We start from the raw sequence: 52,439 nt of genomic DNA on the forward strand, positions 1-52,439 counted from the left end.
TTAACAGAGAAGGTTCATTTTCGCATAATTCCATTCGATTTTAATAGTAGATTTACGTTCACAAATCACATATTGTAAACCGATCCCCATTTGTGAAATGCCAGTTTTGCAAGGACTGAACCATGACCTCACCTGCATCAAAAAAGTTAAGTTACTGGCTCGTTTTTCAGAATGATTGCCTGCTGATCGCCAAAAATGATACTGCCCATAAGCTATTGACTGCATCAGCCATTAACGAATTAATAGCAGCATTTTCCAGGCAGCACCTGTTAGCCCAGTTTGATGATTTTGATATTTACTGCGCAGAACTCGCAACCGAATCTTCCCTTCCTCAATCGATCGATCCCATCCCCTTCAGAAAAGCGCTTGAATCGCTAGGAACGGACTGGTATAGCATTGCTGCCAAAGCACGCGCCATCATTAACTGGGATAAAAATCATCAATATTGTGGGCGCTGCGGCCATCCAACAGAACTTAAAACAGGCGCTTTTGAACGTCATTGCCCTGCCTGTTCATTGGTTTTTTATCCTCGCATTTCACCTTCGATTATTGTATTAATTCAAAAAGGGGACCATATCCTCATGGCGAGAAGTCATCATTTTCTTCCGGGTGTTTATGGTCTGATTGCCGGTTTTGTTGAAGCGGGTGAAAACGTGGAAGAAGCTGTCCACAGGGAAGTCAAAGAAGAAGTCGGCATAGAAATTAAAAACCTCCGTTATTTTGGTTCACAAGCCTGGCCCTTCCCGGATTCACTGATGATTGCTTTCACAGCTGAATATGCCGCAGGCGACCTTATGATTAATCCCTCTGAAATTGAAGAAGCCGGCTGGTACCATATTGATCATTTGCCAGGACGGCCATCCTCTAGCATCAGTATCGCCAGAAAGCTTATTAATCATTTTATTGAACAACAAAAAGGCAAGAGCCCTGTTTGATTGTAATTATTATTTTGTTATACCCTTTTACAGTCTGTGAAATAATACCGAGATTATCGCCGAGTACTAAGGAAAACACATGCAACTCTATGACAACTGGCGGGAAGAGAAACGGTCAGCCTACCTTTATGCCGTTATGGCAGAGAATGAAAAAAATATTCTGCATCAAAAATTATTTTCTGATCTAAAAACTGCCGCAGAAAGCCAGGCTGATGTTTGGAAGAAAAAAATTGAAGACAATGGGTTGCAACCGCCAGGCATTTATGTACCTGATCTGCGCACTCGCCTTGTGGCCAGACTCATCAAATGGGTCGGCGCTGAGAACTTACATCACATTCTCGCCGCCATGAAAATTCGCGGGATGTCTGTGTTTACGCAATATCATGCTGAACACCGGCATACGGGTTTAAATGCTGCTAGCAATCTGCGTGCCGCTGTCTTTGGGATAAACGATGGCCTCATTTCTAACATGAGCTTGATTTTGGGCATTGCTGGCGCAAATGCAAATCAACATGTCATTATTCTTGCAGGTGTTGCGGGTCTGCTTGCCGGCGCGTGTTCCATGGGTGCTGGCGAATATATCTCAGTACGTTCGCAGCGCGAAGTATTTGAATATCAGATCGCGATTGAAAAGCAGGAACTGGAAGAATACCCTGAAGAAGAAATGGAAGAACTCAGTCTTATTTACCAGGCACGCGGTGTCCCGCGTGAAGCGGCTGACAAACTGGCCCAAATCATGATTGATAACCCGGAAACGGGATTAAATACCCTGGCTCGCGAGGAGCTGGGTCTTAATCCTGAAGAACTGGTCTCGCCGATCGGCGCCATGCTGGCTTCGTTTTTCTCATTCGCTGTCGGCGCTTTTATCCCGCTCCTGCCGTTTCTCCTGGGAAGTAATTTACCGAGCCTCTACATGAGTATGGGTTTGACATCCGCTGCTCTTTTCGTCATTGGCGCCACCCTCAGCCTCTTTAATAATAAAAATCCCGTCCTGCAAGGTTTGCGAATGTTGGTCATCGGTTTTCTTGCCGGGGGGCTAACATTTGTGATCGGCAAAGGATTGGGGATCGCAATGTATTGATAATAAAATTAAATTTTTCTCCGAGGTTGCTTTTCCCCTTTAATTAGTTAGTTGTCTAATAGATGGCTGTCTAATATACTAATGACAAAATAAAGAGGCTCTCTTATGCACACCGATTATTTTCCTTTGGGCATTGCACAGGGAAAAGCATTTTGTAACCGGGTCAACGAACGTCAACGTCTGGCTAAAAATATTAAAGCTCACCAGCATACACTCATTACTTCGCCACGACGCTATGGCAAAACCAGTCTGGTTACCTTTGTCATGAATGACACTGGTATCCCTTTTGCCAATGTCGATTTTTTTGTTGCGCTGGATGCCAAAGCTTGTGAAGAACAGCTAATTCAGGGCACTCAACGGCTGCTCCATCAAATTTCCAGCAAACCTGAACGCCTGTTCAATCATATTAAAGATTATTTCATTCAATCTAAAAAAAAATGGACCATTGGTTATAAAGGAGTCCATCTGGAACTCATCCCCGACAAGGAAAATGATCCTGCAACTAATATTATGGATGTATTACTTGCGCTGGAAAGCGTACTCGCAAAAAAGCGTCAACATGCCGTCTTATTTATCGATGAATTTCAGGAAATCGGCGCACTGCCCTCCGCGAAAGCACTAGAAGGCGCCATCCGCCATGTTGCCCAGGAAACAAAATATCTTCTGCTAATTTTTTCTGGCAGTAACCGACATTTATTAAATCATATGTTCGACGATAAATCGCGCCCGTTATATCTGTTGTGTGAGCGTATGATTTTAGACCGCATCGCCGAAGATGATTACGTTGCATTTATTAACAACGTTGCGATGAAAACATGGAAAAAATCTCTGTCAGACAAAACACTTGAACAACTTTTTACCCTGACAGAACGTCATCCTTATTATATAAATGTGTTATGTAATGCGCTATGGAAAAACCATATGGACCAATCTCATCCGCCAGACGCGGAAGCAGCCAGCAAATATTGGCAGGAATATATTCATATAGAAAAAACACGAATCAGTCGTGAACTTTCTCAATTGAGTTTTGGCCAGCGTAAAATCCTCACAGCTGTTTCATTTGGACACACAACAGAATTAACAGGCAAACACATTCTGCAAAAAATTGGCATTACAGGGCCAAGTGTCATCAGTGCGCTGCAAGTGCTTGAGGAAAAAGATTTGATAGGCAGAAAAGATGACGGCAGTTACTTCACTATCGATCCATTAATGAAGGCATCGTTGCGATATTTTTACCAGGATGCTTTTGAAATTCAGGCCTGATTTTTCGTGAGAAAAATATAAATAAGTTCTCTGTACACGACAAAATTTCTAACCGTTCATCTTTCGAGACGGCCGCTTCGCGGCCTCCTCAGGGATGAACGGTTAGAAATTTTGTCGTGTACAGAGAAATAAGTTAATACAATTTGCGGATACCAGCGCAAACCGGCATCCAGAATGTCCCCAAGGAACGTCCGGATGCCTGTATTACGACATCAAAAGTGAATTAATATATCTCGTAAAAAACTGAAAAGGATCAGGGCGTCTTTTTCATTTTTTCCAAGTAGATCAAATAGCAAAGATACCCTGCTGCCACTCCCACGACAATGAAAATGAGACGGCCGAGCAAGGCGCCAAAAATAGACATAATAATATCGGTGTTAAGCAAACCCATCAGACCCAAATTGATCCCGCCAACGAGAACAATAATCAGGGCAATCCAACCGTAAAGATTTAAGTCTTTCATGTACAACTCCTTTTGAAATATTCCGGTTAAACCACTAGATAGGATAGCACAAGAAATAAGTGTCTCCTACTAGGGCTCTATCCGCCCAGCTGCAATCGATTGCCGGCACATGCCACCACGTGTCCATGACTCACTCCCTACACAGTGATGACAGTAAAAAAGGCCATCTGGATCGTATTTTTGTTTTATGGCAAATAACCTTGCATAATTATCGCCCCAAAATGCTTTTTGCCAATCCTTTTGAAAATAATCTGCCTCATTGACATACGTACCTGCATTGGGAGCAGCCTGAATAAATAGTTGCATGGCCTGGTTAATCTTTTGAACCGTCTTTCCAGCCTCCTTGATATTAGGCTCGCTACCTTTTACACCCGGATAAACTTGATTGCTGGCAGCTCCCATAATGACCAAAGCAGCAGAATGAAAGGCAGATGGATGCGTTGCCGTTTCGCGGCCCGCTTTAATCACATCATGAGGTGCACCTGCTAGACCTTTATTAATGTGAAGCGAAACAGGAGCAAGCCGTGAAGCCTTATAAAATAGATCAGCAAGCTGATTAACATTTTTATCTTCAAAAAGTGTAAGGGGCAACCACCAGGATTGATAAGTATACCAATAAGCCGACACTTCCTTACTATTTGGCGCCCACCAAAATTCGCCTTTCGAGGCCCCTTTTGCTGTATTCAGCTTGATAAATTCGGGATGATTCTTTTCCCAAAAATGATAGTCCCACACCTTTTGGGGAGGTACGGTTATCATTTTGATTTGTAGAGTATAGTCGTGATTTGCCTGCAGCCAGGCTTGCAAAGGCTGCCATACTTTCTCGGCTTGTTCCTGATTCAATCCTTGAAATACCAGGAATATTTCAATCTTGTTATTTGCATTAAATGAAAATTGCTCCCCCCAATGCTCATTATTGAGGTTCTCACGAAAAAAAACAGTAAATTGACGCAGCAGTTTCTTATAGGCTTCATCGTTTTTGGCAGAAATGGTTCCTTGCAAAAAGCCAAAATACGGAGGAAGTGGATGAGTTTTTAATGTCATTTTTGTGACAACGCCAAACGTTCCGCCGCCACCGCCGCGTATCGCCCAAAAAAGATCTTGATTCTGGCACTTGTTGGCGATGATCGTTTCACCCTTGGCTGTTACCACTTCTACCTGCAAGACGCCAGTTGCACCTGTACCGAATTTTTTTGAAAAACTTCCAAAACCACCACCTTGCGTAAATCCTCCTGCAGCGCCAACCGTAGTACATCCCCCTCCCTGCACATACTGATTATGTTTGTTTGTCGCTTCCTCATAAGCATCCAGCCATCTGCTACCTGCACCTACTGTGATAGCAGAAACAGGCTGTTCGCCTGCTAAACAGCCAACGGGTACAAAAGAGGGATTAAAACGGATTTCACGCATTTTATGCGTCCATATCAATAACGAATTCGGCGCATTGGACCGCCCCAGATAATCATGTCCTGTCCCTTTAATGACAAGCCTCAACTGATGCTGACGCGCAAAATTAACTGCAGCAACAATATCATGCGTTGTTTCTGCTTCAACTGCATATTGGCTGACTTGATGATTCCAAGCTCCTAGCCAACCCTGGCTTTGTGATCCGCCTGGATGTGATTCATTAAAAAAAGGATTATGGATTTTTTTTAGCGCCGACCTGCAAGTCTGACTAGTTGCATTTACCCTGCAGGCAGTCATAGGATCCGTTGGTTTGACAAGCTGCCCTGTAAGCTGTTTTGCTAATGCTTCCCAGTCCCTGGCTTTGGGCCAGCAGGATTGGCCTGGTTGACAACGGCAGAAAGGTGCCTGCTTGCTTGTTTGCGCCAACGCATTTGAGATAGGGGTAGATAAAATAAGCACTAAAATACACATAAAAAACCGTATCATCTTCCCTGTTCCTTTTCCTTAAGGTATCGCGCAATCCGAATTCAGGTTAAAATAGCTCCAGTTTTTGGTATCTGCATCACCCAATGAAGTAAACAATGATAGTAACATATCCTATGCATTTAAAAGCGCATGAAATTCACATCTGGTCAGCCCATTTAGCACTTACGCCCGAACAGGAAGAAGCGCAGCTTAGACTATTAAGTCCGGATGAAAATGAACGTGCTCAGCGCTTCCAGTTTCCTATTCATCGCCAGCATTTTATTGCAGCACGCAGTACTTTGCGCAAAATCCTCGGCGTTTACCTCAACACTTCTCCACAAGATATACGCTTTGTTTATACTGAACATAAAAAACCGCTTTTAGCACATCCCGCCTATGCGCGGTTAAAGTTTAATATGGCTCATTCGCATGACATAGCTGTTTATGCCTTTGCTCTGGATCAGATGGTTGGCATTGATATTGAAAAAATTAAAACCACTTATAATGCTGCTATTGCTAAACGTTATTTCAGCCAGCAAGAAAATGCAGCATTGGAGCAGCTCTCAGGCAAGGAACAAATAAATGGTTTTTTTCGTCTCTGGTCACGCAAGGAAGCACTCGTAAAAGCGGCGGGCAAGGGTTTATTTATTCCCCTCTCTAGTTTTTCCGTTTCACTCGACAAGAAATGTGAAACCGTGCAACTGGAAGGGGAAACCTGGACATTACTGTCACTCGCCCTTCATCCTGCTTACGAAACTGCACTGGCCAGTAATCAGTCCATCCGTTCAATTTTGTTTTGGGCTTTTTTTGATCACAGCCCTGTGCAGCTCTCCTCCCTCCATTTATAAATCATGCATAAGCGTTTTTAGTTGCTGCGCTGCAACACAACTCATGCTTAAAAGTCCAATAAAAATTGTACTGAATGAAGCGAGTTACGATATAATTAAAGTGTCGCTTCAAATTGAATGGATCATCCGTCATCCCGTAGCCGATCCGCGTTGACGTCACACTTCCGCCAACCTTCCGTTGCTCGCAGGATGATCAGTCAGTGTCAAAATACAAGGAGGACCCGATTATGCCCTATCAAGAATTTCTGGAAAACTGGAAAATTTTCTCTGATTTGATAGACAAACTTCCCTCTACGCAGAACGAGCAAATCAATACGTTGATGAAGCGGTATATTGAACAGAATATCCTTATTATGAATGACGTATTCACCACCAGCATTGACAATCTGAAACGATTGGAAAAAGCAAAAACACCAAATGATATTATTTGCACACAGGCGCGGTTCACGAATGAACTCAATAAAAAATTGTCCCTGTCAGCACAGCGCTTTTTGAATGCATCCTTAGGCCACATCGCTGACTATAACGAATGGCTCAAAGCACATTGTGATCTCGCTACTGATTAGGATAACGATATGGCAATGTTAAAAGCCTGTATGAGGCATTTTCCAGACAGATGCTTGCTTCCGGTATCTCATCATGTCATGCCTGCATTATCGTGAAACTGAGCTCTATATTGAAAATAGCCGCCTGAAACAGGTCGCCGAAAAGTTTGGTACACCGTGCTATGTCTATTCCAGCTCAGCGCTAGCATCAAACTGGCAAGCCTTTGATGAAGCCCTTAAATCCATTCCGCATCGTATCTGTTATGCGGTAAAAGCCAACAGCAATCTTGCGATTCTTCATCAGCTCGCCAAATTGAATTCCGGTTTTGATATTGTATCGCTGGGTGAATTAGAACGGGTTATTGCTGCAGGCGGTGATCCTAAGAAAGTGATTTTTTCAGGTATTGGTAAAAGCGAGATAGAAATTGAGCAGGCGATTAAAAAAAAGATCCACTGTTTCAATGTGGAATCTGAAGCCGAGCTGGAAAAACTGCACCAAATCGCCTCTCGGCTAAACACGACTGTTAATGTTGCCTTGCGCGTGAACCCTAACATTGATCCGCACACGCATAATTACATTTCAACTGGATTGAAAGAAAATAAATTTGGAATTGAAATCAATAAAATTATCCCACTCGGACGTCAGCTGGCTTCCGCCTCACATTTGCGGTTAATAGGCATTGCTTCTCACATTGGTTCGCAGATTGTTAAGCTGAATCCTTTTTTAAGCGCTGCAAATCGCTTGCTGGATATTTATCTTGAGCTACGTAAATCCGGTATCAACGTTCAGCATATTAATGTGGGCGGTGGTCTTGGAATTACTTATCATGATGAGCATCCGCCCGCTATCGCTGAATATGTAAAAGCCCTGCAGCAGAAATTTCTCAAACACCCCGTTGAAATTATCATTGAACCGGGCCGTTCGATCGTAGGTAATGCAGGAGCCCTGCTTACACGAATTGAATATCTCAAGCATACCAGCCAGAAAAATTTTGTGATAGTTGATACAGGAATGAATGACTTATTACGCCCCGCTCTTTATAATGCATGGCAAGCGATTTTGCCGGTAGAATTGCGTAATTCAGAAAAAAGGACCTATGATATCGCAGGCCCTGTCTGTGAATCCGCTGATTTTCTGGGAAAAAATCGCACCCTGGCTGTTCAGCCCGGCGATTATCTTGCCATTGATTCAGCTGGTGCATATGGCTTCAGCATGAGTTCAAATTATAACTCGCGTTGCCGTCCAGCTGAAGTGTTGATTGAAAACGACAAGATGCGCCTCATTCGCCGGCGCGAAACAATTGAAGATTTGTTTGCCCTTGAAAAAATATGAGTGATTATGAAACTAGTACGTTACGGTGATCCGGGCCGCGAAAAACCGGGTTGCCTGGACAAAGCAGGATGTCTTCGCGATCTGTCCCATCTTATTTCTGATATTGCCGGAGATGCCTTATCACCCGCAAAACTGGCTGAGCTAAGCAAGCTGGAAACCGAAAGTCTTCCCCTTGTAGAAAACCAACCTCGTCTTGGTCCCTGCGTTCATCAGGTAGGAAAATTTTTATGTATTGGTCTCAATTACGAAGACCATGCGAAAGAAACGGGCGTAGAAAACCCATCTGAACCTGTAGTTTTTTTAAAAGCCACCAGTGCCATTACAGGGCCTTATGATCCTATTGTGATTCCGCATGGATCCACACATACCGACTGGGAAGTGGAGCTGGGTGTAGTGATTGGCAAGCGTGCAAAGCACGTTCCTTTGGGGAAAGCAGGTGACTATATTGCCGGTTATTGCGTGATTAATGATGTCTCGGAACGGCATTTTCAAAAACACAATACCAGTCAATGGGCCAAAGGCAAAAGCTGCGATACCTTTGGCCCTATCGGCCCCTGGCTTGTGACCTCCGATGAAATTGCTGATCCCCAGCAGCTTTCTTTATGGCTGGAAGTAGATGGAAAACGGTATCAGGACGGCCATACTAGCAAGATGATTTTCGACGTAAAACATCTCGTTAGTTATTTAAGCCGGTTTTTCACACTCTATCCAGGTGATATTATTTCCACTGGCACACCGGCGGGTGTGGGATATGCACAAAAACCGGAAGCGATCTATCTCAAGCCTGGACAAACCGTCAGACTTGGTATCACAGGTCTAGGTGAGCAAAAGCACAAAACGACAGCGGAAGATATCCTTCCACGCTAACGGAGAAAAAAATGGATTTTAGTTTAACGCATGAGCAGTCTGCCATTCGTGAAATGGCGCGCAATTTCGCGGAAAAAGAAATGGCCCCTTTTGCAAACGAGTGGGATGAAAAATATATATTTCCTGTAGATACCCTACGCAAAGCGGCATCCCTGGGTCTTGCTGCCATCTATGTACGTAGCGATGTGGGCGGAACGGAATTGAATCGCCTTGATAGCGCCATTATTTTCGAAGAACTTGCCACCGCCTGCCCCTCTACCGCTGCGTATCTGTCCATTCATAACATGGTGGGATGGTTGATTGATCAATATGCAGATGAATCCTTACGTCAAACCTGGCTTCCCAAGCTTGCTACCATGGAAGTCATGAGCAGCTATTGTCTTACTGAACCCGGTTCAGGCTCCGATGCGGCTTCACTTAAAACCCTGGCAGTACGCGATAATGACCATTATGTCTTAAATGGTGCAAAAGCGTTTATATCAGGCGGCTCGACCAGTGATATCTATGTTTGTATGGTACGCACAGGGGGCGAAGGCCCGCACGGCATCAGCTGTCTATTAGTTGAAAAGGATCGTCCCGGCATCAGCTTTGGAAAACGCGAACAAAAACTGGGTTGGCACAGTCAGCCAACCACCATGGTATTTTTTGAAAATTGTCGTGTCCCGGTCAGTAACCGCATTGGCGAGGAAGGACAGGGATTCAAAATCGCCTTATCAGCTTTGAATGGCGGGCGTATTAATATCGCTGCCTGCTCACTGGGCGGCGCAAAAAATTGTCTGGAGCTGGCGCGCCAATACATGCTGGAGCGAACACAATTCAAACAAAAACTCGCGGAGTTTGAAGCCCTGCAATTCACTTTTGCTGATATGCTAACCCATCTTGAAGCCTCACGCATGATGGTATATCGCGCCGCTTTTGCTCTGGATGAAAAAGATCCCCACGCCATCATGTACTGTGCCATGGCCAAACGGCTTGCCACCGATCTCTGCTTTACTATCTGCGACCAGGCGCTACAGCTCCACGGTGGTTATGGTTATATTCGCGACTATCCCATTGAACGATACTTCCGTGATTTACGCGTTCACCAAATCCTTGAAGGTACAAACGAAATTATGCGGCTGATTATTGCCCGGCAAGCCTTTCAGGAAACATTTAAGCTTTGTTAAGCTAGATGGATTATAATAAAGAAATAGAACGATTATGCCAACGCAGTGGCTGGTATCCAGTCAAAAGAAGGACAATCAGCAGAATAAGTATGTTTTTTATACGATTAAGGAACAAATTCTGCAGCATGAACTCAATTTTGAGTTTTTACTAGATACCAGCCCTGAGTTGGCATAATCGTTTTATGTGTGCCATCTAAACTGGAGGGAACCAGCTATGCGTCTTAAGGACAAGATTGCCGTCATTACAGGGGCTGCCAGCGGAATCGGAAAACGAATCGCCGAAGTGTTTGCACGCGAAGGCGCCAAGGTAGTGATTGCAGACGTCAATGCCTCTCAAGCTGAAGCAGCTGCCAAGGATATTCAGGCACAAAAAGGCGAGGCAATGGGGCTTAAAATGGATGTGACAAATGAAACTGACGTAGATAACGGTATTGCTCAAGTCATCGAAAAATATGGCAACGTAGATATTCTCATCAGCAATGCCGGTATACAGCATATCGATCCCATTGATAAATTATCTTTTGCTGACTGGAAAAAACTATTAGCGATACAGCTTGATGGTGCGTTCCTGACAACACGCGCATGTCTACGCTCCATGTATGCAGCAGGACGCGGCGGCAGCATTATTTACATGGGTTCCGTCCATTCCAAAGAAGCGTCCCCACTAAAAGCACCCTATGTCACTTCCAAGCACGGCTTGATTGGCCTTTGCGAAGTCGTAGCCAAAGAAGGCGCAAAACATAATGTACGAGCCAATGTGATTTGTCCGGGTTATGTTAAAACCCCATTGGTAGAAAAACAGATTCCTGAACAAGCAAAAGAATTAGGTATCAGCGAGCAGGATGTCATTGCAAAAGTCATGCTCAAAGATACAGTAGACCAACAATTTACGACGACGACCGATGTCGCCGAAGTTGCTTTGTTTTTCGCCTCTTTTGAGTCTAACGCCTTGACGGGTCAGTCACTTGTCGTCAGTCATGGATGGTACATGCAATAAGAACCATCCTGTAGGAGTACATGAACATACGTCATTGCTCCAGTTTGCGTCAATAAGGAGATGCCATGGCAAAGGATCTTGCCTCATCATTTGACCGCATTATCTATCTTTTCCAAGGCGGCGGTGCGCTAGGCGCCTATCAGGTAGGTGTATTCAAAGCCTTGCATGAAAATGGTTATTTACCAGACTGGATGATTGGCACTTCCATAGGTGCAATCAATAGTGCCATTGTCGCAGGCAATAAACCAGAAAAACGGATTGAAAAACTGGAGGGATTTTGGAATAGCATCTCAACCAAACTCCCGGCTATGCCAGACACATTAAACAATATTGTTATGGAACGCTGGCATCATTTTGTGAGCGCACAGATGACAGCCTGGTTTGGGCAGCCCGGGTTTTTTCGGCCACGCTGGTGGAATCCCTGGTGGAGCCTGCAGAGCACAGTAGACAAACTAAGTTACTACGACACCAGCGAATTGCGCGAAACATTGCTGCGCTATGTTGATTTTGACCTGATCAACCAGAAAAAAGTGCGGCTTAGCATTGGGTCTGTGCGAGTTGCAACGGGTGAATTGGTTTACTTTGACAATACTAAAATTGAGATTACGCCCGAACATGTAATGGCAAGCGGTGCGCTGCCGCCCGGATTTCCTGCCGTCTGTATTGATAACGCCATGTATTGGGATGGCGGAGTACATTCAAATACCCAGGTCAATCTTTTGTTCAAGGAAGATGAACCCATCCGCTCACTCTGTTTTATGGTGCATCTCTTTGATTCATACGGGACACGCCCCATTACGATGGATGGTATTTACAAGCGGCAAAAAGATATCAGCTATTCAAGTCATCATCATCAGTTCATTACCGCCTATGGTATGGTGCAAAACTTAAGGCATGCTATCCGGGTCCTGAGCGAAAATATGCCCGAAGAAAAGTTGAATTCTGCCGAATTAAAAGAATTAATCGAGCTTGGACACAGCGGGGTCATCCATCTTGCGCGCTTCCATTATAAAGGAAAATTATCTGACCTCTCCTCAAAGGATTATGAGTTTTCTTTATCATCCGTCATGGAACATATTAAAAATGGGTGTGAAGATGCTGCCCGAACCCTGCGTAAACCGCCGTGGGAAGAAGTGCTACCTGAAGATATCGGCCTGGTGGTATATGAATTATCTGACGATCCTGCTACAGATCATCAGATTTAATTTTTTATTTAAGCAAATTAAGCAAGAAGATGTTTCTGTTGCGCACTATTTTAATTTCATTCTAATTATTATTTGGATTTCGGATCGAATGGTTTTAGTTTAACTCCCTTTTCAATATCATCCATCAATTCATGCCTTCGATAACGCGGTTTTTTAAAGCCCAGCTCTTTTAAAAATTTAACATTTTGCGAGTGCTTCCAAAGCTCAACGCCCGCCAAATATTCTTTTCGAGTTACATTTTTGCCGTTGATGTTCACGGTATTGGGAATATTAAATTTTTGGCATAAATATTCTTCAATTGCGCGATAATTTTCCGCCGGAATCCCCGGTTGCCGAGAGACAATAGAAGCAAGCCAAAAAACGGGACGGAATGGCTGCTCAGGATTATCTTTGGAGGGAATACGGATGTCATCTTCATATCCTTCCTTTATAAATTTCTCAGCAGCCATTTTGACAACTTCAAGATTACCGCTTTTGACTGCCGTATCAATAAAGAGAAGTCGTTCTGACTGAGAGAATTTTTTAAGGTTTAAAGAACCAATATGGATGGAAAAAAGCTCAACCAGTTTTTTTTCCCCCATTTTTTGGAGATGAACAATCCCTTCTACTTTAGTAGGAAAGCCACTTAAATCAAACATGATATTTATCAAGTTCGTGCGAAGTGTATTTTGATCGGGAAAATAACTCTCCATTGTGTGAATACCTCGTCAATTGTACTTATTATAGTACTCTTTTCGAGATTATTCCTGGTGCGTTATGTAACGATAGCCGGCATAACGCATTGGCATACTACGGTGGTGGTGACATTTACTCATTCTTTTATTATGTTACTTCTATTCTTTCATCACCTCTTGCCGGCTAAATAAAGCATCCGGAATAAAATGACCGCGCCGGGTCAATTTAAGTGTATAGACACTGTCTTTCTCCAGAACACGACGAATCCCATATGCGATTGCCACAATCACCATCAACGGCAGCATAATGGTGAAATCATTTGTCATTTCTGCGGTCATAACGATGGCAGTAAGCGGCGCGCCTGTACTTGCGCCCACCATGCCCGCCATGCCGGCCAGTGCCCCGAATTGAATATTCATGCTGAGATAGTCGGGGAAAAGATAATTACAAACGACCGCAAACGAACCGCCCAGCGTTGCGCCAATGAATAACAAAGGAGAAAAAACGCCGCCCGAACCGCCTGATCCCAGCGTAATAGCGGTATCAATTAATTTCAGCACAGCGAGAAACAGTAAAAATCCAGGGTGATCCAGTATCAGCATCAATACATCGCGCACGGTGGCATAACCGACGCCCTGAATGTAATAATGACCAAAAAATCGGATCATACCGTACATGCTAAGTCCAATTAAAAACATGCCCAGCATATGCCGCACATAATATCCACCCGGGATTCTGTCGAATGTATCTTCGGTAAAATAAATAGAACGAATGAAAAGCACCGAAAACAGGCCAAAAACAATGCTGAGAACAATATAGCTTAATATGTCAAAGCTATTTATATGTGTAATGGTGCTAGTCGTAATAGGAATAAAGGCAGCTTCGCCAAAATATAAATAACTGGTATACGTTGCAATGGCTGTCGCGATACTCACTGGAATAAGAGTACGAGCACTTAACTCAGGCAGCATAATCTCTATGGCAAATAGAATACCGCCAAAAGGTGCGTTAAAGGTCGCGGCAATACCACCGCCCGCACCACAGGCGATAAGCGTAATACGCTGCCAGTCGGGGATGCGTACCCACTGGCCAATGGCAGAACCAAAGGCAGCGCCTATTTGTATAATCGGGCCCTCGCGGCCAACGGAGCCGCCTGACCCAATGGAGATAGAAGAAGCGATCGCCTTAATGACAGCTACAATCGGGCGCACGATACCCCGCTCATAATAAATAGCATCCATAACCTCGGGAACGCCATGCCCTTTTGCTTCAGGGGCAAAATTCTTAACAAGAAATGCCACCACCACTGCGCCAATAACGGGCGCCAGAATAATCCCTATTCCCCAGCGGCTAGGTGCCGCATGCTGCAGCACATCGTAATACATCGAAAACTGACCATAAAAAAGAATATTATGAAATAAACCAATCAATTGCCTGAAAACAATGGCGCCAAGACCGGCAACAATGCCGACAAGTACAATTAATATAGTAAATCGAGCCCAATCGCGGCGATTTGCTGGCTGTTTATCCATCAAATTAGTTCCTTCATCCTATTTTTCATTCGTCCTTCATCGAAAATTATAATAAACTAACGGGCTCGGACTGAACATATAAATGTCTGTTATACGAAATGCTTCGCACCTGCCGTGCAAGCGTTTGGCTAGCATGACAAACTTTAGAAAAAATGGAGCTTATTGCATGTCTAATAAAATAATTACCTCGGCTATTTCTGCTGTACTCGCCCTGGGTGTTGCGGGTGCAAGCACATCCGCTCTCGCTGCAAACCAGGAAACAAAACAGGACATGTCTCAAATGATGGGTGGCATGAAAGGCATGGAGAAATGCTATGGCATCGCCAAAGCCGGTCAAAATGACTGCGGTACTGCAAGTCATGGCTGCGCAGGCGAATCAAAAGTGGATGGCGACAAAGAGGCCTGGCTCGCTATTCCTACGGGGCTCTGCAACAAAATTGTAGGTGGCAGCACTAAAGCACCTGACAAGCATTAATTTCATTAATAACACCGCGCGAATCGCATGAATAATTTTTTTATCGCTTTAAAAAAATGGTTTTTATTAGGTTCTTTATTGTGCATGCTTTTCATATTTTTTTATTTTCAGCTTTACCGCTACTTAAATTTCCATACCTTAAAAACCTATCAATCCACTATTCAACAATGGACAGTCCATCATTATAAACTGGCAGTAGTATTATATTTATTTATTTTTATTGTTCTTATCGCCTGTACCATTCCCTGTGCTACGTTGCTTACCCTGATCGGCGGCTTCCTGTTCGGCGGCATTGCCGTCATCTATGCGGTACTAGGTACTGCCTTGGGCGGCACGGTACTCTTCCTTGCTGTACGTTCCGCCATTGGTTCACATCTTAAGACCCGCACCAACGGATGGATCAAGCAATTTGAGCAAGGATTTCAGCAAAACGCCTTCAATTACCTGCTAATGCTACGTCTCATGCCAATTTTTCCCTGCTGGATTAGCAACATCTCTGCGGGTGCACTCAATGTACCGCTTAAAACCTTCATGAGTGCGACAGTTATTGGCATTTTCCCCGCCACTTTTATTTACGCCATGGCGGGAAGAGGCCTTGATAAGCTTCTAATAACGGAGCAGACACCCAATTTAAACCTGGTTTTTACTCCTTCCATTTTTTTCCCCCTCTGCGGATTAGCTATTCTTAGCATCTTTCCTGTATTCTATAAACGTGTTAAAAAACAGGATCAGGATCGATAGCTTTTTCAGGGAATGGCATGGGGAAGGAAACTGGCTTGTGCAATCATCATTACTATTGACCGGTATCGGTTTGAGAACACCACATTACACACCTTTTCTTGAAAAGCAGCCGGGTGTTGCCTGGATTGAAGTCCATAGTGAAAATTATTTTGGTGAGGGCGGCAAACCACTCCATATTCTGGAACAGATACGCCGTGATTATCCCATCAGTCTGCACGGCGTCAGCCTGTCACTGGGATCAGCTGATGAGCTCAACTGGCAGCATTTAAAAAAGCTCAAAGAGCTTGCTAACCGCATTCAGCCCTGCCTGATATCCGATCATTTGTGCTGGTCTTCCATTGATGGGCACTATCTACATGATTTATTACCCCTTCCTTATACGGAAGAAGCGCTCGATCATTTGGCCACGCGTATTCAGCAAGTCCAGGATTATCTGAATCGTCAGATATTAATCGAAAATATTTCCAGCTACATTCAATTTCCTTACTCGGATTTTTCTGAACAAGATTTTTTAAAAGAAGTCGCCGAACGGTCCGGGTGTGGCATTTTACTGGATATTAATAATATTTATGTGAATGCCACGAATTTCGGCATGGACGCGCTCGCCTATCTGTCCGTCATTCCCGCTAAGCTGGTACAGGAAATCCACCTGGCCGGATTTTCTACTGCTGTGATTAATGACAAAGAAGTACTCATTGATAGCCACAACCGTCCCATCGTGCCTGCCGTCTGGGATCTTTATCGTCAAGCCATTCAACATCTGGGGTCGAAACCTACGATCATTGAATGGGATGCGGATATTCCACCGCTTGAAACACTCTGTCTGGAAGCTTACCGAGCAGAAAAAATCATGAGAGAAACCTATGTCGCTGCAAAACTTACAGGCTGAGTTAGCCGAAGCCATTTTGGCAAATGACCCCGCTACCACAATCGTTCTACCGGTAGAACATCTGCGTATTTACCAGAACAACATCGAATCGAATCTTGTAAAAACATTAAAAAACACCTACCCGCTCATCACAAAACTACTAGGCGACGATTTTTTTCAAACGACAGCCTGTCATTACATCGCCTACTATCCTTCACGAAGCGGAAACTTGCATGATTATGGGGAATATTTCAGTGATTTTCTGGCGGAACACCCGCCCGTCAAGCATTTATGCTATCTGGCTGAAGTAGCCCTGTTTGAATGGTCTTGCCATACCCTCTTTGTTGCTGCAGATCATGCCGCGCTTGATATCGCTTTGCTGGAAAAAATGTTACCCGAGCAATATCACCAGATCCATTTCATCCTCCATCCAGCCTGCCGATTAATGGCATTTCAGTATCCAATCATGGATATCATTGATCTCTGTAAAGGCGAACAAAATGAAACTGTACATCTGGATAAGGGTGGCATTCACTTGCTTATTATCCGGCGCGAACTGGAAATTGCGCTGGCTCCCTTAACAGCAGCAGAGTTCGCTTTTCTGGCAGCCTTACAGGAAGATAAATCGCTTTCACAAGCATTCGAAACCGCATTAAGCATCGAGCCTGATTTCAAATTGGAAGAAAAATTGCCTGGTTGGGTCCAGGACAAAACCCTAGTGGATTGTTATGTGGAAAATACATGATTCAAACCTGGCCAGATATTAATGCCCTGATTCGAATTCTTTCCGCCTATCGACCCGTTATGCTTCCTGAAACGGCAGAACGCGCCGCAGTGATGCTTATTTTGCTGGTCGATGAAGATGACCAAGTAGAAATAGTGCTAACGAAACGTGCAGCTACTCTGCCTGCTTATGCAGGTCATTTTAGCTTGCCTGGCGGCATGCATGACAAAACCGATATCAATTTGTATCAAACAGCAGTACGTGAAGTGCATGAAGAATTAAATCTGTCTGAAACAGTATACCAACACATAGGACAACTCGATGATTTTAGTGCACGCGAAGGCCACCTAGTGCGGCCATTTGTCACCGTGATGCAAAAACGGAATTTCGAAAAAATGCATGCGCTAGCACCCAGTGAAATTGATCACATTTATTATCTAGCTTTAACACGATTAGACCGCTTCGTCGATGATCCTGCTTTACACGTTTTGACCCGCCGACGACCCAGTTATGTATTCAGGGAAGGAGAAGTATTTATTTGGGGATTAACGGCCAGTATATTGGTACATTTATTTGATATCATAAAAACAACCCTCGATTACAAATGAACGATAAAAGCTAGTTCTTTCCTCGCTGTCGCCGTCAATTTTTTCTTCACCCTCATTGCAATAATGAGAGGGGTATAATGGCAGCGATTTTACAATACACAAATCCCGTAAAGCTTGAAGCAAGTTATTTTCCAGGACCCATCAATTTTAATAGTCTATTTGCAGGTTGAGGATTTTCATTAAAAATCAAATACGAGTCAATCTCACTGTCCTTAGCAGAGGGGAAAAAAGTCATTTTCCAATTATCCCTATCTTCCTTGTCCAGTTTATTAAATTCACGCTTCAGAATTTGAGTAAAACTAACCAGTCCCAGTGTCGTATAGCTAAACACTTTCCCAAGCGGATGACTCGCCGTCAGCGCATCGCGCAACGCATTTTTTCGAATAAAACGCTCAGTCAAGGATAATATATAATCCATTATTTTCTGTTTTTGCGCCGTCAGTTTACCATATTCATCTTCAGGCAGCAGACCGCTTGCGGCCAGGTGGTAAATCACTTCGCCATCCTGCCGATTTGAAACAATATCAGTCAATGATACTTTTAAGTCCATAGCAAATGGGGATTTGCCTTTCAAGCGCATCAATTCAAAAATGGGATCGGGTAGTAAATCTTCGTTTTGATCTTCTTCAAACAAAAATTCGACTAATTTTAAATAGCGAAGGACGATGCGTTTAGAATACGAATGGGCAAGATGCATGCCAAATGTCCAGCCGTTATTATCCTGTTGACTAAATATTTCAATCAGCGTGCGGCTATTTCCATCCTGTTGATAGAGTTTCAGCAAAAAGCTGAGGTAATCATCAAGAACGTCTTCATTTCCTGCATGAACCAATAAAATCCCAATATTCACACCTTCAGAATTTTGCTGTTTGAGTAAACCTGCCAGTTGGTTAATTTTTTTTGGTTGCATCAGAAGATTAAGTTCTGTGAGTAAACTTTTGCAATCCGCCCTGTCAGGATAATAAGAAGCCGGAGAAATTGTTACTTCTTTTTGGCTAGTTTGCGCAACATGAGTGTTAGCAAGTGGCGCCTCTCTCATAACCCATTTTTCCAAACGCATCCACAACTTTTCCCTGTAGTTATTCAGCATCATTTTTGCGCCCTTTTGAGTTAAAAGTGGAACAAAGTCAGCGGCCAGTCGGGTAACCATAATCTTTTAAAAGTTCGGCAAAACGTTTTCCTTCTTCGGTATGCCCTTCATAATAGTAAACACGTAAATAATTTTTTAAAAGATATTCATAGGGGGACCGAATGAGGACAGACAAAATAGATTCAATACGGTCACGGTCCGAGGGATTGTAAGGATCACAACGCTGAAACAAGATAGCCGCCAGAATTTCAGCTTTGCATGCCTTACGGATCGCATCGCCTTCCTGATATGCCTGGATGCAGAAATGCAAAGCACGATCCTTGTTCCATTCACGCCAGCGCTGGAAGAAATTGATGGCCAGTGTTTTATAATAGGCATGCGCCTGGCTATCCGGATTTAAATCCATCAACACAAGAAAAAAAAGTGCTGGTATGGAAGCTTCCACATTGGCCCAAGAGCAATTACCACTGATTTGCGATTCCACTTTTAATTCAGTCAGCGGTGTTAATCCTAATATTTGGTCCAGTTCTTCATTAATGAATTCACTTGTCTGCTTTTCGTAAATCAGTGTTTTGACAAAATCCGCATTTAATTGTTGAGGATGTTGTATTCGATAAAACATGATATTGTCATACAGACGGCTATCTTCCCGTCTGTCGCACTTGACCCAGATATTATTGTATTGAATGAAGGTAATAGCGTGGCCTTCGTAACCCACCGGAATCAAGACCGGTTGCTGGCGAAGCAGCGCATCAATGCGGGATTGGAATTTTCTGATATCCACGCGATATTGCTGGTATTTGATAAGCTCGGACGCTCGAAGCATCACTTCAACAATAAATTGTGCCAAGCCGGAATAGCGGCGTAGTTGTCTCGCGGCAAAATGATTTTTGAACTGAGCAAGCGAATCTGCGATGAGTCCAATCGTGATTTCAAGAAAAAAACCTTCGAAATCCACTTCCACGTATCGATTCTGCGGATCAATGATGGAAGCCGTACCGACCAGTTCGTACATATGACCTAGCAGTTTGGTATTAATATAATCTTGCGCAAAAACCTGATCGGCGCCAGCGCGAATCAGTAAATGCTTCAATGCACTTTGTTGCCGTAAAGTCGGCATCACCAGCACAGATTGACCGGCGAGTGTATACGCGTTGGGATTGGCGCGGTGCGCGAGGAGCAGCTCGCATAGGTCGCTGTTATTATTTTCTGCCGCCCAATGCAGAGCCGTTCCACCCGTCACATCCTGTTGGTTGGGATCCGCTCCTTGGCTTAGCAATAACTCGCTGATTTCAATATTATCTACAATCGCAGCTTCAATAAGAGGCGTAAAACCATATTCATCAATTTGATTCACTTCATCACCGTAACGCAATAGCTGTCTGACACTGTGAATATCTTCTTGTAAAATGGCATCAGCAAGCGTTGGCATAGCAGTGTGATTACCTTGTCAATTTGGGCGGTATAAATTTAGGTGCGTGAGCATATTCCGGTCGATGACGTAAATTATATTGAAATTGCAGCTCGTTACGTTTTTCATTATTCGTTTCTGCAATATTTTCTTCAGGGATTGGGTTAATCTGCCGGTCGACGCCGCTAAACTGTGCTTTGTTCGCCAGTATGGGGTTGACTTTGTATTGAGCGCTCATCCCTGCGCCCATTAACCCTTGTCGGTGAGCAGCGAGCGATATTTTGCCTTCTTTGAGTGCTTTATATTGCTCGCGCTTATCCTTTTGCAGTTTGACGCGATCCTCATGGCCATCTTTATGCACAGAAAGCAGACGCCTGATTTCATCGGATGACAGCAAATCATCGCGCAAATGCTCGCCGCTTGCGAGAAAGTCCCGAAACTCAATCTGGCCGCTTTTGCCGCCACTTCCCTTGCCAGATTCGCCTTCGGTATCCTGATCACTGCCATTTAGGCCGGTTAAGCCGGTTTTTTTATTATATTTATCATCTGCAGACATATACGCCCCTAGAACAAGGTGGGTACTTTACTAATTATAGCAATAATAACAAGGGATAGGGCATTAACCTATCCGCATCAGGCTATATGCTAAAACCAGGGGCTACGCCAATACCTTATCCAGCTCATCACGCAATGCAGGCAATATCTTAAACAAGTCCCCCACCAGTGCATAATCAGCGATCTGGAAAATAGGCGCTTCCGGATCATTATTGATCGCCACAATCACCTTGCTGTCTTTCATGCCAGCGAGATGCTGAATAGCGCCTGAAATTCCTACCGCAATATAAAGATCCGGTGCGACTACTTTGCCTGTTTGGCCTACCTGATAATCATTGGGTGCAAAACCCGCATCGACGGCAGCGCGGGAAGCGCCCACTGCTGCGCCTAATCGGTCTGCAATTTCCTCAATCAGTTTAAAATTCTCTGCGCTTTTTAAGCCGCGTCCACCTGAAACCACAATACGCGCGGAGGTGAGTTCAGGACGCTCGGATTGTGTCAATGTCTGGTTTTCGAAACGCGAGAGCGTATTCGGTATGGCTTCTGAAATGATTTTGATTGTCGCTTTGGGCTCACCCGCTTCTACAGGCGGAAAACTGGTTGTACGTATGGTCAGAATTTTGATACGGTCTTGTGACTGTACCGTTGCCAGTACATTGCCTGCGTAAATGGGCCGCACGAAGGTATCGGGTGAAATAATCTGCATCACGTCGCTTAGCATGGCCACATCAAGCAGCGCTGCAATACGCGGCAAAAGATTTTTACCAAATGTGGTTGCCCCCGACAAAATATAATCATATTCCTTAGCCAGTAACGCAGCAAGTGACGCGCAATTTTCCGCCAGCTGATGGTCATAGACAGCATTATCCGCAAGCAGTACCTGCTGAATGGCGGGTAAGGAACGAGCTTCTTCAGCAACCTTTTGACATGCTGCCCCCATGATGAGCAAATCAATTTCATTGCCCAACTTTTTGGCTGCAGTAACCGTATGGTGTGTTGCCTGCTTCAGTGTTTGATTATCATGTTCTGCAATGATTAGTATTTTCATTTATATTACCCGTGCTTCATGCTTTAAACGGTTTACCAATTCAGCCGCGTTATCTAGTCGCGTACCCGACCTGCGTTTTTCCGGCATAACAACTTGCAAAGTTTTTACCCGCGGGGCGAGATCGAGATTGAAGGATTCTGCAGTGACAATGCTAATCGGTTTGCGTTTGGCTTGCACAATATTGGGTAGCGAAATATAGCGCGGCTCATTGAGACGTAAATCGGTTGTCACGACAGCTGGCAATGTCAGAAACAGTGTCTCTAATCCGCCGTCAATCTCGCGTGTCACACTGACGCCATCGTCACGCAATCCCAGTTTGGAAGCGAAAGTTCCTTGCGGCCAATTCAATAAGGCGGCCAGCATTTGCCCCACCTGATTATCGTCGGTGTCTATCGCCTGCTTGCCGAGTATAACCAACCGCGGCAACGTCTGCTCGGTAATAGCCTTAAGAATTTTTGCTGCTGCCAATGGTTGAATTTCGCTTTCCGCTTTCACCAGGATGGCACGATCCGCACCCATCGCAAGTGCCGTTCGTAATATTTCCTGGCAATGATCGCCTCCGATTGAAGTAACGATAATTTCGCTCGCTAATCCCTTTTCTTTGATGCGAACAGCTTCCTCAACGGCGATTTCATCAAAAGGGTTCATCGACATTTTGACGTTCGTGGTTTCAACGCCCGAGCCATCCGATTTAATTCTAATGGTTGCCTTATAATCAACGACTCTTTTAACAGCAACGAGAATTTTCATTTCTCTACTCCATGTATTGCTTGAATAAGGGTGAATGGTATCACTCAATTTTATGGACTGGAATAATAAAACGTTGTGTTGGATAATGCACAGCAAAATAAAATACGAATAGGTTCTGTGGATAATATAAGGGAAAAATCACGATGGAAATGAAAAATTGCGCGGCGATTATCACAGGCGGTGCATCCGGAATGGGCGCAGCCACGGCAAGAATGCTGGCCAAACAAGGTGTCAAGGTAGCCCTGTTCGATGTCAATAAAGAAGCCGCTCAAAAGATCGCGGCCGAAATAGACGGATTCGCCGTCACTTGTGATGTCACTCAAGCAGAAAGCGTGGAATCGGCCGCAGCCGAAGCACAAAAGCAGCATGGACCTGCTAGAATTTGTATCAATTGCGCAGGTATCGTACATGGCCGACGCATGGTGAGCCAGCAAGGACCCATGCCGCTTGATGAGTTCCGTAAAGTGATTGAAATCAATCTGCTAGGTACATTCAATGTCATGCGGATCGCTGCCGCAAACATGATGCCACTCCCAACACTTGGCGAATCAGCAGAACGCGGCGTCATTATCAATACAGCTTCCGTAGCGGCTTATGAAGGGCAGATTGGTCAAACAGCTTATAGCGCTTCCAAAGGGGGTATTGTAAGCTTGACCCTGCCCGCAGCACGTGAACTGGCACAATTCGGTATTCGTGTCATGACCATCGCGCCGGGGCTCGTGGATACACCCATGTTTTCCAAGATTTCGCCCGAGGCAAGGGCTTCACTGGAAGCAATGGTACCCTTTCCCAAGCGGCTAGCCAGACCCGAGGAATATGCGATGCTAGTCCAGCAGATCATTGAGAATCCCATGTTAAATGGTGAAGTTATCCGGCTGGATGGCGCTTTACGCATGCAGCCTAAATGAGGTATTTTAAAAACGCATGGCCTGATACAATATAAGGCAGCATTATAAGTAAGCGAGGAAATGCAACAATGGGTATGTTGAAACGTGTTCTTCTATTTATTGCCACCAACATTTTAGTCATTGCAACCATTTCGATTATCACGAGCGCGCTAGGCCTGCACTCTTATTTGACTGCATACGGCATCGACTATGTTCAGCTCGCTATTTTTTGCGCTATTTGGGGTACCGCCGGCGCCTTTATTTCACTCTTTATGTCCAAGTTTATCGCCAAAATGGCGATGGGTGTTGTCATCATCAACCCCAATAATGCCACGCGGGAGGAACGTTTTCTGCTAGAAATCATTTATGGTCTGGCAAAAAAACTCGGACTGAGAAAAATGCCAGAAGTAGGCATTTATCCTTCACCCGAAGTGAATGCTTTTGCCACAGGCCCTACCAAGAATAGTTCGCTGGTTGCGGTTTCCTCCGGATTACTCATGAATATGAATCGCGATGAAATTGAAGCCGTCCTCGGACATGAAATGTCTCATGTGGCCAATGGCGACATGGTAACCATGACGTTGATTCAGGGGATTGTAAACGCTTTTGCACTTTTTCTTTCCCGCATCATCGCCTATACCATTTCCGTTGCCATGTCACGCGACGAGCGGGGCGACATTTCTTATCTCACTTACAGTTTATTCACCATCATATTTGATATTCTGTTTACCTTGCTGGGGACGATTCTGGTGGCTGCGTTTTCTCGCTGGCGCGAATACCGAGCAGATGCTGGCGGAGCGAAGCTAGTCGGCCGCGATAAAATGATTGCAGCGCTTAAACGATTGCAAATGGCATCCGGCATAGAAGATGAAAGAGCGCCTTCGCTTGCCGCATTGAAGATATCTCATCACTCCAGCTGGATGTCGCTTTTCTCAACCCATCCTCCACTCGAAAAGCGAATCACGCGCTTGGAAGAACTGAAATAAACATGTCATGCCAGGGAGCGGCAATACCCGTTATAATCCATCACGATGATAAAACCGTCTTAGGACAGACGGCGCCACAGGATTGACATGTCATTCAGTAAAAAAGTAAAGCAGCTTATTCTCGGTCACCCGCTTAATCCGCTTAATCCCCAGATCCTGCGTCACGTGTCGTTGGTGGCTTTTCTTGCTTGGGTAGGATTGGGTGCAGATGGACTTTCTTCTTCTTGTTATGGCCCTGAAGAAGCCTATATTGCCCTGGGTCCGCATACACAGTTTGCCTTATACATCGCTATTGCAACCGCAATCACTGTGTTTGTCATTTCTCTAGGATACAATCAAGTCATTGAACTTTTCCCTAGCGGCGGGGGCGGCTATAAAGTTGCTTCGCAACTGCTAGGCTCCCACATAGGACTCATTTCCGGCGCGGCACTTATTGTCGATTATGTGCTAACTATTGCCGTCTCCACTGCCAGTGCCATGGATGCGGTTTTCAGCCTGTTGCCTACCCATTTGCTGTCTTACAAGCTGCTAGCAGAAGCAGGCCTCATTCTTGTGTTGATTCTTCTTAATATGCGCGGAATGAAAGAATCCATCAAATTTCTCCTACCTATATTTCTCGGCTTTTTTATTATCCATGTCGTCTTAATTGTTTACGGTATCATTGCCCATCGCACTGGCCTTTCGCTGATTATTCCGAGCACCATTGAAGAAACCCGCAGTACCATTGCCGAAGTAGGATGGATTCCTGTGTTGGCCCTGATCCTGCATGCTTATTCACTGGGAAGTGGTACCTATACGGGCCTTGAAGCTGTTTCAAATAACGTAAACCGTTTGCGCGAACCGCGCGTTGTCACGGGAAAATGGACCATGTTTTATATGGCCACCTCACTCAGTATGATCGCAGGCGGCATAATTCTGCTCTATCTTCTATGGGCACCCACGCCACATATGGGCCAGACCTTAAATGCCGTCGTTTTTCATTCCATTTTGGGTGATTCCGAAATAGGAAAAATATTGCTGTTCATTACACTACTACTGGAAGCGGGTCTACTTGTGCTGGCTGCCAATACAGGCTTTCTTGCCGGGCCCAGTGTGCTGGCAAACATGGCGATTGATGGCTGGATGCCCAACCGCTTTCGCCATCTTTCCACCCGACTCGTCATTCAGAATGGGCTGATTTTGTTTGGCATTTTCGCATTAGCTATTCTGATCTGGTGCCGCGGTAAAGTTTCATTGCTAGTCGTCCTCTACAGTATTAATGTATTTCTTACTTTTTCACTTTCGTTATTTGGCTTGTGTGTATATTGGGCTCGACAAAAAAGCAGAGCTTCTTCACGCTGGCTGTGGCGCCTTCTGTTTTCGTTTCTGGCCTTCTCCATTACGAGCAGTATTTTATGTATCACGGTTTTCTCCAAATTCCAGTCGGGTGGCTGGTTGACCGTGGTAGTAACCTGCACGGTCATCCTAGTCTGTTTACTCGTCAAACGTCATTATCGTCTTTTTAACAAAAAACTGGCTCAACTGGATGTGCAATTAAAACAGCCTATTGTGCATCCGCTTAGCTTCGTTACTATTGATCCACAACAACCTACCGCTGTGATTCTGGTTGGAAAAAGTCCGGGCGTTGCCATGCACACATTGCTCAATGTCATCCGCATGTTTCCGCGACATTTCAAAAATTTTGTTTTTATGAGCGCGGGTATTGTTGATGTAGAAAGCTTCGCGGGACAAAGTGAGCTGGAAAAAATGCGCAATCAGGTGAATGAAAATCTGCAATATTTTATTGATTATTGCAATCAGTATGGCATTGCAGCGGAAGGTTATGCAGCCTTTGGTACGGACACCGTGGAAGAGCTTGTCAAATTGGCTGAAGAAATCAGCCAGAAATATTCAAACTGCATTTTCTTTTCAAGTAAGCTGATCTTTGAAAAAGACAATTGGTTGATGCGATTATTACATAATGAAACTCCTCTTACTCTTCAGCGTAACCTACACTTACAAGGCAAAGAATTGGTGATTCTGCCAATGAAGATTTAATATTATTAATAATAAAATCATGAGGTTAATATTTAAATTCAGTAAATGTGGTTAATAGCACCATGCTACTGGTAAAATACCAATCAAAATGGTTTATATATTATAATAACTAATCCTTATTTTTAAAAAACGAGGGGGATAATGGAAACAAGAAAAATAGACTTGCTATCTGACGTCATACGTTTCACATCAGCTCCAAATATGAAAATAACGCCTGATTGGATCATTGCACTTAAGCAAGTGTCGGAAAAGTTATTTTGCAGGGAGAATGTTCTTTTTTTACTTGAGTATTATAAATTAAAACAGCTAGACCCTAATTCAGCAGAATGGATAAGCGCTTCCCAAGCCATTAAATCCCGATTCTTTAATCCAGCATCCTTCGATGAACTCAATCTGCCTGGTAAAACATATGATGACGTCGCAAAAAGTGTAACGCCAACGGATGATATGCTGAAGCGAGTTGAAAAAAGCGTCTTGAGCCTGGTCGAGTCAGATACATTTGCTAAGACTATGAACGATAAAACCTTAATAGTAACCCATGAAAAAATTTTGCAAAAAGCCATTGATATCATCGCGGATTCTGGGGATAACGATGAATCCAAAATAAGCAAGCTGGATGAACTCTTTCAATTCACTGAATTGGGTATTCAACAGGTGGAAAGACAAATGGTTCTTCAAAATGTTCTTGAGAAAGCGAAGAAAGATAAACAACCGCTTAGTGTGATAGATAATATCAGTTCTATGGTTAAAAAGCTTGACCCATCCTTGTCTCCTTCACCACAACCCAAAGAATCAATGTCTGATTTACTTCTGAACACGCAGCTTGATAATTTTATCAATCGTATCAGGCAACTCCCCAAGCTATATAACCAACTGGAAGCAAGCAGGTTTTCACACCGTTTTCATAAACCCAAACATAATAAGCACATTGAACCTCTTCTTAATGCCATTAACTTGATAGCGTTAAGTAACGCAGAGACTCAAGAAAAGTTAAGAAAAATTTCTGCAACGCTGGAAGATCTGTTTATTGAATCGCAACAAGGTATATTTAAAAAAAGCACCGATGAGCTTGTCAAGGAATTGAATGAAAAGCAAGGCCATCACTTGAGAAGAATGGTAGGCTTATTATTGCAAGATATCGCTAAATATCCAGGTATGGTTAATATTAACCTGCCTGAAATTAAAATACCAAAAGTCGGCTACGAAGATTTTCAGACGCCTATTTTTTCACCTGCCAAACCAACGGCCGATTTAAAAACACCATCACTTAAACGCGGTTCCCGCGAATTGTAAAATTTATTTTTCCGCCTGGCTACGAATGTCCGCAATGATTGTTACGCAGGAAAAAATCACCACCAGAAAAGGAATAATGAGGCTAACGTACGGATTCGCGCGAATGCCCAATACATTAAAAACAAAGGCCTGCACCACCAGTGTCAGAATAGTTACGATTGTTAAATAAACAAAACAGGCAAGCCAGTAAATGATTTCCGCCTTGTATTTTTTTAAAAGACGCGGATGGCGGAGTGACTTAGGAAATACCCTAACCAACCAAACCACCGCCGCCTGGCGCAGTCGCGGTTTTTCTACTCCATCCATCAGTACATAATAACCGTCCATTTCCTGCAAAGGGCTCAGGTTGCGTAAACCGCCGATATAAGTATAGAGTGCAAACAGCCAAAACATTCCTTGCACATAGGGGTTTTCGACCAAGAAAATCAGCAGTGCGGCTAATCCCGCGATGAGAATATCCACATACACACCCGAGAGATTAACCGCCATTCTCGGTTTACGCGAGGACAACCACATGTCAGAAGTATCGGTAAAAGCAATAGGTGTAAACCAGTACCAGCCAACGCCTATATAGTGCACTTCCCGTCCAAATGCTTTTACGGTAAACGCATGACCCAATTCGTGTAATAATACTTCAATCATGCTTAATGGAATTAAACCCAGCACCAAAAACAGACTCGTGCGCTCTCTGCTAAAAAAGGTCAGGATGGTTTCCGTATTCAGAACAAACGCTATGAATCCTGCCACGGCTAAAATAGCTAGTATTAACTGTGCGGGCACTGTAAACAAATAGCGAATGTATTTTTGATACATCCGCGTTATCCATTTATCTGCGTCTCCAAATGCCACGCGCGTTTCCAGTAGGCGGCGCAAATTGACGATGGATCTTACCCATAAAGGCTGTGTCCGCAGACGTGATTCATCCGGCATCTCCAGATTATGAATGAAGCCAGCCTTCGTCAATCTGGAAATAAGCGCCGCCACGACATCAGGTGCAAATACATGAAACCGATCCGCTAAATCAAGCGTAATGTCCTGCATGGTATGCTTGCCATCCAGGCGCCGCCAGATATAAGCACCTTCCTTTGAAAGGTTAAAATAACTTCCATTATCGGGATTTTTAAGAATAACAAGCGCTTGTCCGTCTGCAGTTATCCGCTGGTGAACAGTGACATGCGGATTTCGCAAAGGCCGACTTCTGTCCACCATCAAGGTCATAAACATGTTTGCCACGTCTTCTTCGGATTCAATCAGTTCTGACAAATATTCATGGCGTAATACTAATAATTCGCATTCAGTTACTGCTTTTGCCGAAGCGTTGCGCGGCGTATGACTAATAAGCGTGGCTTCTCCAAACAGCACGGGCGGTTTTAACAAGGCGAGCTGACGCACTTCCCCCGCTTCATTCGTTGCCAAGATCTCCACTTCACCAGCGCGGATCATATAGCATTTATCTCCCTCATCGCCTTGATGAAAAAGAAAAGTGCCCGCTGGCACTTTGACGTCTTCTACATGGTTTGCAAGCCATTGCAATCGGTCACGAGAAAGTTTAGAAAAAGGCAAAGACTGTTTTATAAACTGCATACGCAGCATTTGCAAAGATGCGGCATACATGACCGATTCCAGGCGATGCTTTTTTAAAAAAAGCGATAAGTCTTTTATATCAAGCTTAAGTAGCAACATAGGCGTAAGCGCAGTCACTGTTGCGGTGCGGTGCCCTGTAGTTGAATAAAACCCGGTATCATTTAAGCCTATGCTTTCCTCCACACCCAATATGGCGACGGGAACATGACGTATACGTTTGCGACGGCGTATTTCCTTCGTTACTTCCGCTTCACCTTCTACCACGAGGTAAATGCTATCAACCAGTTCATTTTCATTAACAATTTTTTCACCTGCCGAATACCGTTGCTCGTGCATCAGTAACGCAAGCTCTTGGCATTGCGCTGCGGATAACGCAGCAAAACAGGGAAACAGTCGGATAAGACGCTGGCGCGCTTGAATGCTGACTGCGTTCTCTGGTCCCTGCTCAGTCATAGTAGATTCATTCTTTCTATTCCGTGGATATCTACAGTATATAGTCGATACTTGTGCCATGCTAGCAAAGGCTGGTATGCAGATAAGAGACAGCTTGCTCAAAGTTATTTATAGCCATGCGCTTTTCAATTAGAATAAATTACCCAATCAAAAGGAGTTGACATCCATGGCAGAGATCCGCTTAAACGGCGAACCCATCCATACAACAGGTGAATTGCCGCCGGTTGGTGCAGAAGCACCTGATTTTACCGTCACTAAAACGGATTTGAGTGAAATTCGGCTAAAGAATTATCTGGGAAAAAAAATAATCTTAAATATTTTTCCCAGCCTGGATACCTCTACCTGTGCCGCTGCCATGCGCCGGTTTAATGAAATTGCATCTAATTTTAAAGATATCCTGATCTTGTGTGTTTCCGCCGATCTGCCCTTTGCGCAAAAACGTTTTTGTGCTGCGGAACATTTGGATAACGTACAACCTGTTTCCGTCTTTAGACACCCTGCTTTCGGCAAGGATTATGGTGTAACTATCGCTGATGGCCCACTGGCGGGTCTGCTTTCACGTGCTGCCATCGTACTGGATGAGCATGGTAAAATACTCTACAAAGAGCAAGTAGAGGAAATCACCGAAGAACCGGATTATTCCGCCATCGTTTCTGCCTTAAAAAACAGCCAATGAGGTGTCAACATGCGTAGCGATGTAGGAAAAAAAATTCAGCGATTTTTTACATCACCAGCCTATGGCGTAGTGGGGGCTTCCAGCAATAGGGAAAAATATGGCAATAAGGTATTACGGGTTTACCTGCAGCATCATAAAAAAGCCTATCCTGTTCACCCGCGTGAAACTTCTGTTGAAGGTGTCGCAACAGTCCCTGATGTCGCAAGCCTTCCTGACACGGTGAAAAGTATTTCGATCATCACACCGCCGGCCATCACGGAAAAAATCGTGGAAGCAGCTATCACTAAGGGAATTGAAAATATCTGGATGCAGCCTGGCGCAGAAAGCGATGAGGCAATTAAACAAGCGGAACAACACGGCATCAATGTGATCGCCCATGGTCCCTGCATCTTGGCGGAACTAGGATTCCAGGAAACCGATTAACCTCGCCTAAACCAACCTGAATGGAATAATGGGCGGTTTGGTCTTCTCCATCCCTAAAATCTGTCTAATCTGTTCTTCTTCTGATTGCTCAACGCCATTAGTAATACCGAGCATGTTTCTGATATGTTCTTTGTCTTCAACACTGATAACAGCAATAGGCTCAGTTGGCAGTTTTAACAACGTGATAATCCATTCAATGATATCCTCTTTATCATTTTGAGTAACAGAAGGATGTTTAAATAATTTTAGCAGCCCTTCTTTCGTTTTCGTAACCGTATAAGCCGCCATGTTCGACGTTTGCTCGGACACTTTGGTACCAATTTTATCCAGTATCCATGACCATAAGCCATCAACTGCTTTTTTTCCTACCTGCGAAATAAGGATGGTCCCACCTGCCAGATAGACGATCAAACCCAGAGGATTTATACCTCCCACCAGCGCGGGCAAAGCCATCTCTGCTGTATACTGCGCAGCAGTAAATCCAACGGCAGATTGCACTGCATAATTAATCCCTGTTGCTGTCCAGGATGGGGCTTTTTTCTTTGTATCCTGATCAGTAATTTCATGGTCCAATTCATCCAAAAAACGATCCAGATCGTGAAAATCCAGCTCCTCACACAGTTTAGCAAGTTCATCCTGATGATTCTTTTTCATGAATTTGATATGAACTTTTAATTCTGTTAGCCAATCAAGACGTGTCTCCCTGTCAATATTTTTCAGACTTTTTTTATTCAGCGCATGTAAAGCCTGTTTGTACAGCTCACTTCCTTTATTTAAAAATCTGTTTCCTTCTGGGGACAGTAGACTATATTCATCCCGAATAGACATCAGCAAATATAAAATCGATCCGAGGCGGATCTCTTGCGCCCGTTCTGGCGTTTGCTCAAGTTCAGCAGTCCGATCAATTAAAGCCACAAACTTCAATAACGAAGCATGTTTGCTGTTCTGATTTATCCACCAGCGGTTGTTGTTTAACGCAGTATAATGTTGATCCATTTGTTTGATATTGCTTGCCAGCGCCTGAGGCAAAGGCTCAGCATTCGTTAGCGCAGCGATGCGGCTCGATTCCCGCTCTTTTACATACTTGAGCGTATGCAATATTTGATCCATCAATATTTTCTTTTTTGTCCAGCTGAATTTTTTTTTCGGGCTGACATACTGCGTTATCTCTTCTTCCCGCAAATGATCTTTAATGAAACCATAAAAAGCATTTAAATAAATCAGCCGATGATCGTCATTGAGTGGATTTTTAACCGAGTGGAGTTTATTTTTAATCAGTGTATAGACGTCACTACCCGTTCCCAAAAACCAGCTCAAATAAGACTGATCTTCGCCTTTATTGGGCGAATAGCCGTAATATTCATAATAACGAATATATTCCATTTCAAAAATCAGCATGCCGGTTAAAATTTTGGTCATTTCTTCGGGATTAAATTGCGCTGCTTTTATAACTGCCAGGTGTTTAAATAAAGTCGCGAAAGATTGACGCTGGGGATTATTTTTATCAACTTTAATAAGCTCATCAGGTAAAGCCTGTAGTGCATCCAAAGTCAAAGGCTGATGTCTCATGATAGTTGTCCCTAATCTTATTAAGTTGTTTCTTCGAGTGTATTCAGCAAAGATTAAGGAAATCTTAATTTACCAAATTATATCCACCACATAAAGGCTGTTTATTATTCATAAACACAATTAATGAATCAGATTTGATCTATTGTCTCTATGTTATAGTTAAATTAAATAAGACAGGATGACGCTATGACCACCAATCTGCAGGAAATTTACAACGAATGGCAAAATAATCCGCGTTTTCGCGAACAGTTTAAAAAAAATCCCGAGCAAGCACTCAAAGAAGCCGGCTTTGAAGTCAGCCCTGAAGATTTGAAAAAAATTAAAGGGATATTACATTTAAAAGATGAGGAATTTGACAAACGGATTAATAAATAAGAACAAGAAAAATAACCAAAACAGTGTTGAATTCATTACAATTCAGCTAGACTAAGCCTCTCCATTTGTTGTTAGGAAATAGCAGCATGCACAAGGATCCTATTGTTATTGTCAGTTTTGCCAGAACACCTATCGGTAATCTGTTAGGCGAGTTAAAAGATTTTGCGGGTCACCAATTAGGCAGCCATGCCATTAAAGCGGTGATTGAACGAAGCGGCCTTCGACCGGCTGATATTCACGAAGTCATCATGGGTTGTGTGCTTCCTGCCGGCCAAAGACAAGCGCCGGCAAGACAGGCAGCAATAAACGCAGGCATTCCCATTAGTACACCGTGCACGACAATTAATAAAGTTTGCGGTTCGGGAATGAAAGCCGTGATGTTTGCTCATGACGAATTGCTGGTTGGTTCAAACGATGTGATTATCGCAGGCGGCATGGAAAGCATGACCAATGCGCCTTATCTTTTGCTAAAAGCACGCCAGGGATACCGCCTAGGTCATGGTGAATTATATGACCATATGATGCTGGATGGCCTGGAAGATGCTTACGATAAAGGCCGGCCAATGGGATTTTTTGCGGAAAGCTGTGCAGAAAAATACGGTTTTACCCGAAAGCAGCAAGATGATTATGCGATCAGTTCATTCGAGCGCGCGCAGCGTGCCATCCGCGAAAATCAATTTGCCGCTGAAATTGTGCCGATCATTCATCATACCAAACAGGGTGAACAAGTGATTGACACAGATGAGCACCCATTTAGCGTAAACCCTGAAAAAATTCCAAAATTGTCGCCTGTTTTTATCAAAGAGGGAACCGTGACTGCTGGAAATGCGAGCTCTATCGCGGATGGCGCAGCAGCACTGGTATTGATGCGGCTGTCTGAAGCTGAAAAGCGCGGTATTAAGCCTATTGCACGCATTGTCGCCCACTGCTCCGGCGCCAAAGCGCCGAGTGAATTTACGACTGCTCCGGTAGATGTCACACGCAAATTGATGGAAAAAATTAACTGGACAGTGGAAGAGGTCGACCTGTTTGAAGTCAATGAAGCATTCGCCGTCGTTACACTTGCTATCATGCATGACTTGCATATTCCACGCGAAAAAATGAATATTCATGGCGGCGCCTGCGCACTCGGTCATCCTATAGGCGCAACGGGTGCACGTATTATTGTGACATTGCTTTCAGCCTTGCAGCAAAATACGCTCAAACGCGGTATCGCATCGCTCTGCATTGGCGGCGGTGAAGCAACCGCTATAGCAGTGGAGTTATATTAAAGTATCGTAGAGGTATGAGTATGACACGCGAGTCTATGGAATTTGATGTAGTCATTGTTGGCGCAGGTCCTTCAGGATTATCAGCTAGCATTCGCCTGGCCCAATTGGGCCAGCAGCATAATCATCCTTTAAACATTTGCATTATTGATAAAGGTGCAGAAGTAGGCGCACATATCCTCTCTGGCGCCGTGCTGGAACCACGCGCGCTCAATGAACTGATCCCGGACTGGCAAACAAAAAATCCGCCGTTACATACGCCAGTCACTCACGATCAATTTGTATTTTTAACTCAACGTAAATCCTGGACCCTGCCCACTCCGCCACAAATGCATAACCAAGGGAATTATATTATTAGCCTGGGACAGTTCTGCCGCTTTTTGGCAGAACAGGCAGAAAGTCTGGGCGTCAATATTTTTCCCGGGTTCGCTGCAACGGAAATTATTTATGAAGACAACCGTGTTTGCGGCATTGTGACTGGTGATAAGGGATTGGATCGAAAAGGCGAACCCAAGCCCCAGTATCAGCCAGGTATTGAATTACGCGCAAAGCAGGTCATTTTTGCGGAAGGCTGCCGCGGCTCGCTCACGCAAACTCTCTTTGTTCGTTATCAGCTGCGTGAAGGCGTGGATCCGCAAACTTATGGCTTGGGAATCAAAGAATTATGGGAAATCCCCAAAGAACAGCATCGTGCAGGACATGTTATGCATTCGATCGGTTGGCCGCTCGATAGTAAAACGTATGGTGGTTCATTCACCTATCATCTGGGTGAAAACCTGCTTGCCATCGGCTTTGTGACTGGCCTCGATTATGAAAACCCCTATCTCAATCCTTATGAAGAATTTCAACGTTTCAAAACGCACCCTTCTGTTTCTCCGCTCCTGGAAAAAGGCAAACGTATCGCCTATGGTGCGCGCTCGCTGGTAGAAGGCGGCATACAATCTGTTCCCAAGCTTACCTTTCCTGGCGGTTTGATTATTGGTGATGGGGCAGGATTTTTAAATGTGCCCAAAATCAAAGGTATTCATAATGCAATGAAATCAGGCATGATCGCAGCAGAGAGTTTGTTCCCACTGCTGCGCCATTCAACTGCAGCGGCGGAATGCACGGACTATCCCAAACAGCTCAAAGAAAGCTGGTTATGGCAGGAAGACTTGTATCCGGCACGCAATCTCCGGCCCGCGCTACGCTGGGGTCTGTGGCCTGGCTTAATTTATTCCGCCATTGATACTTATATTTTTCGCGGCCGCGCGCCCTGGACCCTGCATCATAAACAGCCTGATCACTTAACACTTAAAAAAGCGGATACATGCAAAAAACTAGATTACCCCAAGCATGACAATACAATCACTTTTGACTTATCCACGTCGGTTTACCTTGCCAATGTCTTCTACGATGAGAACCAGCCTTATCATTTAAAATTAAAAGACCGCCATGGCGTGCCGATTAATGTGAATCTCAAGGAATATGCTTCACCCGAAACACGCTATTGTCCCGCCGGTGTTTATGAAATCCTCTACAATGAAAAACAGGAGCCGCGTTTACAAATCAATGGCGGCAATTGCATTCATTGCAAAGCATGTGATATCAAAGACCCTACGCAAAATATCGTCTGGACACCATCCGAAGGCGGAAGCGGCCCACAATATGGGATGATGTAATTTCCTTACCAAACTGGTGCACGACAGCGAGTCTGCCATGACAACTGGATAACTATTCCGCTCTCTTGTACACATTTCAAGAACTTGCCCTTTCTTTATAAAAGCCACGAAATATGGTATTCTTTGGCCGCTTTGTGCAATAACGGTTTAGATAACGATTACAGGCTGGGTTCAAAGCCGGAAAAAACGAGGAGAGATACTATGCCATCTCTAAAAAAATCCGCATTATTAACTGCATTTGTTTTACTAGCGTATCAAAGCGCCTATGCCGCCCAGTTTTATAAACATATTCCTCATAATAGTGCTCTGACAGCCACACTGTCTGCCGGCGATAGATTGATTGTTGATTATGATATTTCGGAAAAAAATAGCATTAGCTGCACTTCTACCCAGCATTTATTCGTTATGGACTTTACCTACAAAGGGCATCAAAAGTCAGCGGCTTTGCCAGTAGTGCTGGAGAGCTCCCATGTGCCTGAAAAAGAACATGAAGCGTTAGCGGATGTTAGCGGTCAGTTCAGTGTATACATGGATAAAAATGCGGATAGCAAAAGCGAATATGACGTCAGCTGCCGCTACGTGGAACTCGGCTAGGTAGCTAAATACCTTTTACTTTTGGCTGCTGAATCATTATCATGTCCCGCATTCTTAAGCTTAACGGACGGGGAAAACCATGAATCATATACTTAGCCTGAATTCGCCGCTACAAAGCATTTTTTGGTCCAAGACAAATACGCTTCCAAAACAGATTTTACTCATTGTTGCGGGCGTAATGCTGCTAGCTCTGTCCGCACACATTAGCATTCCTTTACAGCCGGTCCCGCTTACTTTTCAAAGTGCCACCGTGGTATTCGTAGGCATGGCCTATGGTGCAAGGTTAGGGGCTTTTACACTAACCACCTATTTGATAGCGGGGTTAATTGGCTTACCTGTTTTCGCTGACACTGAAAGCCATCTTGTGTTTGGTCCCACAGCAGGCTACCTGATCGGGTTTTTACCCGCTGCAGCGCTGAGTGGCTATCTGGCACAAAAAGGCTGGGCTCGTACAATAATACGGAGTTTTATTGCCTCCTGTCTGGGTGCCTCCGTTATTTTTCTATGCGGTGTTACTGTGCTGTCCCAATTTGTTGGCTTACACCAGGCTATCGCTTTTGGACTCATGCCGTTTATTATTACTGAGCCCATGAAACTATTTACTACCAGCTTGATTGTTCCGAAGCTCTGGAAAAAATAACAGATGGAAATAACCTTCCGTCCCCATCATTTTTTGTGTGCGTTATGTTTTCAGGGGAAAGGTTATTCTCCTCTCTTTATTGCCAACTTTCAGACTATCATGGACAAATTGAATTCGCCGGGCGGTGACGCGACGGCGATTCAAGTCACCACCCATACGGATTCTATCTGTACTCCTTGCCCAAATCGCATTGGCCGACACTGCGCAACAGAAGAAAAAATCGCTGTACTTGATCACGCGCACACGGATGCGCTTCAGTTAAAAACTGAAACCATCCTGACTTGGGGCGAAGCCAAACAGCGCATAAAAGAAAAAATGACGCTGGAATCTTTTCACCAAATCTGTGCAACTTGTAGCTGGAAACAGTACGGTATTTGTGAAAGCGTATTAACTGCGTTTTTAAAAAATAAATAGTCAAACAGTTATTCAGTCACTCCTATTTTTACTTTATGATACCCCTTCGTTCTGCAGCATTACCGATAGGGAGATTGCTCGATGCAGCCAGGCCTTACATCCATCCTCGACCAGCAGCGCGATTTTTTTGCAACTGGCGCTACGCTGCCGCTCGCATTTCGCATAACTCAACTCAAGCAACTTAAATCACTATTAATGACGCATGAGGCAGAGATTGCGAATGCTTTAAAAAGAGATTTAAATAAAGCCCCGACGGAAGCCATCTTCAATGAAGTTCTGCTCGTCATTAAAGAAATTAATTTCGCACTGAAACAGTTGCATAAGTGGATGCGCCCCAAAAAAGTGCGCACGCCCTTTTTTTTATGGCCCGGTCGTTCTGAAATTCGGGCAGAACCTTACGGTTCCGTATTGATTATGGGCCCGTGGAATTACCCCTTTATGTTAATCATGTTACCGCTGATTGGCGCCATCAGTGCGGGAAATTGCGCGGTAGTCAAGCCTTCCGAGATGGCAACCTGTACGGAAAAGCTGATTGTACAATTGATCAAAGACTATTTTACCCCTGGTTTTATCGCTGCTGTGACTGGTGGGCCTGACGAGACCCAACAACTTTTGCGTGAAAAATTCGACTATATTTTTTTTACGGGCAGTGCAGCAGTCGGTAAAATAGTGATGGAAGCCGCTGCCCGACAATTAATTCCAGTCACATTGGAATTGGGTGGAAAGAGCCCCTGCATTGTCGATAAAACAGCGGATTTGGATTTTGCGGCACGCCGCATTATCTGGGCTAAAACAGTCAACGCCGGCCAGACATGTATTGCACCGGACTACCTGTATGTGCACCATTCCTGCAAACAGACATTAATTGAAAAACTGCAGCATGCCATTCAACAATTTTACAGTAACGACCCCAAAACAAGCACAAGTTACGGCCGGATTATCAATCAAAAACATTTCAGCCGACTCGCAAGGCTCATGCAAGCAGGCAAAACCCTTTCGGGTGGCGACAGACAAGAGGAAGCGCTTTATATCGCACCTACGCTCATTGATGAAATTACCTGGAATGATCCCATCATGCAGGAAGAAATTTTTGGTCCACTCCTGCCTATTTTAACTTATGACCATATTGATGAAGTGATTCGAAATATAAAATGCCAACACAAACCGCTGGCTTTATATCTCTTTACCCGCGACCGTGATAGCGAAAAGAAAATATTAGAGCAGCTCTCCTTTGGCGGCGGTTGTGTGAATGACTGCATGGTACAAATTGCCAATATCCACCTTCCATTTGGTGGCGTTGGTCAAAGCGGCATGGGGCATTATCATGGTCAATACTCTTTTGACCTTTTTTCACATCACAAAAGCATTTATAGAAAACGCTTGCCTTTCGATGCCCGGCTCGAATATCCGCCTTATACCAGTAAAAAGTTATGGTGGATTAGGCAATTACTCAAGCTGTGATACAATGACTAAATCATTTTGTGGCAAAGGCGAAATAGCCAGGGAGTTTTTCCTCCCTTCACTGAGGAAAACAAATGCTGCAGTCTTTATTGCGAAAAAAAACATTAACGGTTCCACACCAGGATTCTGAACTGGCCCGTTCATTAAGCGCATTTGACCTCGTATTAATGGGAATTGGCGCCATCATTGGTGCAGGTGTCTTTGTGCTAACAGGAATTGCAGCTGCAACAAAAGCGGGGCCTGCTGTTGTCATCTCCTACGCCATTGCTGGTCTTGCTTCCATGTTCGCCGCGCTTGCCTATGCTGAACTTGCATCAAGCATTGGTGGCACTGGAAGTGCATACAGTTATGCCTATACAGGCTTTGGCGAATTTTTTGCTTGGATCATAGGCTGGGATTTGCTGCTGGAATATACCATGGCTGTCTCTACTGTTTCTATTGGCTGGTCAGGCTATGTCAATAATCTGTTTGAAGCCTTCCATATTCATCTTCCACCTTCTTTAACCAAAAACCCTTTCGATGGGGGCGTTATTAATTTGCTGGCCATTTTAATCATTGCCGCACTCGCCTTCCTGTTAAGTCTAGGGGTTAAACATAGTGCGCGTTTCAATGCGGCTATTGTGTTCGTCAAACTCATCACCATCGCTGTTTTTATTGTGGTCGCGGCAACACACCTGGATACAACCCTATGGCATCCTTTTCTTCCTTTTGGCTGGTCAGGCGTCATGCAAGGCGCCGCATTAGTGTTTTTTGCTTATATTGGTTTTGATGCGCTTTCTACCGCAGTGGAAGAAAGCATTCGTCCGCAACGCAGCGTACCTATCGGTATTATCGTTTCCTTACTGATCTGCACGGTAATCTATATTCTGGTTTCAGCTTTACTCACCAGCATCGCTCCCTATACTACACTGAATGTACGTTCGCCGGTGGCGGATGCACTGCTTCGAATCAATGAACACATGGCAGCTGCTTTTATCGCAGCCGGCGCCATTGCGGGATTGACTACCGTCATGCTGGTCATGTACTACGGTTTAACCCGTATTTTTCTCGCCATGTCGCGCGATGGGCTTCTTCCTGCGCGAATGGGCATGATTCATCCGCGAACACGCACACCCGTTCGCATTATCCTGTTGACTGGTTTCATCATCGCACTTATTTCAGGCTTTTCACCCATCGACCGTGCAGCTGAATTAGTCAATATCGGCACGCTGGCTGCTTTCACCTTTGTTTGCATTGGTACCATCGTGATGCGTATCAGTCATCCCGATCTGGAACGTCCATTCAGGCTGCCTTTGAATCCCCTTATTCCTGTAATGGGAATTCTCTCCTGTTTTTATCTCATGCTTCATTTGCCCGCTGTCACATGGTGGCGTTTTTTCTTATGGATGCTGGCGGGCGTGGGTTTTTATTTTCTTTATAGTCAACGGCATAGCTTCCTTAAATCTTAGATCCGGATTTATAGTTGAATTTCTCAAAAAAAACTGATAATATTTTGCTCAAAATTATTAAAACTATTAAAAAAAACACAAAACGAGAGCAAAAAAATGGCTATCTGGTCTTCACTCAAGACAGCAGCGGCGACTGTCATTGTGAGTACCTTGAGAATAGTGTCCTCCGCTGGTTCATCCCTTTTTGGTGTCCTTAATCTATTTAAATACTTGGGTAAAGAGGACCATCCACAAGCCATCCCCATCTCTTATGTTGCTATTGGTGTAAACGCAACCACTACCCTTACCACGACTGTCCCTGCTATCTATCGCCAATTTCGAAACAAGAAAAAATTAAACCCTTCTGATAACGACAATAATGAGGACGAAAATACCGCAATAAAGACCAAAGAAGAAGAGCAACATCTTCCCTGTTGCGCTAAATGCTGTTGTATCGCCACTTGCCTCTGCGATGATGAATTGGGCTTTAAAGGCCGAAGCATTTATTTCACGATAAAAGTGTTAGGCATTCTCTCGGGCACATTTGCCTCGCTTAATTTTTATCTTGGTGCCGTTACAATGAGTGAATTCGCGCGCAAACGCATATATGGGGTAGAAGAACCCTTAGAGAAATGGGAGTCATGGGAAATCGGAGCTGCATTATCCTTCGCAGCCCTATGCGCATTATCCAATTATATTGCCTTTTGCTCCTATCGCCTTAAAAAAATTTCCGCCAATGGGAAAAAGTTTGCGACCATCGTAGATCACGGCGGCAGCCTTTGTGATAAAGAGGCGGTAAAAACATTCACGATTTCTTCTCTGAATATTATCAGCGCTCCCTTCTTCGGCTACTTTTCTACCAGCAAGGCATTACTCAAAATACCTTTTGTTCCGATCCCTGATACGGCTGCCAAGATGCTTGCGGCTGCCTCAGCAGGCACGCTACTTAACTCAACGCTTTTTTCTGATGTGCCGGCGCTTTACGATAGTTTTAAACATCCTAAAACACAAACTACCTTCGCTGAAAATCCCCGCTGGGAATCTTTCGCTCGTATAGGTATTTATTGTAATGGGGGTTTTGACTCTTTATTAAGTGTAGGTTGCAGCACATTTGTTAGCATTGTAAACACGTCTCATGATGTGTTTAAAGTGGATCCTTATAGTTACACTATCATGATTCCCGCAGTACTCTGTGCTGCCAGCAAAACCGCAAATAGCTTTTCATTTTCTGTGCGCCAAAGCTACATCGATACGCTAAAAGACTATCATGAAAGAAAAGGGCATATTGCCTATCAGGCTATTGACTCCCATGAAAAGAAAGATATTGAAGCAGGCACAAGTATTTATGGCCAACCCTCTCCCCTCTTATTTAGTCCAAAGCAGGAAGAAGAAGAATCAACGCATCACGATGCCAAAGTCAGCGTTATACATACGCACTAATTATTTCCTGAAAGCAAGATTCACTTTCGATTGCGGCTGACGATTCAACTGTTGCGAAATAAAACGCCCTACGCTAATCAGTTTTTTTAAATCCACGCCCGTTTCAATACCCATCCCATTCAACATGTAGACGACATCTTCTGTCGCCACATTTCCCGTTGCGCCTTTTGCATAAGGGCAGCCGCCCAATCCTGCCACCGAACAATCAATCACTGCAATGCCGTGTTCTAATGCGACATAAATATTGGCCAGTGCCTGACCGTAGGTATCATGAAAATGCACGGCAAGTTGCTGAGGTGGAACTTGTCTGCAAACTGTTTCCAGCAGTTGTGCCGTTTTAACCGGTGTGCCTATCCCAATCGTATCGCCAAGGGAAATCTCATCACACCCCATCGTTACCAGTTGCGTTGCGAGCGCAGCGACTTTTTCTGGTAGTATTTCGCCTTCGTAAGGACACCCCAGCACGCAGGAAAGATAGGCACGAACACGCAATTGACGGGTTTTAGCCACCTTCATCACTTCCGCAATACGTTCAAGACTTTCCGCTACAGAACAGTTTGTATTCTTTTGCGAGAATTGCTCAGAAGGTGTGGTAAATACAGCAATTTCTTTTACCCCACACGCGAGAGCATTTTCCAACCCTTTTGTGTTTGGCACCAGCACAGGATACCGTACACCGGGCTTTTGAGTGATGCCCTGAAATACTTCACGACCATCCGCTAACTGCGGAATCCATTTAGGCGAAACAAAACCGGTGACTTCGATGACGCGAAGTCCCGTATCCGCAAGTTGATTAATGAATTCAATTTTAATTGGCGTGGGAACAGTTTGTGTTTCATTTTGCAGCCCATCACGTGGACTGACTTCGACAAGTTCAACGCGTTTTGGCAAACCCATGCATTATCCCCATTGTGGCTCACGTTTCTCTATAAAAGCCCGTAATCCTTCCTGCGCTTCCGGAGATGCGCGCAGCTGCGCAAGGTGCTCGGCGGTTTTCTGTGCTAGCCCCTCAGTGATTTTTTCTTTTGCCACATAGCGGATCAATTGTTTAACTGCCGTAAGCGCTTTGGGACTGCCCTTCAGCATCGTTTTAGCCAATGCTATCCCAACGCTTTCAAGTGCCTTGTTTTCCGTTACTTGATGAATTAATCCCAACTGGTAAGCAACATCAGCTCCAAAACGTTCGCCGGTAAGAAAATAATAGTGGGCAGCACGCTCACCAAGAGCCGTTATCACGTAGGGACTGATCACAGAAGGTGCGATCCCGATCCTTACTTCAGCAAAACCAAAACTGGCGTCCTTCGCCGCAATAGCAATATCGCAAGCGGCTAGTAAGCCGAGTCCACCACCCACTGTCGCACCGTGCGCAAGCACAATAGTCGGTTTGGGAAAGGTATAGAGGCTATACATCAAATCCGCCAGAAATTGAGCGTCATCGTAATTCTCGTTATAGGAACCCGCAGCAATAGTTTGCATCCAGCCAATATCAGCGCCTGCGCAAAAATGATCACCCTGACCGCGAATCAGTAACACGCGGGCACGCTCGTCGGCAGCAATCGTAGTCAACGTCTGCAATAATGCCTGAACCATAGCACCGTTGATCGCATTGCGCTTTTCCGGGCGGTTTAATGTCACCATAGCAATGCCATCAATCAAAGAAAAATCGATTAGGTTCATATCATCTTACATCCTAAACAAACCAAAATGGGTCTCTTCGATGGGTGCCTTTAATGAAATCGACAAGCTCATGCCCACCACGTTACGTGTTTCTGCCGGATCAATCACACCATCGTCCCACAACCGCGCACTGGAATAATAAGCGGAGGACTGCTTGGCATATTGCTCGAGCAGCGGTGCTTTGAAAACTTTCTCATCATCTGTCGACCAGCTTTCACCATGGCGCTTTTTCTTTTCTCGTGTTACTTGCGCAAGCACACTTGCCGCCTGCTCGCCGCCCATCACTGCAATACGTGCATTAGGCCACATCCATAAAAACCGAGGCTCATAAGCCCGCCCACACATGGCATAATTTCCCGCACCATAACTGCCTCCGATGATAACTGTTATTTTCGGCACGCGAGCAGAAGCGACCGCTGTCACCAGCTTAGCACCATGTTTTGCGATGCCTTCTGATTCGAATTTGCTGCCCACCATAAAGCCGGTAATATTTTGTAAAAACAGCAAAGGAATGCGGCGCTGCGCACAGAGTTCAATAAAGTGAGCTGCTTTCAGCGCTGATTCAGAGAATAAAATACCATTATTAGCGATAATCCCCACCGGCATGCCCCAGATATGGGCGAAACCACAGATAATGGTTTTACCATAGAGTGCTTTAAATTCATCGAACTCGGAAGCATCCACAATGCGCGTAATGACTTCGCGAACGTCAAAGGGATAACGCGGATCCGAAGGAATAATGCCGTATAATTCTTCAGCGTCATACAACGGTTCCTTAACTTCGCGCAAGACGACGTTCGTCTTTTTTTGATAATTGAGATGTGAAACAATGCGGCGAGTCAACGCAATGGCGTGTTCATCATTTTGCGCGTAATAATCCGCTACGCCCGATATACGGCAATGTACATCCGCGCCACCCAGGTTTTCCGCCGTCACCACTTCACCCGTTGCCGCTTTAACAAGCGGCGGGCCGGCAAGAAAGATCGTGGCCTGTTCTCTCACCATGATGGATTCATCCGCCATCGCAGGAATATAAGCACCGCCAGCCGTGCATGAGCCCATGACAACCGCAATTTGTGGAATCCCTTTCGCGGACATCATTGCCTGATTATAAAAAATGCGGCCGAAATGCTGCTCATCTGGAAAAACTTCTTCCTGCTTGGGTAAATATGCACCGCCTGAATCAACCAGGTAAATACACGGCAGGCGATTCTGCTCGGCAATTTTCTGCGCCCGCAAATGCTTTTTAACGGTGATGGGGTAATAGGTACCACCTTTCACTGTCGCATCATTGGCCACAATCATGCAGTCGATGCCTTCAATGCACCCGATGCCGGTGATGATGCCGCCAGCAGGAATCTCATCATCATAGAGTTCAAAACCGGCAAGGGGAGATAATTCAAGAAAATTGGACCCGGGATCGACCAGCATTTCGATGCGGTCACGCGGCAATAATTTGCCATGCTGCTTATGGCGTTCACGCGCTTTTTCGCCGCCGCCTTCCTGCAGTTTGATCAACAGTTTTCGCAGATCCACTGCCATGGCCCGCATGGTGGCTGCGTTTTGCTGAAAACTTTTATCATCCATGTCGATTTGTGATTGAAATCCTGCCACGATCATTCCTTTTTATTTTTGTTGCTCCCTTTACTTCGTTTCTTCAAACAATTCTCTACCTATCAACATACGTCGTATTTCAGACGTGCCAGCTCCTATCTCATAAAGCTTGGCATCACGCCACAAACGGCCGGTGGAGAATTCATTAATATAGCCGTTTCCGCCCAGACATTGAATCGCCTGCCCCGCCATCCAGGTGCCTTTTTCTGCTGTGAACAAAATCACAGCAGCGGCATCCTTGCGCGTCACAACGCCACGGTCGCAGGCACTTGCCACGGCGTAGAGAAATGCCTGTGATGAGGATAGGGCCGTATACATATCCGCCATTTTGGCCTGCATTAACTCAAACTCGCCAATCGGTTTGCCAAACTGCTTACGCTCATGCAGATAAGGTAATACGACATCCATGCAAGCCCGCATAATGCCAACCGGCCCGGCAGCCAACACGACACGCTCATAATTGAGACCACGCATTAATACCTCAGCACCCTTGTTGACACTACCTAGTACATTTTCTTCTGGTACCGCGCAATCTTCAAAAGTTAGCTCGCTGGTATTAGATCCTCGCATGCCAAGCTTATCGAGTTTTTGCGCTGTACCAAAGCCGGGGAAATTTTTCTCAATGATGAAAGCCGTAATTCCGTGCGAACCCGCTTGTTTGTCTGTGCGCGCATAAACTACTAGCACATCCGCATCGGGGCCGTTCGTGATCCACATTTTGGTGCCGTTCAGGATATACCGGCTGCCACGCTTCTCTGCGCGCAATTGCAAACCCATCACATCCGAGCCTGCTTGGGATTCACTCATCGCAAGCGCGCCTACGTGTTCCCCACTGCAAAGCTTGGGCAGGTATTTAAGTTTCTGCTCATGCGTACCGTTTAATTGAATCTGATTGACACAGAGATTGGAATGCGCACCATAGCTCAAGCCAATGGCAGCAGAAGCATGACTGATTTCTTCCATCGCAACCACATGCTCCAGATAACCCAATCCGGAACCGCCATAGGTTTCAGGAACGGTTATGCCGAGGAGGCCCAGTTGACCTAATTTAGGCCAAAGGTGAACTGGAAATTTGTTTTCCCTATCAATCGCTGCCGCATATGGCGCAATTTCGCGCTCTGCAAATTCCCTGACAGATTCCCGGAGCATATCAATTGTTTCACCCAGCGCGAAATTCAAATAGCTCATGGCGCCTTCCCTCCTGGTGGCAAAAATGTATCAATGGTTCAGATTGTACCTAAAACAAATCATCATGAAAGAAAAATCTTAAGAATTTCTTAAGAAAACTCTATTAGTATGAGAGATTCATTTAATTAGGAACATTAAGTAATAATAACTAGGAGGCACTTTATGCAATCTTTCCATGAACCCCAATCCCTATCCCGAGAAATTTGCATCGCCTTCCTCGAAGAATATCTTATTCACCGCCAAACTAATTGGAATTCCCTTTCTCAAACCTTATTAAATCCGTTTACAAGTCACATTAAAGCAAGGCAAACCGCCTGTAACCATTTTATCGACCGAATCAGATCAGCAATAACATTAGAGGAAAAAGAAAAGATTATAATTGATCTCGGTGAAGAAGCGAGAAAAGCGCAAGGTGAAAAGATACAAACGCATTCCTCCGAATCGTATTTAGATTGGGCAAGGAATAAATTTTTGAGTATCTTCACGAAAGATAACTCGCTGTTTGCCAAAACCTGTCACGCAGTTAGGACAAAAATGATTGGAGATATCCTCTCATCAAAAGGGCATGATCTCTGTTTAATGACAGAAGACATCGAAACTGACAAGCAAAAACCAGAGAAAGGAAAAATATATATCAAACCGGGCAAAACCAGCTTCGTCTATTTTACTTTTGGTATGGAAAAGCCCCAAGAAATAACAAATGCGGAATTTAACAGTGAAGTTCCTTTGACTTTCGAAAAATTAATCGGTCTTAGAGGAAAAGTGTTGGAGACCATCGCTAAAAAAGGTCATATCCAACCAACAGAAAAAGATAGCTATCTCATAAAAATACACAAGCTCCGCCAAGAATTACGTGAAAAAGAAGCGCTTATCCGGGATAATTTTGATAAAAAACTGGATGCATCCAAAATTAAAGCAGAAAGGAATAATTTATTTAACCAGCTCCTCGATATGCAGGATTACGAAACGATCAAGGAAGCCAGCATATATGATACCTTTCCCTCTGCGCTTCCAAGCTTTGAATCAGCCGCTCAGAAGCTCCCGCCTAATGTCAAACCTAATCCCAATGTTCCTCTTGTCTACGATATTAATTATTGCGGCATCTTTATGGAAAATGAAATCAAAAACGAAAATGATCATACAAGAGAACATGACTTCAATAAAAAGTTAAAACAAGCCATTACAGAATCAAAAACGCATGCCGACATACCTGATATAATGAATAACAGCTATTTTGTGCCTCTCAACCTGGACCTCATCATCAAGGAATCAGATCAGACAGATGAAGTAGATAAAAGTGAGCAGAAACTCAAAGTAACGGGTACCGATTCAACCCTGTTCGCAAATGGTGAGAAAAAGAAAAAAGAAGATACGCATAAAAAAGATAAAGAAAAAGTACAGCAAAATATGCCACCCAGCCAGACAGTCACCAAAATCAACTAATAATTTGACGAAATCATCAAGCGGCGTTACTCTCTAACCCCTCATTATAACGAGTCACGCCGCTTTAAATATGACATCCTTACATTCTTTGCGCCTTAAAAAAGGCGAAGATCGCCGCATTCGTGCTGGGCATCCGTGGGTTTTCAGTAATGAAATTGACGTTACCGCCACACCCTTGAAGGCATTCATGCCCGGCGACATCGTCATCGTTGAAGCCCAGGACAAAACGCCTCTCGGCGTTGCTTATGTCAATCCACATTCACTGATTGCTGCGCGGTTATTTAGCCGTGATTCTGCGGCACGCCTCAACCTGGAATTTTTTCTCCAGCGAATAAATGAAGCACTGTCACTGCGCTCCCGTCTGTTTAAGCAGCCGTACTACCGCCTGATTTTCGGTGAAGCCGATGGCCTACCGGGTCTTGTGGTAGACCGTTTCGCCCAGAATCTTGTTGTGCAGATTAATACGGCAGGAATGGAACAGAAAGCCGAAATCGTTGCCGAAGCGCTTTGTGCGGCCCTGCCCGATACCCGTTCTATTCTTCTTCGCAATGATAGCGCCGTTCGCGAACAGGAAGGGCTTTCTCGTGAGGTTAAACCCCTTGTCGGCACGCCGCCTGATGAAGCCCAGCTGGAAGAAAATGAAACGCAATTCACCTTTCCCCTCTGGAAAGGCCAGAAAACCGGCTGGTTTTATGATCATCGGATGAACCGCCAGCGCCTGAAATCTTATGTCAACGACCTGAATGTGCTGGATGTTTTCAGTTACCTGGGTGGTTGGGGCGTACAAGCCGCTCGCTTTGGCGCAAAGCAGGTTGATTGTATCGAGTCTTCCCAGAGCGCCTGTGATTTCATCATGAAGAATGCCGAAATCAATCAGCTGAGCGCGCGTGTGAATGTGATTTGTGAGGATGCATTTGATGCGCTGAAAAAGCTGCGGGAGCAGCAACGCCAATATGATGTCATCGTGCTGGATCCGCCCGCCTTCGTAAAACGATTAAAAGACCGCAAGGAAGGTATCATTGCTTATCAGCGGCTAAATGAATTCGCTCTGAAGTTACTGGTGCAAGGCGGTGTGCTTATCTCCTGCTCATGCTCGATGCACGTCAGCATGGAGGATCTTATGCAAATCCTGCAACGTGCCGCCTTTCGTACACAAACCCCTCTCCAGATACTCGAACGTGGGCATCAGGGTCCGGATCATCCTATTCACCTTCACATTCCCGAAACGGATTACTTAAAGGCAATTTTTGCAAGAAAGATTTAGTTGTTTTGCCGCTAACTCCTTCCCTACGCTCAAAATGACGGAAAATTTATGCGACAATATCGGTTTAGTGACAGGTCATTTAATGCAACATTGGGGAGTTTATTGAGAGAAACACAGGGAAGATGCAAGCACCTTCCCTGGTTTAATTTGCTTACTTCTTCTTCTTTGTGCCGCCTTTTTTCTTCTTCGCTACCATGATGTTTCTCCCTGTAGGTTAAAAGATTTCAACGTACAATTTAATTATAACCACATTTCATATCCATTTGTGAATCACTAATTACAGATTCAATGGCAAATGCAGTATGCACTACTATCTCTATCACCGTGTCATGGGTCTTTCATGCAACGGCGGCACCAGCTATTCAAGCTTCGCCCAATTAAAATTTCTCTACGGATGGCCGCAAATCTAACTCGTGCGTCCAGGTGCTTGGGTCCTGGAGATGCAAATACCAGTATGTTTCTGCAATAGCATCCGGGTTTAGGAATGTGTTAAGGGGCCGATCAGGAAAGTGTTTAAGTACTGCCGGCGTCGCAATTTGGCCGTCAATAATCACATGTGCTACATGAATGCCTTTGGGACCAAATTCCCGCGCCATAGATTGCGCGAGTGCACGTTGTGAAAATTTTCCAACGGCAAAAGCAGCCAGTTTAGCACCGCCACGGAGAGAAGCCGTCGCACCGCTAAAAATAATGGTTCCTTTCTTTTGCTGAACCATATCGGGCAAAACTTGTTGTGACGTTAACAACCCGCCAAGGCACATTACTTTCCAGTTTTGAATAAAATCGTCAGGAGCAATATCGCCGATGCCATTCAGCTCAAACTTGCTGGCAGCATTATAAATCAGCACTTCGGGGTGACCGTATTTGCGGAGTGTGGTAAATACGGATTTAACATCTTCTTCCTGTGTCACGTCAGCAGGAAAAGCAATTGCCATACCACCGCTTTCCTTAATTTCATCAGCCAGCGTTTGTAATGGGGCTTGGTGTCGGGAAATCATGGCAACGATATAATTTTCCCTAGCAAATCGTTTTGCAATGGCTGCGCCCAATCCAGGTCCTGCGCCAATCAGTACAGCTAATAAGCCGCTTTCTTTGGTCATTGTTTTCTCTCCTTTTCTACTGGATTTATCTTGCGAGCAAAAATCAGCACTTGGCCGCGGCGGCAGGGTTGATGCGATCAAGGCTATTCACTCATTAAATCGCAAAAGAGGATGGTCAGGATCATATGATTTCAGCTTTTGCCAGGCTGTGATTTTATCATCGCCTTGTTGTGAGACAAATTCCTCAAGCGAAACAAATGACAGCATGTCCAGTTCCCGTAAGGCATAGCTTCTAAGAAGCGCTCTCATTTGCGGCGACTCAAGCACGTTCTCCTCCGTATACCGATTATGCTGCAATCGCAAAATCGTTCGCATGGTCGGTTCAGCGAAGCAATAAAACTGCTCCATGAATGCTTGCCTGTCTTTTGCTGGTAATAATTGAATGGCTTCATCAATCGCCTTTTCCCGGTAGGTGCGATAATCCAGTCTGATTATTTCAACCTGCCGTTTGAGTCCCTCTAGTTCCATCGTCTGCCAGGCATCTTCAAGATGAATCAATTGTGCTGACTTACTTTTGGTCGGCTGATAATTATGTTTGATCGCGCTTAAAAGATAGCCGGCCAGATTTTCTATTCGACCTTCCTGGAAAGGCTTGGATGATTCGATCATCGTAATTTTTTCCCATATAAACTGGCTGTCATATTCTGCCTGCAAGTGATCTGCTTGCTCTTCAGATAAACCAAACTCATTTAAGAGCTTGGTCCTCAGGGTATCATCCGCTATGGCCGCCGGTTTCGCGGACTTTCGCCCGCCTAGTCTTGTTTTTTTTGCGCGCTCTTTCAGTTTGAAGCGAACTTTAACGACTTTACGCCCTTCCCGCACAAACTCGGACGCAACGATCAAGTCTGAATAAGTATTCACTTCATCCACGGCCTTATCTAAGACCCTGCGCTTGAAATCACGAAATATGTCATATTTACCAGACGGCACACCCATCAGTTTTTTAAACAACTCCATATCAAACCATTTGGTATGCGGAAGACCGCGATAACGGATGCAATTCTCGTAAAGGGCAAGTCCATAGCTCGAGCGGAAACGGGATTGAATAACGAGATCAATCTTGCCGAACATGGAAGGTGAATGCAGCAGCTGCTTCATCCGTGGCGAATAGGCATAATAGCAGAGCGGCCCTTGCAGACTCACGCTCGCTAGAATAGAGCTCGCCGTCCAGTTTTCAGCCCCTGTTTCATCGTGGATGACATTCCACTCAATCACTGTCGATATCAGCCCTTTTAATGCTTCCTTGATCGCAGCATGATTATTTCCCTGGTAGCCAATGAGCCGGCACAGCTGCTTCACTGTAATTTCATGCTCCTCTTTGAGCATGAGCTCTTTATAAGCATGATATAGAAGCGCATTGGTAATTTTACGCTGCAGCAGACTTAAGGTATTTGAGCAGTGAATAGTTGCTGCATGTTTTTTTAATTCCTTTTTGCCTTCTTTTCTTTCGAGTCCCACATCCGTCACATTTCGTCCCATAACCGTCACATCCCTTACCAAGAACGTCACACTTTATCCCATAACTGTCACAATGTTTACCATAACTGTCACATTTTTCACGATAAAAATTTTTGTTATCAATTTGTTAGACGCTTCTAAACAAAAACTAAACCAAAGATAAACAAAAAACACAACAATGTAATGTTTAATTTTGTGTGTTTTCTTATTTATCGTAAAACTTAACTGATGATATATTAGGCTTTAACGTAATACAACGACAGGAGTCGCATATGGAAGTAATTGCTTTTGTTAATAATAAAGGCGGTGTTGGTAAAACCACCTGCAGTAAATTAATGGCTGAATATCTCAGCAAAACCCGGCAGCTTCGTACACTGTGTATTGATTTTGATCCGCAATGTAATTTTTCTCATCAATATCTACACATGGAAATTGATCCTGCCGCACCAGAAGGA

General features: G+C 44.5%; 51 protein-coding genes. 34 read left to right on the forward strand and 17 right to left on the reverse strand.

What is annotated here, in order from left to right; translation table 11 throughout:
- Positions 1-122: 122 nt before the first annotated feature.
- The 3 genes from nudC to AQUSIP_RS11115 all read left to right on the forward strand — a co-directional run bounded on the left by nudC (position 123) and on the right by AQUSIP_RS11115 (position 3,279).
- Positions 123-935: an NAD(+) diphosphatase gene (gene nudC, locus AQUSIP_RS11105; RefSeq protein WP_114834340.1), complete on the forward strand. Its 813-nt coding sequence runs from the start codon at positions 123-125 to the stop codon at positions 933-935.
- Positions 936-1,014: 79 nt separating this feature from the next.
- Positions 1,015-2,016, forward strand: coding sequence for a VIT1/CCC1 transporter family protein (locus AQUSIP_RS11110; protein ID WP_114834339.1), 1,002 nt, complete (start codon positions 1,015-1,017; stop codon positions 2,014-2,016).
- 105 nt (positions 2,017-2,121) lie between these two features.
- A complete protein-coding gene (locus AQUSIP_RS11115) occupies positions 2,122-3,279 on the forward strand; it encodes an AAA family ATPase (protein ID WP_114834338.1) in 1,158 nt (385 codons plus the stop codon).
- A gap of 253 nt (positions 3,280-3,532) precedes the next feature.
- On the opposite strand, the gene AQUSIP_RS11120 is transcribed toward AQUSIP_RS11115, so the two are convergent.
- The gene (locus tag AQUSIP_RS11120) at positions 3,533-3,742 is read right to left on the reverse strand and encodes a DUF378 domain-containing protein (RefSeq protein WP_114834337.1); all 210 of its coding nucleotides are present in this window, start codon (positions 3,740-3,742) and stop codon (positions 3,533-3,535) included.
- Between the two features lie 69 nt (positions 3,743-3,811).
- Positions 3,812-5,635, reverse strand: coding sequence for an FAD-binding protein (locus AQUSIP_RS11125; RefSeq protein ID WP_114834336.1), 1,824 nt, complete (start codon positions 5,633-5,635; stop codon positions 3,812-3,814).
- Positions 5,636-5,730: 95 nt separating this feature from the next.
- On the opposite strand from AQUSIP_RS11125, the gene AQUSIP_RS11130 reads away from it, so the two are divergent.
- The 8 genes from AQUSIP_RS11130 (at position 5,731) to AQUSIP_RS11160 (ending at position 12,575) form a co-directional block, all read left to right on the forward strand.
- Entirely contained in the window at positions 5,731-6,462 is a 732-nt protein-coding gene (locus AQUSIP_RS11130) for a 4'-phosphopantetheinyl transferase family protein (protein ID WP_114834335.1), read from the forward strand.
- Between the two features lie 227 nt (positions 6,463-6,689).
- The gene (locus AQUSIP_RS11135) at positions 6,690-7,028 is read left to right on the forward strand and encodes a hypothetical protein (RefSeq protein ID WP_114834334.1); all 339 of its coding nucleotides are present in this window, start codon (positions 6,690-6,692) and stop codon (positions 7,026-7,028) included.
- 73 nt (positions 7,029-7,101) lie between these two features.
- Positions 7,102-8,340 (forward strand): diaminopimelate decarboxylase, encoded by a 1,239-nt coding sequence (gene lysA / locus AQUSIP_RS11140; protein ID WP_114834333.1) that lies wholly within the window; start codon positions 7,102-7,104, stop codon positions 8,338-8,340.
- A gap of 6 nt (positions 8,341-8,346) precedes the next feature.
- Positions 8,347-9,207: a fumarylacetoacetate hydrolase family protein gene (locus AQUSIP_RS11145; protein ID WP_114834332.1), complete on the forward strand. Its 861-nt coding sequence runs from the start codon at positions 8,347-8,349 to the stop codon at positions 9,205-9,207.
- A gap of 11 nt (positions 9,208-9,218) precedes the next feature.
- Positions 9,219-10,373 (forward strand): acyl-CoA dehydrogenase family protein, encoded by a 1,155-nt coding sequence (locus tag AQUSIP_RS11150; RefSeq protein ID WP_114834331.1) that lies wholly within the window; start codon positions 9,219-9,221, stop codon positions 10,371-10,373.
- Positions 10,374-10,407: 34 nt separating this feature from the next.
- Complete coding sequence (locus AQUSIP_RS12395) at positions 10,408-10,548, forward strand: hypothetical protein (protein ID WP_170131794.1); 141 nt, start codon at positions 10,408-10,410, stop codon at positions 10,546-10,548.
- 39 nt (positions 10,549-10,587) lie between these two features.
- Positions 10,588-11,370 carry a 3-hydroxybutyrate dehydrogenase gene (locus AQUSIP_RS11155; protein WP_114834330.1) on the forward strand — a complete coding sequence of 261 codons (783 nt, stop codon included), beginning with the start codon at positions 10,588-10,590 and terminating at the stop codon, positions 11,368-11,370.
- Between the two features lie 65 nt (positions 11,371-11,435).
- Positions 11,436-12,575, forward strand: a complete 1,140-nt coding sequence (locus tag AQUSIP_RS11160) for a patatin-like phospholipase family protein (protein ID WP_114834329.1) — start codon at positions 11,436-11,438, stop codon at positions 12,573-12,575.
- Positions 12,576-12,643: 68 nt separating this feature from the next.
- On the opposite strand, the gene AQUSIP_RS11165 is transcribed toward AQUSIP_RS11160, so the two are convergent.
- On the reverse strand, positions 12,644-13,213 hold the full coding sequence (locus tag AQUSIP_RS11165; protein WP_148326096.1) for a hypothetical protein: 570 nt from the start codon (positions 13,211-13,213) through the stop codon (positions 12,644-12,646).
- Between the two features lie 195 nt (positions 13,214-13,408).
- The gene (locus tag AQUSIP_RS11170; RefSeq protein ID WP_114834327.1) at positions 13,409-14,782 is read right to left on the reverse strand and encodes a chloride channel protein; all 1,374 of its coding nucleotides are present in this window, start codon (positions 14,780-14,782) and stop codon (positions 13,409-13,411) included.
- 166 nt (positions 14,783-14,948) lie between these two features.
- Between AQUSIP_RS11170 and AQUSIP_RS11175 the strand changes: the two genes are divergently transcribed.
- The 5 genes from AQUSIP_RS11175 to AQUSIP_RS11195 all read left to right on the forward strand — a co-directional run bounded on the left by AQUSIP_RS11175 (position 14,949) and on the right by AQUSIP_RS11195 (position 18,198).
- Positions 14,949-15,257 carry a BufA1 family periplasmic bufferin-type metallophore gene (locus AQUSIP_RS11175; protein WP_114834326.1) on the forward strand — a complete coding sequence of 103 codons (309 nt, stop codon included), beginning with the start codon at positions 14,949-14,951 and terminating at the stop codon, positions 15,255-15,257.
- 84 nt (positions 15,258-15,341) lie between these two features.
- Positions 15,342-15,998 (forward strand): TVP38/TMEM64 family protein, encoded by a 657-nt coding sequence (locus AQUSIP_RS11180; RefSeq protein WP_172621985.1) that lies wholly within the window; start codon positions 15,342-15,344, stop codon positions 15,996-15,998.
- A gap of 37 nt (positions 15,999-16,035) precedes the next feature.
- The gene (gene bufB, locus AQUSIP_RS11185; RefSeq protein ID WP_114834324.1) at positions 16,036-16,887 is read left to right on the forward strand and encodes an MNIO family bufferin maturase; all 852 of its coding nucleotides are present in this window, start codon (positions 16,036-16,038) and stop codon (positions 16,885-16,887) included.
- Entirely contained in the window at positions 16,862-17,611 is a 750-nt protein-coding gene (locus AQUSIP_RS11190) for an HvfC/BufC N-terminal domain-containing protein (RefSeq protein WP_114834323.1), read from the forward strand. The genes bufB and AQUSIP_RS11190 overlap by 26 nt, the downstream gene beginning before the upstream one ends.
- The gene (locus AQUSIP_RS11195) at positions 17,608-18,198 is read left to right on the forward strand and encodes an NUDIX hydrolase (RefSeq protein WP_114834322.1); all 591 of its coding nucleotides are present in this window, start codon (positions 17,608-17,610) and stop codon (positions 18,196-18,198) included. Before AQUSIP_RS11190 ends, AQUSIP_RS11195 begins: the two co-directional genes overlap by 4 nt.
- A gap of 124 nt (positions 18,199-18,322) precedes the next feature.
- Here AQUSIP_RS11195 and AQUSIP_RS11200 read toward each other — a convergent pair whose 3' ends face one another.
- The 5 genes from AQUSIP_RS11200 to AQUSIP_RS11220 all read right to left on the reverse strand — a co-directional run bounded on the left by AQUSIP_RS11200 (position 18,323) and on the right by AQUSIP_RS11220 (position 23,052).
- Positions 18,323-19,258, reverse strand: a complete 936-nt coding sequence (locus AQUSIP_RS11200; RefSeq protein ID WP_148326097.1) for a hypothetical protein — start codon at positions 19,256-19,258, stop codon at positions 18,323-18,325.
- 67 nt (positions 19,259-19,325) lie between these two features.
- Complete coding sequence (gene ankH / locus AQUSIP_RS11205) at positions 19,326-20,720, reverse strand: Dot/Icm T4SS effector AnkH/LegA3 (protein ID WP_114834320.1); 1,395 nt, start codon at positions 20,718-20,720, stop codon at positions 19,326-19,328.
- Between the two features lie 10 nt (positions 20,721-20,730).
- Positions 20,731-21,255, reverse strand: a complete 525-nt coding sequence (locus tag AQUSIP_RS11210; protein WP_114834319.1) for a hypothetical protein — start codon at positions 21,253-21,255, stop codon at positions 20,731-20,733.
- Between the two features lie 102 nt (positions 21,256-21,357).
- Positions 21,358-22,302 carry an electron transfer flavoprotein subunit alpha/FixB family protein gene (locus AQUSIP_RS11215; protein WP_114834318.1) on the reverse strand — a complete coding sequence of 315 codons (945 nt, stop codon included), beginning with the start codon at positions 22,300-22,302 and terminating at the stop codon, positions 21,358-21,360.
- Positions 22,303-23,052 (reverse strand): electron transfer flavoprotein subunit beta/FixA family protein, encoded by a 750-nt coding sequence (locus tag AQUSIP_RS11220; RefSeq protein WP_114834317.1) that lies wholly within the window; start codon positions 23,050-23,052, stop codon positions 22,303-22,305. It lies immediately after the preceding gene.
- A 143-nt stretch (positions 23,053-23,195) separates the two neighbouring features.
- On the opposite strand from AQUSIP_RS11220, the gene AQUSIP_RS11225 reads away from it, so the two are divergent.
- The 4 genes from AQUSIP_RS11225 (at position 23,196) to AQUSIP_RS11240 (ending at position 28,255) form a co-directional block, all read left to right on the forward strand.
- Positions 23,196-23,960, forward strand: a complete 765-nt coding sequence (locus AQUSIP_RS11225; protein ID WP_114834316.1) for an SDR family NAD(P)-dependent oxidoreductase — start codon at positions 23,196-23,198, stop codon at positions 23,958-23,960.
- Positions 23,961-24,028: 68 nt separating this feature from the next.
- Complete coding sequence (gene htpX, locus AQUSIP_RS11230; RefSeq protein WP_170131793.1) at positions 24,029-24,925, forward strand: protease HtpX; 897 nt, start codon at positions 24,029-24,031, stop codon at positions 24,923-24,925.
- 87 nt (positions 24,926-25,012) lie between these two features.
- Complete coding sequence (locus AQUSIP_RS11235) at positions 25,013-26,962, forward strand: APC family permease (protein ID WP_114834315.1); 1,950 nt, start codon at positions 25,013-25,015, stop codon at positions 26,960-26,962.
- Positions 26,963-27,103: 141 nt separating this feature from the next.
- A complete protein-coding gene (locus AQUSIP_RS11240) occupies positions 27,104-28,255 on the forward strand; it encodes a regulator of G-protein signaling domain-containing protein (protein ID WP_114834314.1) in 1,152 nt (383 codons plus the stop codon).
- A 3-nt stretch (positions 28,256-28,258) separates the two neighbouring features.
- Here AQUSIP_RS11240 and AQUSIP_RS11245 read toward each other — a convergent pair whose 3' ends face one another.
- On the reverse strand, positions 28,259-30,292 hold the full coding sequence (locus tag AQUSIP_RS11245; RefSeq protein ID WP_170131792.1) for a PqqD family peptide modification chaperone: 2,034 nt from the start codon (positions 30,290-30,292) through the stop codon (positions 28,259-28,261).
- Positions 30,293-30,458: 166 nt separating this feature from the next.
- Here AQUSIP_RS11245 and tpx point away from each other — a divergent pair, with 166 nt between their 5' ends.
- Positions 30,459-30,968, forward strand: coding sequence for a thiol peroxidase (tpx, locus tag AQUSIP_RS11250; RefSeq protein WP_114834312.1), 510 nt, complete (start codon positions 30,459-30,461; stop codon positions 30,966-30,968).
- A 9-nt stretch (positions 30,969-30,977) separates the two neighbouring features.
- A complete protein-coding gene (locus AQUSIP_RS11255; protein WP_114834311.1) occupies positions 30,978-31,391 on the forward strand; it encodes a CoA-binding protein in 414 nt (137 codons plus the stop codon).
- 6 nt (positions 31,392-31,397) lie between these two features.
- Here AQUSIP_RS11255 and AQUSIP_RS11260 read toward each other — a convergent pair whose 3' ends face one another.
- Positions 31,398-32,960: a hypothetical protein gene (locus AQUSIP_RS11260; RefSeq protein WP_114834310.1), complete on the reverse strand. Its 1,563-nt coding sequence runs from the start codon at positions 32,958-32,960 to the stop codon at positions 31,398-31,400.
- Positions 32,961-33,146: 186 nt separating this feature from the next.
- On the opposite strand from AQUSIP_RS11260, the gene AQUSIP_RS11265 reads away from it, so the two are divergent.
- The 9 genes from AQUSIP_RS11265 (at position 33,147) to AQUSIP_RS11305 (ending at position 42,240) form a co-directional block, all read left to right on the forward strand.
- A complete protein-coding gene (locus tag AQUSIP_RS11265) occupies positions 33,147-33,335 on the forward strand; it encodes an Os1348 family NHLP clan protein (RefSeq protein WP_114834309.1) in 189 nt (62 codons plus the stop codon).
- A gap of 86 nt (positions 33,336-33,421) precedes the next feature.
- Positions 33,422-34,606, forward strand: coding sequence for an acetyl-CoA C-acyltransferase (locus AQUSIP_RS11270; protein ID WP_114834308.1), 1,185 nt, complete (start codon positions 33,422-33,424; stop codon positions 34,604-34,606).
- Positions 34,607-34,626: 20 nt separating this feature from the next.
- On the forward strand, positions 34,627-36,264 hold the full coding sequence (locus AQUSIP_RS11275) for an electron transfer flavoprotein-ubiquinone oxidoreductase (RefSeq protein WP_114834307.1): 1,638 nt from the start codon (positions 34,627-34,629) through the stop codon (positions 36,262-36,264).
- Between the two features lie 201 nt (positions 36,265-36,465).
- On the forward strand, positions 36,466-36,858 hold the full coding sequence (locus AQUSIP_RS11280) for a hypothetical protein (RefSeq protein ID WP_114834306.1): 393 nt from the start codon (positions 36,466-36,468) through the stop codon (positions 36,856-36,858).
- A gap of 79 nt (positions 36,859-36,937) precedes the next feature.
- Positions 36,938-37,498, forward strand: coding sequence for a biotin transporter BioY (locus AQUSIP_RS11285; RefSeq protein ID WP_114834305.1), 561 nt, complete (start codon positions 36,938-36,940; stop codon positions 37,496-37,498).
- 3 nt (positions 37,499-37,501) lie between these two features.
- Positions 37,502-37,912: a DUF1284 domain-containing protein gene (locus AQUSIP_RS11290; RefSeq protein WP_114834304.1), complete on the forward strand. Its 411-nt coding sequence runs from the start codon at positions 37,502-37,504 to the stop codon at positions 37,910-37,912.
- A gap of 81 nt (positions 37,913-37,993) precedes the next feature.
- Positions 37,994-39,373 carry an aldehyde dehydrogenase gene (locus AQUSIP_RS11295; RefSeq protein WP_114834303.1) on the forward strand — a complete coding sequence of 460 codons (1,380 nt, stop codon included), beginning with the start codon at positions 37,994-37,996 and terminating at the stop codon, positions 39,371-39,373.
- A 74-nt stretch (positions 39,374-39,447) separates the two neighbouring features.
- The gene (locus AQUSIP_RS11300) at positions 39,448-40,821 is read left to right on the forward strand and encodes an amino acid permease (protein ID WP_114834302.1); all 1,374 of its coding nucleotides are present in this window, start codon (positions 39,448-39,450) and stop codon (positions 40,819-40,821) included.
- A gap of 96 nt (positions 40,822-40,917) precedes the next feature.
- Entirely contained in the window at positions 40,918-42,240 is a 1,323-nt protein-coding gene (locus tag AQUSIP_RS11305; RefSeq protein ID WP_114834301.1) for a hypothetical protein, read from the forward strand.
- On the opposite strand, the gene AQUSIP_RS11310 is transcribed toward AQUSIP_RS11305, so the two are convergent.
- From AQUSIP_RS11310 to AQUSIP_RS11325, 4 genes are read right to left on the reverse strand one after another with little or no spacing between them, the layout of a single operon-like run.
- Positions 42,241-43,137, reverse strand: a complete 897-nt coding sequence (locus AQUSIP_RS11310; protein WP_114834300.1) for a hydroxymethylglutaryl-CoA lyase — start codon at positions 43,135-43,137, stop codon at positions 42,241-42,243. It lies immediately after the preceding gene.
- Positions 43,138-43,140: 3 nt separating this feature from the next.
- On the reverse strand, positions 43,141-43,917 hold the full coding sequence (locus AQUSIP_RS11315) for an enoyl-CoA hydratase-related protein (protein WP_114834299.1): 777 nt from the start codon (positions 43,915-43,917) through the stop codon (positions 43,141-43,143).
- A 6-nt stretch (positions 43,918-43,923) separates the two neighbouring features.
- Positions 43,924-45,531 carry a carboxyl transferase domain-containing protein gene (locus AQUSIP_RS11320; RefSeq protein ID WP_269473841.1) on the reverse strand — a complete coding sequence of 536 codons (1,608 nt, stop codon included), beginning with the start codon at positions 45,529-45,531 and terminating at the stop codon, positions 43,924-43,926.
- A 30-nt stretch (positions 45,532-45,561) separates the two neighbouring features.
- On the reverse strand, positions 45,562-46,719 hold the full coding sequence (locus tag AQUSIP_RS11325; protein WP_114834297.1) for an isovaleryl-CoA dehydrogenase: 1,158 nt from the start codon (positions 46,717-46,719) through the stop codon (positions 45,562-45,564).
- A gap of 162 nt (positions 46,720-46,881) precedes the next feature.
- Between AQUSIP_RS11325 and AQUSIP_RS11330 the strand changes: the two genes are divergently transcribed.
- Both AQUSIP_RS11330 and AQUSIP_RS11335 read left to right on the forward strand, forming a co-directional pair.
- Positions 46,882-48,162 (forward strand): hypothetical protein, encoded by a 1,281-nt coding sequence (locus AQUSIP_RS11330; RefSeq protein WP_114834296.1) that lies wholly within the window; start codon positions 46,882-46,884, stop codon positions 48,160-48,162.
- A gap of 70 nt (positions 48,163-48,232) precedes the next feature.
- Positions 48,233-49,426 (forward strand): class I SAM-dependent rRNA methyltransferase, encoded by a 1,194-nt coding sequence (locus tag AQUSIP_RS11335; protein ID WP_114834295.1) that lies wholly within the window; start codon positions 48,233-48,235, stop codon positions 49,424-49,426.
- Between the two features lie 377 nt (positions 49,427-49,803).
- On the opposite strand, the gene AQUSIP_RS11340 is transcribed toward AQUSIP_RS11335, so the two are convergent.
- Complete coding sequence (locus AQUSIP_RS11340; protein WP_114834294.1) at positions 49,804-50,526, reverse strand: SDR family NAD(P)-dependent oxidoreductase; 723 nt, start codon at positions 50,524-50,526, stop codon at positions 49,804-49,806.
- A gap of 87 nt (positions 50,527-50,613) precedes the next feature.
- Entirely contained in the window at positions 50,614-52,005 is a 1,392-nt protein-coding gene (locus AQUSIP_RS11345) for a replication initiation protein (RefSeq protein WP_114834293.1), read from the reverse strand.
- Between the two features lie 251 nt (positions 52,006-52,256).
- Here AQUSIP_RS11345 and AQUSIP_RS11350 point away from each other — a divergent pair.
- Positions 52,257-52,439: ParA family protein (locus tag AQUSIP_RS11350; protein ID WP_148326098.1), on the forward strand; the 183-nt coding region annotated here is incomplete at its 3' end.

Origin of the sequence: Aquicella lusitana (assembly GCF_902459475.1) — a bacterium.
Classification (GTDB): domain Bacteria; phylum Pseudomonadota; class Gammaproteobacteria; order DSM-16500; family DSM-16500; genus Aquicella; species Aquicella lusitana.

What these genes read in the sequence shown, in the direction of transcription:
- AQUSIP_RS11210 (WP_114834319.1), bottom strand. Translation starts at nt 21,255, where the DNA reads ATGTCTGCAGATGATAAATATAATAAAAAAACCGGCTTAACCGGCCTA.
- AQUSIP_RS11290 (WP_114834304.1), top strand. Translation starts at nt 37,502, where the DNA reads ATGGAAATAACCTTCCGTCCCCATCATTTTTTGTGTGCGTTATGTTTT.
- AQUSIP_RS11345 (WP_114834293.1), bottom strand. Translation starts at nt 52,005, where the DNA reads ATGGGACGAAATGTGACGGATGTGGGACTCGAAAGAAAAGAAGGCAAA.
- AQUSIP_RS11175 (WP_114834326.1), top strand. Translation starts at nt 14,949, where the DNA reads ATGTCTAATAAAATAATTACCTCGGCTATTTCTGCTGTACTCGCCCTG.
- AQUSIP_RS11145 (WP_114834332.1), top strand. Translation starts at nt 8,347, where the DNA reads ATGAAACTAGTACGTTACGGTGATCCGGGCCGCGAAAAACCGGGTTGC.
- AQUSIP_RS11265 (WP_114834309.1), top strand. Translation starts at nt 33,147, where the DNA reads ATGACCACCAATCTGCAGGAAATTTACAACGAATGGCAAAATAATCCG.
- AQUSIP_RS11235 (WP_114834315.1), top strand. Translation starts at nt 25,013, where the DNA reads ATGTCATTCAGTAAAAAAGTAAAGCAGCTTATTCTCGGTCACCCGCTT.
- AQUSIP_RS11300 (WP_114834302.1), top strand. Translation starts at nt 39,448, where the DNA reads ATGCTGCAGTCTTTATTGCGAAAAAAAACATTAACGGTTCCACACCAG.
- AQUSIP_RS11215 (WP_114834318.1), bottom strand. Translation starts at nt 22,302, where the DNA reads ATGAAAATACTAATCATTGCAGAACATGATAATCAAACACTGAAGCAG.
- AQUSIP_RS11150 (WP_114834331.1), top strand. Translation starts at nt 9,219, where the DNA reads ATGGATTTTAGTTTAACGCATGAGCAGTCTGCCATTCGTGAAATGGCG.
- AQUSIP_RS11285 (WP_114834305.1), top strand. Translation starts at nt 36,938, where the DNA reads ATGAATCATATACTTAGCCTGAATTCGCCGCTACAAAGCATTTTTTGG.
- AQUSIP_RS11120 (WP_114834337.1), bottom strand. Translation starts at nt 3,742, where the DNA reads ATGAAAGACTTAAATCTTTACGGTTGGATTGCCCTGATTATTGTTCTC.
- AQUSIP_RS11155 (WP_114834330.1), top strand. Translation starts at nt 10,588, where the DNA reads ATGCGTCTTAAGGACAAGATTGCCGTCATTACAGGGGCTGCCAGCGGA.
- nudC (WP_114834340.1), top strand. Translation starts at nt 123, where the DNA reads ATGACCTCACCTGCATCAAAAAAGTTAAGTTACTGGCTCGTTTTTCAG.
- htpX (WP_170131793.1), top strand. Translation starts at nt 24,029, where the DNA reads ATGGGTATGTTGAAACGTGTTCTTCTATTTATTGCCACCAACATTTTA.
- AQUSIP_RS11340 (WP_114834294.1), bottom strand. Translation starts at nt 50,526, where the DNA reads ATGACCAAAGAAAGCGGCTTATTAGCTGTACTGATTGGCGCAGGACCT.
- AQUSIP_RS11135 (WP_114834334.1), top strand. Translation starts at nt 6,690, where the DNA reads ATGCCCTATCAAGAATTTCTGGAAAACTGGAAAATTTTCTCTGATTTG.
- AQUSIP_RS11335 (WP_114834295.1), top strand. Translation starts at nt 48,233, where the DNA reads ATGACATCCTTACATTCTTTGCGCCTTAAAAAAGGCGAAGATCGCCGC.
- AQUSIP_RS11220 (WP_114834317.1), bottom strand. Translation starts at nt 23,052, where the DNA reads ATGAAAATTCTCGTTGCTGTTAAAAGAGTCGTTGATTATAAGGCAACC.
- AQUSIP_RS11310 (WP_114834300.1), bottom strand. Translation starts at nt 43,137, where the DNA reads ATGGGTTTGCCAAAACGCGTTGAACTTGTCGAAGTCAGTCCACGTGAT.
- AQUSIP_RS11255 (WP_114834311.1), top strand. Translation starts at nt 30,978, where the DNA reads ATGCGTAGCGATGTAGGAAAAAAAATTCAGCGATTTTTTACATCACCA.
- lysA (WP_114834333.1), top strand. Translation starts at nt 7,102, where the DNA reads ATGTCATGCCTGCATTATCGTGAAACTGAGCTCTATATTGAAAATAGC.
- AQUSIP_RS11315 (WP_114834299.1), bottom strand. Translation starts at nt 43,917, where the DNA reads ATGAACCTAATCGATTTTTCTTTGATTGATGGCATTGCTATGGTGACA.
- AQUSIP_RS11240 (WP_114834314.1), top strand. Translation starts at nt 27,104, where the DNA reads ATGGAAACAAGAAAAATAGACTTGCTATCTGACGTCATACGTTTCACA.
- AQUSIP_RS11130 (WP_114834335.1), top strand. Translation starts at nt 5,731, where the DNA reads ATGATAGTAACATATCCTATGCATTTAAAAGCGCATGAAATTCACATC.
- AQUSIP_RS11260 (WP_114834310.1), bottom strand. Translation starts at nt 32,960, where the DNA reads ATGAGACATCAGCCTTTGACTTTGGATGCACTACAGGCTTTACCTGAT.
- AQUSIP_RS11160 (WP_114834329.1), top strand. Translation starts at nt 11,436, where the DNA reads ATGGCAAAGGATCTTGCCTCATCATTTGACCGCATTATCTATCTTTTC.
- AQUSIP_RS11295 (WP_114834303.1), top strand. Translation starts at nt 37,994, where the DNA reads ATGCAGCCAGGCCTTACATCCATCCTCGACCAGCAGCGCGATTTTTTT.
- AQUSIP_RS11305 (WP_114834301.1), top strand. Translation starts at nt 40,918, where the DNA reads ATGGCTATCTGGTCTTCACTCAAGACAGCAGCGGCGACTGTCATTGTG.
- AQUSIP_RS11195 (WP_114834322.1), top strand. Translation starts at nt 17,608, where the DNA reads ATGATTCAAACCTGGCCAGATATTAATGCCCTGATTCGAATTCTTTCC.
- AQUSIP_RS11190 (WP_114834323.1), top strand. Translation starts at nt 16,862, where the DNA reads ATGTCGCTGCAAAACTTACAGGCTGAGTTAGCCGAAGCCATTTTGGCA.
- AQUSIP_RS11125 (WP_114834336.1), bottom strand. Translation starts at nt 5,635, where the DNA reads ATGATACGGTTTTTTATGTGTATTTTAGTGCTTATTTTATCTACCCCT.
- tpx (WP_114834312.1), top strand. Translation starts at nt 30,459, where the DNA reads ATGGCAGAGATCCGCTTAAACGGCGAACCCATCCATACAACAGGTGAA.
- AQUSIP_RS11330 (WP_114834296.1), top strand. Translation starts at nt 46,882, where the DNA reads ATGCAATCTTTCCATGAACCCCAATCCCTATCCCGAGAAATTTGCATC.
- AQUSIP_RS11110 (WP_114834339.1), top strand. Translation starts at nt 1,015, where the DNA reads ATGCAACTCTATGACAACTGGCGGGAAGAGAAACGGTCAGCCTACCTT.
- AQUSIP_RS11270 (WP_114834308.1), top strand. Translation starts at nt 33,422, where the DNA reads ATGCACAAGGATCCTATTGTTATTGTCAGTTTTGCCAGAACACCTATC.
- AQUSIP_RS11280 (WP_114834306.1), top strand. Translation starts at nt 36,466, where the DNA reads ATGCCATCTCTAAAAAAATCCGCATTATTAACTGCATTTGTTTTACTA.
- AQUSIP_RS11225 (WP_114834316.1), top strand. Translation starts at nt 23,196, where the DNA reads ATGGAAATGAAAAATTGCGCGGCGATTATCACAGGCGGTGCATCCGGA.
- ankH (WP_114834320.1), bottom strand. Translation starts at nt 20,720, where the DNA reads ATGCCAACGCTTGCTGATGCCATTTTACAAGAAGATATTCACAGTGTC.
- AQUSIP_RS11165 (WP_148326096.1), bottom strand. Translation starts at nt 13,213, where the DNA reads ATGTTTGATTTAAGTGGCTTTCCTACTAAAGTAGAAGGGATTGTTCAT.
- AQUSIP_RS11170 (WP_114834327.1), bottom strand. Translation starts at nt 14,782, where the DNA reads ATGGATAAACAGCCAGCAAATCGCCGCGATTGGGCTCGATTTACTATA.
- AQUSIP_RS11115 (WP_114834338.1), top strand. Translation starts at nt 2,122, where the DNA reads ATGCACACCGATTATTTTCCTTTGGGCATTGCACAGGGAAAAGCATTT.
- AQUSIP_RS11180 (WP_172621985.1), top strand. Translation starts at nt 15,342, where the DNA reads ATGCTTTTCATATTTTTTTATTTTCAGCTTTACCGCTACTTAAATTTC.
- AQUSIP_RS11200 (WP_148326097.1), bottom strand. Translation starts at nt 19,258, where the DNA reads ATGCGTTTGGAAAAATGGGTTATGAGAGAGGCGCCACTTGCTAACACT.
- AQUSIP_RS11275 (WP_114834307.1), top strand. Translation starts at nt 34,627, where the DNA reads ATGACACGCGAGTCTATGGAATTTGATGTAGTCATTGTTGGCGCAGGT.
- AQUSIP_RS12395 (WP_170131794.1), top strand. Translation starts at nt 10,408, where the DNA reads ATGCCAACGCAGTGGCTGGTATCCAGTCAAAAGAAGGACAATCAGCAG.
- AQUSIP_RS11245 (WP_170131792.1), bottom strand. Translation starts at nt 30,292, where the DNA reads ATGACTGAGCAGGGACCAGAGAACGCAGTCAGCATTCAAGCGCGCCAG.
- AQUSIP_RS11325 (WP_114834297.1), bottom strand. Translation starts at nt 46,719, where the DNA reads ATGAGCTATTTGAATTTCGCGCTGGGTGAAACAATTGATATGCTCCGG.